Source organism: Halomonas sp. MMSF_3323 (genome assembly GCF_030733595.1).
GTDB lineage: Bacteria > Pseudomonadota > Gammaproteobacteria > Pseudomonadales > Halomonadaceae > Halomonas > Halomonas litopenaei.
In genome coordinates, this window is the sequence record NZ_JASHIT010000044.1 from 1 (window position 1) to 44628 (window position 44628).

31 protein-coding genes are annotated in these 44628 nt (G+C 63.5%); 19 read left to right on the plus strand and 12 right to left on the minus strand.

Annotation, left to right across the window (positions count from 1 at the left end; translation table 11 throughout):
• The first annotated feature begins 141 nt into the window (after window positions 1–141).
• The 10 genes from RBB39_RS19130 to nhaC all read left to right on the plus strand — a co-directional run bounded on the left by RBB39_RS19130 (window position 142) and on the right by nhaC (window position 12855).
• Window positions 142–2325 carry a bifunctional diguanylate cyclase/phosphodiesterase gene (locus RBB39_RS19130; protein ID WP_306169299.1) on the plus strand — a complete coding sequence of 728 codons (2184 nt, stop codon included), beginning with the start codon at window positions 142–144 and terminating at the stop codon, window positions 2323–2325.
• Between the two features lie 106 nt (window positions 2326–2431).
• Window positions 2432–3028 (plus strand): sigma-70 family RNA polymerase sigma factor, encoded by a 597-nt coding sequence (locus RBB39_RS19135; protein WP_045992553.1) that lies wholly within the window; start codon window positions 2432–2434, stop codon window positions 3026–3028.
• A complete protein-coding gene (locus RBB39_RS19140) occupies window positions 3025–3783 on the plus strand; it encodes an anti-sigma factor domain-containing protein (RefSeq protein ID WP_222568813.1) in 759 nt (252 codons plus the stop codon). Before RBB39_RS19135 ends, RBB39_RS19140 begins: the two co-directional genes overlap by 4 nt.
• A gap of 335 nt (window positions 3784–4118) precedes the next feature.
• Window positions 4119–4574 (plus strand): hypothetical protein, encoded by a 456-nt coding sequence (locus RBB39_RS19145; RefSeq protein ID WP_306169300.1) that lies wholly within the window; start codon window positions 4119–4121, stop codon window positions 4572–4574.
• A gap of 337 nt (window positions 4575–4911) precedes the next feature.
• The gene (locus tag RBB39_RS19150; protein WP_222515852.1) at window positions 4912–5844 is read left to right on the plus strand and encodes a 4-hydroxyproline epimerase; all 933 of its coding nucleotides are present in this window, start codon (window positions 4912–4914) and stop codon (window positions 5842–5844) included.
• A 122-nt stretch (window positions 5845–5966) separates the two neighbouring features.
• Window positions 5967–6914, plus strand: a complete 948-nt coding sequence (locus tag RBB39_RS19155) for a dihydrodipicolinate synthase family protein (RefSeq protein WP_045992549.1) — start codon at window positions 5967–5969, stop codon at window positions 6912–6914.
• A 143-nt stretch (window positions 6915–7057) separates the two neighbouring features.
• Window positions 7058–8635 carry an aldehyde dehydrogenase (NADP(+)) gene (locus RBB39_RS19160; protein WP_306169301.1) on the plus strand — a complete coding sequence of 526 codons (1578 nt, stop codon included), beginning with the start codon at window positions 7058–7060 and terminating at the stop codon, window positions 8633–8635.
• Window positions 8636–8730: 95 nt separating this feature from the next.
• Entirely contained in the window at window positions 8731–9402 is a 672-nt protein-coding gene (locus RBB39_RS19165; protein ID WP_045992547.1) for a GntR family transcriptional regulator, read from the plus strand.
• A 640-nt stretch (window positions 9403–10042) separates the two neighbouring features.
• Entirely contained in the window at window positions 10043–11362 is a 1320-nt protein-coding gene (locus RBB39_RS19170) for an FAD-binding oxidoreductase (protein ID WP_306169302.1), read from the plus strand.
• Between the two features lie 56 nt (window positions 11363–11418).
• Window positions 11419–12855: a Na+/H+ antiporter NhaC gene (nhaC, locus tag RBB39_RS19175; protein ID WP_306169303.1), complete on the plus strand. Its 1437-nt coding sequence runs from the start codon at window positions 11419–11421 to the stop codon at window positions 12853–12855.
• A 92-nt stretch (window positions 12856–12947) separates the two neighbouring features.
• On the opposite strand, the gene RBB39_RS19180 is transcribed toward nhaC, so the two are convergent.
• The 7 genes from RBB39_RS19180 to hutC all read right to left on the minus strand — a co-directional run bounded on the left by RBB39_RS19180 (window position 12948) and on the right by hutC (window position 21227).
• On the minus strand, window positions 12948–13757 hold the full coding sequence (locus tag RBB39_RS19180; protein ID WP_306169304.1) for an SDR family NAD(P)-dependent oxidoreductase: 810 nt from the start codon (window positions 13755–13757) through the stop codon (window positions 12948–12950).
• Window positions 13758–14176: 419 nt separating this feature from the next.
• Window positions 14177–15544 carry a YjiH family protein gene (locus RBB39_RS19185; protein WP_253028508.1) on the minus strand — a complete coding sequence of 456 codons (1368 nt, stop codon included), beginning with the start codon at window positions 15542–15544 and terminating at the stop codon, window positions 14177–14179.
• Window positions 15545–15691: 147 nt separating this feature from the next.
• Entirely contained in the window at window positions 15692–16654 is a 963-nt protein-coding gene (locus tag RBB39_RS19190) for an electron transfer flavoprotein subunit alpha/FixB family protein (RefSeq protein WP_253028509.1), read from the minus strand.
• Window positions 16651–17403, minus strand: a complete 753-nt coding sequence (locus RBB39_RS19195; protein ID WP_253028510.1) for an electron transfer flavoprotein subunit beta/FixA family protein — start codon at window positions 17401–17403, stop codon at window positions 16651–16653. Before RBB39_RS19195 ends, RBB39_RS19190 begins: the two co-directional genes overlap by 4 nt.
• A 23-nt stretch (window positions 17404–17426) precedes the next feature.
• Window positions 17427–18560, minus strand: coding sequence for an acyl-CoA dehydrogenase family protein (locus RBB39_RS19200; protein ID WP_253028511.1), 1134 nt, complete (start codon window positions 18558–18560; stop codon window positions 17427–17429).
• Complete coding sequence (locus tag RBB39_RS19205; protein WP_253028512.1) at window positions 18557–19699, minus strand: CaiB/BaiF CoA-transferase family protein; 1143 nt, start codon at window positions 19697–19699, stop codon at window positions 18557–18559. Before RBB39_RS19205 ends, RBB39_RS19200 begins: the two co-directional genes overlap by 4 nt.
• 820 nt (window positions 19700–20519) lie before the next feature.
• A complete protein-coding gene (hutC, locus tag RBB39_RS19210) occupies window positions 20520–21227 on the minus strand; it encodes a histidine utilization repressor (protein ID WP_108133693.1) in 708 nt (235 codons plus the stop codon).
• A 192-nt stretch (window positions 21228–21419) separates the two neighbouring features.
• On the opposite strand from hutC, the gene RBB39_RS19215 reads away from it, so the two are divergent.
• Window positions 21420–22433 carry a zinc-binding alcohol dehydrogenase family protein gene (locus RBB39_RS19215; RefSeq protein ID WP_253028513.1) on the plus strand — a complete coding sequence of 338 codons (1014 nt, stop codon included), beginning with the start codon at window positions 21420–21422 and terminating at the stop codon, window positions 22431–22433.
• Between the two features lie 158 nt (window positions 22434–22591).
• Here the strand turns inward: RBB39_RS19215 and nspC are convergent, their stop codons facing one another.
• The gene (nspC, locus tag RBB39_RS19220) at window positions 22592–23767 is read right to left on the minus strand and encodes a carboxynorspermidine decarboxylase (RefSeq protein ID WP_253028514.1); all 1176 of its coding nucleotides are present in this window, start codon (window positions 23765–23767) and stop codon (window positions 22592–22594) included.
• A gap of 3 nt (window positions 23768–23770) precedes the next feature.
• The gene (locus RBB39_RS19225) at window positions 23771–24991 is read right to left on the minus strand and encodes a saccharopine dehydrogenase family protein (RefSeq protein WP_045992530.1); all 1221 of its coding nucleotides are present in this window, start codon (window positions 24989–24991) and stop codon (window positions 23771–23773) included.
• 661 nt (window positions 24992–25652) lie between these two features.
• Between RBB39_RS19225 and RBB39_RS19230 the strand changes: the two genes are divergently transcribed.
• From RBB39_RS19230 to RBB39_RS19265, 8 genes are all read left to right on the plus strand, one after another.
• Window positions 25653–26651, plus strand: coding sequence for a TRAP transporter substrate-binding protein (locus tag RBB39_RS19230; RefSeq protein ID WP_108448358.1), 999 nt, complete (start codon window positions 25653–25655; stop codon window positions 26649–26651).
• A 62-nt stretch (window positions 26652–26713) separates the two neighbouring features.
• On the plus strand, window positions 26714–27226 hold the full coding sequence (locus RBB39_RS19235; RefSeq protein ID WP_045992527.1) for a TRAP transporter small permease: 513 nt from the start codon (window positions 26714–26716) through the stop codon (window positions 27224–27226).
• A gap of 2 nt (window positions 27227–27228) precedes the next feature.
• Window positions 27229–28497, plus strand: a complete 1269-nt coding sequence (locus tag RBB39_RS19240) for a TRAP transporter large permease (RefSeq protein WP_045992526.1) — start codon at window positions 27229–27231, stop codon at window positions 28495–28497.
• A gap of 20 nt (window positions 28498–28517) precedes the next feature.
• Entirely contained in the window at window positions 28518–29291 is a 774-nt protein-coding gene (locus RBB39_RS19245) for an SDR family oxidoreductase (protein WP_108133687.1), read from the plus strand.
• 16 nt (window positions 29292–29307) lie between these two features.
• Complete coding sequence (locus RBB39_RS19250) at window positions 29308–30243, plus strand: 3-hydroxyacyl-CoA dehydrogenase (protein ID WP_253028515.1); 936 nt, start codon at window positions 29308–29310, stop codon at window positions 30241–30243.
• Between the two features lie 74 nt (window positions 30244–30317).
• Window positions 30318–31250 carry a 3-keto-5-aminohexanoate cleavage protein gene (locus RBB39_RS19255; RefSeq protein WP_253028516.1) on the plus strand — a complete coding sequence of 311 codons (933 nt, stop codon included), beginning with the start codon at window positions 30318–30320 and terminating at the stop codon, window positions 31248–31250.
• Window positions 31251–31261: 11 nt separating this feature from the next.
• A complete protein-coding gene (locus tag RBB39_RS19260; protein WP_253028517.1) occupies window positions 31262–31789 on the plus strand; it encodes a gamma carbonic anhydrase family protein in 528 nt (175 codons plus the stop codon).
• A gap of 38 nt (window positions 31790–31827) precedes the next feature.
• Window positions 31828–32853, plus strand: a complete 1026-nt coding sequence (locus RBB39_RS19265; protein ID WP_045992521.1) for a LacI family DNA-binding transcriptional regulator — start codon at window positions 31828–31830, stop codon at window positions 32851–32853.
• Window positions 32854–32922: 69 nt separating this feature from the next.
• On the opposite strand, the gene RBB39_RS19270 is transcribed toward RBB39_RS19265, so the two are convergent.
• The 3 genes from RBB39_RS19270 to RBB39_RS19280 form a co-directional block, all read right to left on the minus strand.
• Complete coding sequence (locus RBB39_RS19270; protein WP_290442686.1) at window positions 32923–33366, minus strand: type I secretion C-terminal target domain-containing protein; 444 nt, start codon at window positions 33364–33366, stop codon at window positions 32923–32925.
• Window positions 33323–35260 carry an Ig-like domain-containing protein gene (locus RBB39_RS19275; protein ID WP_253028518.1) on the minus strand — a complete coding sequence of 646 codons (1938 nt, stop codon included), beginning with the start codon at window positions 35258–35260 and terminating at the stop codon, window positions 33323–33325. The genes RBB39_RS19270 and RBB39_RS19275 overlap by 44 nt, the downstream gene beginning before the upstream one ends.
• 601 nt (window positions 35261–35861) lie before the next feature.
• Entirely contained in the window at window positions 35862–43967 is an 8106-nt protein-coding gene (locus tag RBB39_RS19280) for an Ig-like domain-containing protein (RefSeq protein WP_253028519.1), read from the minus strand.
• Window positions 43968–44628: the final 661 nt, after the last annotated feature.

The following is a 44628-nucleotide window of genomic DNA, read 5'->3' on the forward strand; positions in this document are numbered from 1 at the left end:
GATCCCCCCTCCAGACTCCGTCAGAAACTTAAGAAAAGCTGGCTTTTCAGGAGATTGCCTCACCTCCTGCACAAGGCTGAGGGTAAAGTGAATGCGTCACCTGGCCGATACTAATACTTTACTCTCAAGGATCTCACCTGCATGGACCACTCGCTTGCGTCCTACAACCCGGCACTGGTCGCCCTGAGCCTTGGCATCGCCGCCATCGCTTCGCTCACTGCCCTCGATCTCGCCGGACGCGTCAGAGCGAGCCAGGGCCTTGCCCGCCACCTGTGGCTTGCCGGCGGTGCCTTCGCCATGGGCACCGGCATCTGGTCGATGCACTTCGTCGGCATGCTGGCCATGGACCCCGACTCTCACTTCGCCTACGGGATCCCCCTTACCCTGGCGTCCCTGCTGGCGAGCCTTCTCGCTTCCGCCTTGGCACTGGCAACAGTGCAGTCAGGCCACCTCACCGGTCCTCGACTGGCCGTCGGCGCACTGATCATGGGTAGCGGCGTCTGCCTGATGCACTACATCGGTATGGAGGCCATGCTGTCGGTAGACAGCCTGCGCTACCGACCGGACCTGTTTGCCCTGTCCGTGGTCATCGCCGTGCTGGCCTCGGCGGTCGCCCTCAGCCTGGCCTTTCGACTCAACCCGGTGGGGGGACGCTCCCCGCTGTGGCAACGTGGCCTGGCCTCGCTGGTCATGGCCGCAGGCATTTCGGGCATGCACTACACCGGCATGGCCGCCACCAGCTATCGCACCCTGAGCTACTCGGCCTCGGCCCCGGGCATCGGCACCGACCAGCTGGCCATCGTGGTGGCGCTGATCGCCACCTGCATCATGCTGGCAGCGTTGATGATGTCGATCTACGACGCCCATCTGTCCTCGCGCAATGCTCAGCTGGCACGTTCGCTACAGCAGGCCAATCAGGAGCTCAAGGACCTGGTCCATCATGACGTCCTGACCCAACTGCCCAACCGACTGAAGCTCGAGGAGCACCTCGACGAACTGCTCGAGGACAACATCGATACCTTCGCGGTGTTCTTCGTCGACCTGGACCGCTTCAAGCAGGTCAATGACGGCCTCGGCCACCATGTGGGTGACGAGCTGATCAAGGGCGCGGCCCGACGCCTGCAGATGGCGGTGCGCGACAGCGACCTGGTCGCCCGGGTGGGCGGCGACGAATTCATGGTGGTCACCCATCAGGTTGCCAGGCGCGGCGACGCTGAAGCGCTGGCCCAGCGCATCGTCAGTTCGCTGGACAAGCCCTTCCAGATCGGCAACAGCATGGTCAAGGTCTCCACCAGCCTGGGCATCAGCCTTTACCCCGACCACGGGCGCAGCAAGCACGCCCTGATGGTCCACGCCGACGCCGCCATGTATCGCGCCAAGCAGCAGGGACGCAACAACTTCCAGTTCTTCGCCTTGGACATGACCTCCGAGGCGGACCGGCGCAGTACCCTCGAGCGACGCCTGACCCAAGCCATCGAGGAAGATCGCCTGAGCCTGGCCTATCAACCGAAGATCCGCGTCGACAGCGGTGAGGTCTCAGGCGTCGAAGCGCTGCTGCGGTGGCACGATGAGGAACTCGGCCAGGTCACCCCTGACGAGATCATTCCCGTCGCCGAAGACTGTGGCCTGATCCTTCCCCTGGGCGCATGGGTGCTACGCACCGCCTGCCGGTTCTCGAGCGAGTGGCTCAAGGAGTCCGGCGAGCCATTGCCGGTGGCGGTCAACATCTCGGCCATTCAGCTCAATCATCGCGGCTTCGTGGCCACCATCGAGGCTGCGCTTGCCGAATCGGAGCTTCCCCCTCACCTGCTGGAACTCGAACTGACCGAAAGCACCCTGGTACAGAACCCTGATCGCGCCCTGGAAGTACTGAGTACCCTGCGCAACATGGGTGTGCTGCTGTCCATCGACGATTTCGGCACCGGCTATTCCAACTTGACCCAGTTGAAGTATCTGCCCGTGGACCGTCTGAAGATCGACCGCACTTTCATGCAAGGCGTGGTCGATTGCGAACAGGACGCGGCCATCGTCCAGGCGGTGATCTCGCTGGCCAGGTGCCTGGGGCTTCATATCATCGCAGAAGGTGTCGAGAACGAAGAACAGCTGGCCTTTATCCGCCAGTTGCAGGGCCACGAGTACCAGGGCTACCTGTTCAGCAAACCGGTCCCGGCCGAAGAGCTCAAGGCACTGTTGGCCAAGGGTCACCTCGTGGCAGCGGCCGCAGCGGAACCCCGACACGTCCCCCGGGACACGCCGGTGCGCGAGGCCCGCCTATCAGGACTCGAGCCTGAAGGCAGACCTTCCCACCCCACTGGCATCGCCTGAGCGATCGTCCGATACCGTCGATACAGGCTGCTTGACCTAGCCGGTCAGGCAGCGTCACCCTTCTGCCACCACGACAACAACACTCCGCAGCGCAGAGATCGCCGCCATGTCCAATGCCTTTCGCGCCCCGCCCCCGGCGCACCAGGAATCCCCGCCGCTGTCCTCCCCGGAGCGGCTGGTTCATCTGCTGTCCAGAGTCGCCGACAAGGACCGGGAGGCCTTCGCCGAGTTGTACGAGGCCAGCGTGGCGAAACTCTTCGGCACGGTGTTACGTATCTTGAAGCAGCAGGCCTGGGCCAACGATGTCATCCAGGAGGTCTACGTGACCATCTGGCAGAAGGCCGGACGCTTCGAGAGCGAGCGCGCCTCCGCCATCACCTGGATGGTGACCATCGCCCGCAATGCGGCCATCGACGAGCTGCGCAAGGCACCGACACGGCCCACCGAGAGCGACAGTATCCTCGAGAACTGGGTCGCCGAGACGCCCTCCGCCTACGATCAGCGTCACCAGGACGAGACGTCGACACAGCTGACGTTGTGCCTTGATGAACTGGAAGAGAGCCGGCAGCAAATGGTGCGCCTGGCCTATCTGGAGGGCTGGTCGCGGGCCGAACTGGCAAGCCACTTCGACCAGCCGGTCAATACCGTCAAGACCTGGCTGCATCGTGCACTGAAACAACTCAAGGGGTGCCTGGGATCATGAGCGACCGCGACGACAAGGACATGCTGGCCGCCGAGTTCGTGCTGGGCACCCTGGATCGTGACGAGCGCGACAGGGTGCGCCGCCAGCGTCAACACGACAGCGAACTCGAGCAGCGTATCGGTGAATGGGAGAGCCGGCTGGCGCCTCTGGCCGACGAGATCCAGGACCTCACCCCGGGCCCGGACCTGTTGCCGCTTATCCAGCAACGCATCAAGGCCATCGAGGACGCCGCGCGTGGCGATACGGCATCCGACGCCCCCCCGAGCACCGCCAGCGTCACGCCGCTGCACCGACGCCTGGCCTTCTGGAAGGCCGCCACCGGCCTGTCCAGCGCCGCGGCGGTCATCCTGGCGGCGGTGCTGCTGGCACAGCCGTCTCCGCCCACCAGTGAGTCCAACTTTGTGGCGGTGTTCCAGCAGGACGATCGCCAGCCCGCCTTCATGCTCAGCGTCAACCTGGAGCAGCGCCGCCTGCATGTCCGCCCGGTCAGCGCCGAACCTCTGCCCGACCGCTCCTATCAGCTTTGGATCAAGCATGATGATCTGGGCTCCGCTCCCCGGTCCGTCGGTGTACTCGACGATGACCTGAGCCTCGACCAGGCCGCCCTGCGCGACTACGAACCTGAATTGCTGAAGCATGCCACCTTTGGCATCAGCGTCGAGCCTCCGGGTGGCTCGCCCACCGGCCAGCCCACCGGCCCCGCCATCCACGGCTACCTGTACCCCACCGAGCCCAGCGGCGGCCAGCGTCTCTGAGAATTTCAGCCCTCACTGAAACCTTTTCGCCTCCCCTGCGTAGCTAGTCGATGACCCCGCCACCGGCAATGGCCGATGGCGGGGTCATCGTGGCGGGCGTGGGTTTCGACACCCTCGAGGCGTACGCCCCGCACCACGACTTCCCTGCTTGGCCACTCGTTCGAGTGGCCTTTTTTATCTGGACGTCGGCTCTCGCCTTGGCGTCAGGGCACAACATTTTTTTCGATGACCTGAAACCCACCGTGGCATCGGCACGTAGCTGTTATCAACTCGGCAGCCATCCTGTCGTGGAGCACCTTCGGCAAGCCAATCAGCAACACCAGGAGACCATCACCATGTTCAAGCCATTGGCAGCACGTACCCTCATCACCTCAGCCCTCCTCGCCGGCGCAGCCACCCTGGTCACCGGCGCCCAGGCCGCCCACCATGGAGAGATGGACGAGGCCGGCCATCTCGGCGTCTGGGCCGAAGATCAGTCAGTGGAGAGCGGCACCGTCACCGCCGATCGCATCGTCGCCGAGAACAACGGTTGGCTGGTCGTCCACCGTACCGACGAAAGCCACAAACCAGGGCGCGTTGTCGGTCACGCCCCGCTCAAGGCCGGTGAGAACACCGACATCGCGGCCATCCTGACCGAAGAAGCCAGCAGCGGCGAACATCTGATGCTGATGCTCCACGGCGAGGACGGCGGCATGCAGACCGGCATCTTCGAATACACCCTGGGCGCCAGCGAAGACGGCCCGGTCAAGGTCGACGGCAACCTGGTGATGAGCGTGATCACCGCTCAATGACACCAGCCCCCTCCTTTTGACGACTTGGCGAGGGCCCTGCCCCTCGCCTTTTTTGTGCCTGCTGCTCGCCCTTCGTACCCCACCGCTGTCCTTCCGCGCCGGCCTCCCGGCCTTTGCTGTGCCTGCTGCTCGCCCTTCGTACCCTGCCTTTGTCCTTCTGCGTCGGCCTCCCGGTCTTTCCTGTGCCTGCCGCTCTTCCTGCTCGCGCCAGCCCCCGCAAAGAATCCTCTTTGATGACTTCACAACGCCTCTTGAAGATTGTATAAAATATAAAACCTGATCAACGACGCCCAGATGATCGTCGATCACCACAACCGACAACAAACCGGGGTACTCCATGCAACGCGTACACGTCATCGATTCCCACAGCGCCGGCGAGCCCACGCGCCTGGTCATGGACGGCTTTCCGACGCTTGCCGGCGCCACCATGGCCGAGAAACGCGACTGTCTGCGCGACCGACACGACCACTGGCGCCGCGCGGTGATGCTGGAACCCCGCGGCCACGACGTGCTGGTCGGCGCACTCTACTGTGAGCCGGTATCTCCGGACGCAACCTGCGGGGTGATCTTCTTCAACAACGCCGGCTACCTGGGCATGTGCGGTCACGGCACCATCGGCCTGGTCGCCTCGCTGCATCACCTGGGCCACCTCAGCCCCGGCGACCACCGCATCGACACGCCGGTGGGCCAGGTCGAGGCGACCTTGCATGCCGACGGTGCCGTGACCGTACGCAACGTCCCCTCCTACCGCTACCGCCGGCAGGTCGCGGTGGAAGTGCCCGGCCACGGCATGGTCCATGGCGACATTGCCTGGGGCGGCAACTGGTTCTTTCTGGTCAGCGACCATGGCCAGCGCATCGCCCTGGACAATGTGGAGACCTTGACCGGCTATACCTGGGCCATTCGTCAGGCGCTTGCAGGCCAGGGCTTCACCGGCGATGACGGTGGCGAAATCGACCACATCGAGCTGTTCGCCGATGACGACGAGGCCGACAGCCGCAACTTCGTGCTGTGCCCCGGCAAGGCCTACGACCGATCCCCCTGCGGTACCGGCACCAGCGCCAAGCTGGCGTGCCTGGCCGCCGACGGCAAGCTCGCTCCCGGCGAACGCTGGCGCCAGGCCAGCGTCTGCGGCGGCCTGTTCGAGGCGAGCTATGAATGGCAGGGCGATCAGATTCGCCCCAGCATCACCGGACGCGCCTTCATGAGCGCCGACAGCACCCTGCTGATCGACGAGCAAGACCCCTTCGCCTGGGGCATCGGCGGCTGAAGCCCCAGCGGCTGGCGCCCCAGTACCCGACGACGGCCATTGACGTTTTTACCCACCGGCGGCTGCCCAAGAAGGGCGGCGCCTCCCTGACCCCGTGACACCGTCCCACTCAAGGACCCGACATGAACGACAATATCTTTACCGGCTGCATCCCCGCCCTGATGACCCCTTGCACCAAGGACCGCCAGCCCGACTTCGACGCCCTGGTCGCCAAGGGCCGTGAACTGATCGAGGCCGGCATGAGCGGCGTGGTCTACTGTGGCTCCATGGGCGACTGGCCGCTGCTGACCGAGGCCCAGCGCCAGGAAGGCGTCGCCCGCCTGGTGGAAGCCGGCATCCCCACCATCGTCGGCACCGGCGCGGTCAATTCCCGCGAAGCGGTATCCCACGCTGCCCACGCCGCCAAGGTCGGCGCCCATGGCCTCATGGTGATTCCCCGGGTGCTGTCTCGCGGCACCTCGGTGACCGCCCAGAAGGCACACTTCGCCGCGATCCTGGACGCCGCGCCGGACCTCCCCGCGGTCATCTACAACAGCCCCTACTATGGCTTTGCCACCCGCGCCGACCTGTTCTTCGAATTGCGTCGCCAGCATCCCAACCTGATCGGCTTCAAGGAATTCGGTGGCGCCGATGACCTGCGCTACGCCGCCGAGCACATCACCTCCCAGGATGATCAGGTCACCCTGATGGTCGGCGTCGACACCACCGTCTTCCATGGCTTCGTCAACTGCGGCGCCACCGGCGCCATCACCGGCATCGGTAACGCCCTGCCCCACGAGGTGCTGACGCTGGTGGCCCTCAGCAAGAAGGCTGCCAAGGGCGATGTCGAGGCCCGCCGCCGGGCCCAGGAACTCGAGCAGGCCCTGGGGGTGCTGTCCTCCTTCGATGAAGGTGCCGACCTGGTGCTCTACTACAAGCACCTGATGGTGCTCAACGGTGACGAAGAGTATCGCCTGCACTTCAACGAGAGCGACGCCCTCAGTGATGCCCAGCGTCGCTACGTCGAGACCCAGTACGACCTCTTCCGCACCTGGTACGCCGGCTGGTCAGCCTCGCTCGACCTGTCCTGAAGCCCGACATGTCCTGAAACCACCGGGGAGGCTCGCTCGACGCCGGGCCTCCTGTTGTGTTTGGCATGGGCGACAGGGGCGTTGGCACAACACCCCTTTCGCCCATGCTGCTTCCCGCACGTCCCCCTCGACAGGAGAGTCAAATGACACTGGAAGGCAAGATGCTGATCGGACAGGACGCCGTGACTGGCAGCCAGGCGCCGATCCACGCCATCGACCCCGCCACCGGCAAGCGCCTGGAGCCGGCCTACCCGGGCGGCAGCCAGGCCGAGGTGGAGCGCGCCTGCGCCCTGGCAGAGGCCGCCTTCGATGACTACCGCGAAACCACGCTCGAGACACGCGCCCGTTTTCTCGAGACCATCGCATCGGAAATCGAGGCACTCGGCGATGCGCTGATCGAGCGCGCTATGCAGGAAACCGGCCTGCCCCAGGCCCGCCTTGCCGGAGAGCGCGGACGCACCTGCGGACAACTCAGACTGTTTGCCGACACCGTACGCGCGGGCGAATGGCTCGACGTTCGCATCGACCCTGCCCAGCCACAACGCCAGCCCATGCCCCGTGCCGACCTGCGTCAGCGTCAGATCGCCCTGGGGCCTGTCGCGGTGTTCGGTGCCAGCAACTTTCCGCTGGCCTTCTCGGTGGCCGGCGGCGACACCGCTTCGGCCCTGGCCGCTGGCTGCCCGGTGGTGGTCAAGGCTCACTCGGCCCACCCCGGCACGTCGGAGCTGGTCGGCCGCGCAGTACAACAGGCGGTGGCCCGGTGCGAGCTGCCCGAAGGCGTGTTTTCGCTGATCTTCGGCTCCGGCCGCGTGGTAGGCCAGGCGCTGGTCGAGGACCCCCGCATCAAGGCAGCCGGCTTCACCGGCTCTCGCTCTGGCGGCATGGCCCTGTGGCAAAGCGCCCAGCGCCGACCGGACCCCATCCCCTTCTACGCAGAGATGAGCTCGATCAACCCGGTGTTCCTGCTGCCCGAGGCGCTCAAGGCCCGCGGCAAGGACCTCGGCGAGGCCTTTGTCGGCTCACTGACCATGGGCGCCGGACAGTTCTGCACCAACCCGGGGCTGGTGATCGCGGTCAAGGGCGAGGCCCTGGACGCCTTCATCGAGTCGGCCGCCGAAGCCGTCAAGGCCGCGGGCGCCCAGACCATGCTGACCCCGGGCATCCATGACGCCTACACCCAGGGCGTAGAGACCCTTGGCGACAGCGACAAGGTCCGAGAAATCGCACGTGGGCCGCAAGGCGAAGGTGTCAATCAGTGTCAGGCGGGTCTGTTCGTGGCCACGGCCAGTGACTTTCTCGGCGACGAAGCACTACAGGGCGAGGTATTCGGTTCGACGTCCCTGGTCCTGGAGTGTGCCGACATAAGTGAGGTCAAGGCGCTGGCCGAAGGTCTCGAGGGCCAGCTGACCGCCACCCTGCAGATGGACGACGGCGATACCGAGACGGCCCGCGGCCTGCTTTCGATCCTCGAACGCCGGGCCGGACGTATCTTGGTCAACGGCTGGCCAACCGGGGTCGAGGTATGCCATGCCATGGTGCATGGTGGCCCTTTCCCCGCCACCTCCGACGCCCGTACCACCTCGGTGGGCAGCGCCGCGATCCAGCGCTTCCTGCGCCCGGTGTGCTATCAGGATCTGCCCGAAGCGCTGTTGCCCCAGGCACTGCGCGACGACAACCCCTGGGCCCTTGGCCGCCTCATCGACGGCAAGCGCGAGGCCTGAATCAGGTCCCTTGCCCAGGCGCCGCCCCCTGCCCATGGACATTCATCGCGGTTTGTATACAGTGTGCAATAACATCCGATGGGCAGAGAGAGGCTATGGCGACTTTCAAGACACGCGCACAGTTCGTCGCGGATGACCTGCGCAGGCGTATCCTGGGCGGAGAGTTCCAGGGGGGAACCCAGCTGCGCCAGGATGCCCTGGCAAAGGACTATGACGTCAGCCGTATTCCCGTGCGCGAAGCCCTGCTGACCCTGGAGTCCGAAGGGCTGGTCGAGTTCCATGCCCACCGCGGTGCCTTTACCACCGAACTGTCGGTCGCCAAGATTCGCGAACTGTTCGACCTGCGAGTATTGCTCGAGACCTACGTCCTGCGCCATGCCATCAGCGAGTTGACGGAAGACGACCTGCTCAAGGCAGAGCGCATCCTCGAGAAGTACGACGATGCCCTGAACAGCGGCGGCGAGATCGACAACTGGAGCGAGTACAATTTCGCCTTCCACCAGGCCCTCTATGCACCGGCCAGGTTGCCCGAAACCCTGGCGTTGATCAGTCAGCTCAACACCAAGTCGGATCGCTACATCCGCATGCAACTGCTCTACACCCAGGAGATCGAAAAGGCCGAGCGCGAACACCATGGGCTGCTCGACTTCGCCCGCCAGGGCAAGGCCGACGAGGCCTGCGAATTGCTCCAGCGCCATATTCAGGAAGCCTGTGAAGGCATCGTGACCCTGCTCGAAGAACGCGCCCAGCGCGGCGACGCCGACTGAAGCGCCATCCCTCCCCTTGTGCTTACCCTGTCGGCGCCTTGCGGGCGCCGACTCGCTAGAACCCTGGCGTCGCCGCAGCCCCCTGAACGTCCGCGGATGAGCTGCCCGCTTTCACTATCGTCGCCCTTGGCCTGCCAGGGGCGTTATCGCCCCCGTCGGCGCCAGCCGCCTGTCATCAAGGTTCCCCCCTGCGCTGGCTTGTTCAAGGCCCTGCCCTGAACGCACCGTCCTGACGCTCCATCCCCTTGGCACGTTTTCAGCGCTCCGAACACGGCGCATTCCTTTGCGCTCCAACCCCAGCGCGGCTTTCTCGGCGCCCCGAACCCGGCGCGGATTTCCAGACGCCCCGAACCCGGCGCGTTCCTTTGCGCTCCGACCCCAGCGCGGCTTTCTCTGCGCCCCGAACACGGCGCGTTCCTTTGCGCTCCGACCCCAGCGCGGCTTTCTCTGCGCCCCGAACACGGCGCATTCCTTTGCGCTCCGGCCCCAGCACGTCGTTCATGCGCTCCCCCTCAGTGTATCGCCCATCCAGACCGTCCAGCGGATAACGCCAACGTTGAATATCGCCGCTATTGATCCGAAAGGGCACCTATCTTATATTTTATACAATCGACAAAGACAAACGCTGCAGAGGCAAACCATGGGTTCACCCGGCTCGCGACAAGACCGCCAACCCGGCGACACGCGCATTACCGTGATCGGTGCTGGCGTCATCGGCCTCGCCTGCGCACTCGAGCTGCGCCGCCAGGGCTTTTCGGTGCAGGTACTGGATCGTCAGGCTCCCGGCATGGGGGCGTCATACGGCAACGCCGGGCACATGGCCACCGAACAGGTCTTTCCCATCGCCGACGCCTCGATCCTGACGCAGCTTCCCGCCATGCTGCGTGATCCGATGGGGCCACTGCGACTGGACTGGCGCTACCTGCCCCGCGCCCTGCCCTGGTTCACTCGTCTGTTGCTGAACCTGCGCTCAGCCCCCTACGCCAACAGCGTGGCCGGGATTCGCGCCCTCAACGAGGCCAGCCTGGACGCCTGGCGCAAGCTGCTCGATTCGATCGATGGCCGCCATCTGATGAAGGAGGACGGCTCGCTGCTGGTCTATGAGCAGGACCAATCAAAGCCCCAGACCGACCAGCTGGCCGCCGCCATGTCGGCCCAGGGGGTAGCCCTCGAATCCTGGTCGGGAGACGCCATACGCGAGCTCGCGCCGTCCCTCTCGGCCAAGCTCCGTGGTGGCCTATTCTTCCCCGCCACCGCTCATGTGGTCGACCCCGCCGCCATCACCGCTGCCCTGGTCGACGCCGCCCGCCAGGAAGGCGTTACCTTCGCCACGGCAGAGGTACGCGCTGCCCGTGTCCATGGCCAGGGCGTCAGCCTCCAGACCGATTCTGGGGCGCTGGACTGTGAACGGGTACTGCTGGCCTGCGGCGCCCACTCGGCCCGCCTGGCCGCAGACCTCAGCGGTCGCCGTGTGCCACTGGATACCGAGCGTGGCTATCACCTGATGCTGCCGGCAGAGCGGCACCGATTGCCGGTGGCGGTCACCTCGCTGGAGCGCCGCTTCATCATGACGCCGATGAGTGACGGCCTGCGCCTGGCCGGCACTGTCGAATTCGCCGGCCTCAAGCGCCCCCCCAACATGGCCCGCGCCTGGCAGCTCCACCGCCTGAGCCAGGGTCTGTTCGAGCACGACCTGGACAGCACCGATGCCAAGCCCTGGATGGGCTTTCGCCCTTCCCTTCCCGATTCGCTGCCGATCATCGACAGCGCCCGGGACGGCCGCGTGCTGCTGGCCTTCGGCCACCACCACCTGGGACTGACCCAGGCCGCTGTTACGGCACAGCTTGTCGCCCGCCTGGCGACGGGGCGGACGGTCCCAGCGACCGGATCCGGCCCGGTGTCACTCCCGCCACTATCGCCACTCCCGCCACTGTCGCCCTATCGGCTCGAGCGCTTCTGAGCATGACCGCTCGGCCCCTGCACCGCAGAACCCACAACAACACCAAAGGAGATCCCATGACGTCGTCTTCCACCCCCATCCGCCTACCCGGCATGGCCGAGGTTCTGGCCGTCATGATCGGCTTCATCGCCATCATGTTCTTGAGCATCAATGTCCTTGGCCTGCCCATCCAGCTTGCCCTATTCGCCTCCTGGTTTCTGGTCATGGCGCTGGGCGTCAGGCTCAAGATCCGCTACGCCAGCATGCAGGAAGGACTGATCAACGGCATTCACAACGGCATGGAAGCCGTGCTGGTGCTGACCACCGTCGGCGCCCTGATCGGCACCTGGATCGCCGGTGGCATCGTGCCGAGCATCATCTACTACGGTCTGACGGTGATGGACCCGCAGATCTTCCTGTTCGCCGCCTTCATCATCTGTGCCCTCACCTCGCTGGCCACTGGTACCTCATTCGGTACCGCAGGCACCGCCGGTGTCGCCATGATGGGCATCGGCCACAGCTTCGGCATCCCGCTGCCGCTGGTCGCCGGCGCGGTGATCTCCGGTGCCTACGTCGGCGACAAGATGTCGCCGCTGTCCGATACCACCGTGATGACCGCCTCGCTGTGCAAGGTCAACCTGATCGACCATATCCGCTCGATGATGCTGGTCAGTGCACCGGCAATCCTGATCGCCGGCGTGCTGTTTCTGGTGGTCGGCTTCTTCTTTATCGACGGCAACGTCGACACCTCCCGTGCCACCGTCGCCATGCAGGCGCTGGAGACCCACTTCACCATCAGTCCCTGGCTGTTGCTGCCGGCGGTGATCGTGATCGGCCTGCTGACGCGCCGATTCCCCGCCATCCCGGTAATCACCTTCGGCGCCGTGCTGGGCAGCATCTGCGCCTGGTGGGCCCAGGACGTGTCTCCGGTCGATGCCATTCGCATCGCCTATGACGGCAACGCCATGGCCTCGGATGTGGAATTCCTCAATACACTGCTCAATCGCGGCGGCATCCAGTCGATGCTCGGCGTGGTGGCACTGATCCTTTTCGCCCTGGGCCTCGGTGGCCTGATGGACCGGGTCGGCATCCTCAAGGCGATCAGCAACGGCTTCCTGCGCTGGGCCAACAACCCGGGCCGGCTGACCCTGTCGACCATGCTCGGTGGCTTCTTCGGCAACTTCTTCGGGGGCGCCGCCTACGTCTCGCTGATCACAGCCAGCACCATCACCGAGAAGAACTACGATGATCAGGGCATCGATCGTCGGGTACTGTCGCGCAACGCCGAAGCCGGTGGCACCGTGACCACCCCGATGGTGCCCTGGACCGATGGCGGCGTCTTCATGGCCACCACCCTCGGCGTATCCACCATGGCCTACCTGCCCTTCCTCTGGTATCACATGCTGGTCATCGCCATCTCGCTGTTCTACGGCTACGCCAATATCGCCATCTGGCGCACGACGTCGTCCGCCGAGAAAGCGACCACCTCCAGCGGCGAATTTCAGACCACCTAACGAGCCTTGAACAGCAGGCAACCAAAAGCCCCCGCTCGCCTTCACGGTGAGCGGGGGCTTTATCTTGTGCAATGGGGCCAAACAACCAAGGCCTAGCCCAGGCAGTGCTCCAGCACCTCTTCCATGGCCTCGACCAGGCGACGGCATCGGCCATCGTCCATGGCGTGGGCATGCGGTGACGAGAAGCCCTTGCCGTCGTTGTCGTAGTACTGGCCGCCGGCGTTGCCGAACTCCTCGGACAATGCTGCCCGGACCAGGATGTCGACGCCGATGGACAGGTCGTTGCCGGCCACGCCAAAGCCTTCCTTGACCATCTTGCTGGCCAGCAAGGAGCCGGGGTTGACCGCCACCACCATGGGATCACAGGCACTGGACCTGGCGGCCAGGTCGCGGGTCCACATGATCAGCGCCAGCTTGCTCTGGGCGTAGGCGTCGAAGTCACCGTCGGCGTCGGCGGTGCCGGCAAGCGCCGCCAGCGACACCGGCGCCTGGGCGGCAGAAGCCAGATTGACCACCCGCCCCTTGTCTCCGAGCAAAGCCGCCAGGCGACGGGCCAGCACATAGGACGCCAGGGTATTGACGGCAAATCGCACATCGAGGCCGTCTGCGGTACGGGTGTCCGGGGTGCGGTAGACCCCGGCGTTGTTGATCAGCACATCGATGCGCTCATCGCTCTGCTCGACCTCCGCCGCCAGCGCCGCCGCTTCGGCCAGGCGCGACAGGTCGGCGACATGCCCAGCGGGCACCTCGCCTTGCGAGATCGCTGCCAGCTGCTCACGGGCCGCCGCGAGCTTGTCCGGGTTGCGTCCATGCAGGATGACGCGATGGCCCTGGCGCGCCAGCTCGCTGGCGGTGGCAAGGCCAATCCCATCGGTGGACCCGGTGATCAATATCGTCTTCATGGCAATCTCCTGGCGGCGCCGGTCACCGGATAACGGTGCGGCGACATGTTTTCCCCCATGCTAGTGCAGCCCTGTGCCGACGATAAGCCGGCAAGCGGCGCAATCAGTTTTCGGTTTTCTAGCAAAGCCATCGCCTGCACCACGCCGGCAGCCTCGCCTACCCCGACCCTGTCGCCACGGCTGCGACTTGCGCCCGACATAAAAAAGCGCTACCGAAGGAGGACGGTAGCGCCAATGGGCGATGCAAAGAGATGAGGCTCAGCCTTTAGACAAGCCTTAGGCGCTGTCCGAAAAGTCGACGAGCGAAGGTTAGACAAGGCAAAAATCGGTGAGAAAGCGCAGTTTACGGGGTGTAAATGAGCATTTTGATCCGATTTTTAACGCCGTATTACCGAGCGCAGGCACTTTTCAGACAAGCCCTAGAACAGCAGATGGGTCGCCAGCGCCACCATGGGCATGGCCACCAGGGTGCGCAGCAGGAATACCACGACCAGGTCACGCACCGTCAGCGGGATGTCCGACTCCAGCATGGCGTTGGCACTCTCGGTGAAGAAGATGATCTGCACCGACGACAGGGTGCACACGAAGAACACCGCCATGGGGTCGACGTCGGCGCCGGAGATGATGATCGCCGGCAGCGCGATCTCGGCGATCGACACCAGCACGGTGGGGGCAATGGCGCTGGCATCCGGCAGCTGAAGCGCAGAGATCAACGGCTCCACCAGCACGCCCAGGTAGTCGAATACCGGGGTGTAGGTCGCCAGCAGCAGCGCCAGGGTGGCGATGGCCAGGATGTAGGCGACGATCTTCTGGGCAAAGGTGATGGCCTCCCAGAAGCCCTTGTAGAACACATCGAGCCGAGTCTGGGAGGCGCGCTCGGCGGCGGCGCCACAGGCACGGGCCAGGATGTGTCCATCACTGGAAACCTCAAGATCCTGAGCCGTCTGGGTGTTGCCCTGATGGTAGACGTCGAGCTTGCGCGACAACGGCGGAATCCTGACCATCAGCGCCGCCAGGGTGAAGTTGATGATGAAGGAGACGATGATCATGTGCGGCAGGTAAGCCATGATGCCGCCGATGGACGCCAGCAGGGCGAAGAAGCCCAGGCTGCAGATACTGAAGTTGGTGGCAATGCTGGCCGACTCCCGCTGAGTATAGTGGCCTTCCAGATAGAGCTTGTTGGTGATGAAGATGCCCACCGCCGGGGCGGCGACGAAGGAGGCAACCGCGTCCACCGCAGACTTGCCCGGCAGACGATAGAGCGGACGCATCAAGGGCTCCATCAGGGTGCCGACAAATTCCAGGAAGCCGAACTCGGTCAGAAACAGCACAAACAGGCCGGCGATGGCCACGGTCAGAAAGACGCTGCCCCCCAGGTACAGCGCCAGCCCACCGACATCCTTGTGCAGCAGCCAGTCGGGCCCGATCTGGAACACCAGCATGAAGGTGAACACCGCCGCCAGCAGGAAGGTCAGCCCGGTCATGGTGCCATCCTTCTCATGGTAGGCGGCGACGGCTCGGCGCCATGGAGACGGCGCCCCGGAGGAAGCCACCAGGCGTGACAGCAGCCAGGTCACACACAACAGGGCGACCAGGCCAAGCGTCAGATACTCCAGGGCCCCGCCGAGCGAAGACTTCAGATAGTCGATGATGATCACCAGCGGGATCTTCAGCGAGCCATCTGCCGTCGGGAATGGGAAAAAGAAGATGCAAAGGCCAATCAGGCTGCCGACCAGCGAGGTCACGCCAGCGCTGCGTGGAGGGGCTGCCACCTTGGGATTGTTCATGTTGTGTCTCCAGTGGGGCTTGCGATGAGCACCGCCCGCGGGGGCGATGCTCGGTGGTGCCGGCGCCGTCATCGGCGCCCGCGGGATGGATGATATTCAGGGGTTGAATGGCCAGCGCCGTTAAGCACGGAACTGTGGCCAGCTGCGTCAGCGCTCGGCCAGTGCCTGGTCGAGTTCGGGCAGAGCCTGGAACAGGTCCGCGACAAGACCGTAGTCGGCGACCTGAAAGATCGGCGCCTCCTCATCCTTGTTGATGGCGACGATGACCTTCGAGTCCTTCATCCCTGCCAGGTGCTGGATGGCGCCGCTGATACCCACCGCGATATACAGCTCCGGCGCGACCACCTTGCCGGTCTGCCCCACCTGCAGGTCGTTGGCCACGAAGCCGGCGTCCACCGCCGCCCGCGACGCCCCGATGGCGCCGCCAAGGGTATCGGCGATACCTTCGAGCAGGGCAAAGTTGTCACCGCTGCCCATGCCGCGACCGCCGGAGATGACCACCCTGGCAGCGCCCAGCTCCGGGCGCTCGCTCACCGCCCGGGTCTCGCCGACAAAGTGCGAGTGCTGATTGGCGATGGTGATGTCGACGGACTCGATGGGTGCTGCGCTTGAGGCCTCGGCCACCGCCTCGAAGGCGGTGACCCGCACGGTGATGACCTTGACCGGGTCCAGACTCTGTACCGTGGCGATGGCGTTGCCGGCGTAGATCGGCCGCTTGAAGGTATCGGCGGACTCGATCGCGATGACCTCGGAGAGCTGGGCGACATCCGCAAGCGCCGCTACCCGCGGCAGCACGTTCTTGCCGCTGGTCGATGCCGCAGCCAGCACGTGGGTGTAGTCCCCGACCAGCGCCGCCACCAGATCGCCCATGGGCTCGGCCAGTTGATGGGCAAGGCTCGCCTGATCGGCCAGCCGCACCCGGCTGACGCCCTCAAGCCTTGCCGCCGCCTCGGCGATACCCGCGACGCCCTCACCGGCTACCAGCACATCGATATCGACGTCACTTGGGTCCGCTGCGGTCTGTGCGATCTGCCGGGCGGCGGCGACTACCCGCGCGGTGGCCTCGCCGAGCTGTCCTTGATGATGTTCCCCCACGACCAGAATCTTCATGCGATCACCTTGGCGACGTTCTTGAGCTTGTCCACGAGTTCGGCCACCGAGGCCACCTTGATCCCGCCCTGCCGCTCGGGCGGCGGCTCGACCGCCTTGAGCCTGAGCCGAGGGCTGACGTCGACGCCCAAGGCGTCGGGCGTGGTCACGGCCAGGGGCTTCTTCTTGGCCTTCATGATGTCCGGCAGCTTGGCGTAACGAGGCTCGTTGAGGCGCAGGTCGGTGGTGACCACCGCCGGCAGCGCCAGCGACAGGGTCTCGAGGCCGCCGTCGATCTCGCGGGTGACCTTGATCTGGCCCTGCTCTACCTCCAGGGCGGAAGCGAAGGTGCCCTGGGGCATGCCGCCGAGGGCGGCCAGCATCTGGCCGGTCTGATTGTTGTCACTGTCGATGGCCTGCTTGCCGAGCAGCACCAGCTCCGGCTGCTCCTGCTCGACGACCGCCTTGAGCAGGTGCGCCACCGCCAGCGATTCCAGCGCGACCTCGGTGTCGATGTGCAGGGCACGGTCAGCGCCGAGGGCCAGCGCCGTGCGCAACTGCTCCTGCACCGCCTTCGGCCCGGCACTGACCACCAGCACCTCACTGGCCACGCCGGCCTCCTTGAGGCGAACCGCTTGCTCCACGGCGATTTCACAGAACGGGTTCAGGGCCATCTTGACGTTGGTGAGGTCAACGCCGGAGTGGTCCGGCTTGACCCGGATCTTGACGTTGTGATCAATGACGCGCTTGACCGCGACAAGGATTTTCATGGGCTATCTCCCTTGCTGGGCGGTCAGGCGGTGATGGCACGGCCGATGATGATCTTCTGGATCTCCGAGGTGCCCTCGAAGATGCGGGTGATGCGGGCGTCACGGTAGTAGCGCTCGATCGGCAGGTCGGAGATGTAGCCGTAGCCACCATGGACCTGCACCGCGGCGTCGGTGACCTTGGCTGCGGCCTCGGAGGCCACCAGCTTGGCCACCGCCGACTCCAGGCTGAAACGCTGACCGGAGTCCCGCGCGTCCGCCGCCTTGTAGGTCACCAGCTTGGCGGCCTCGAGCTGGGCGTGCATCTCGGCCAGCATCCACTGGATGCCCTGGTGCCGGCACAGCGGCTTGCCACCGACGATGCGTTCCTTCGACCAGGCCAGCGACGCATCCCGAGCGGCCCGCGAGATACCGACGCTCATCGCCGCCACCTCGACCCGACCGCGATCCAGCACCTCCATGGCGGTGGCGAATCCGGCCCCCTCCTCGCCCATCAAGGCATCCGATGGCAGCACACAGTCGAAGCCGATCTCGTAGATATGGCTACCGCGCAGGCCCAGGGTCTTCTCGGGACTCGAGAACTCGAGACCCGCGGTGTGGCGGTCGACCAGAAAGGCCGAGATGCCGCGGTGGCCCTGATCGGGGTCGGTCTTGGCGTAGACCACCAGGAAGTCGGCGAAGGCGCCGTTGGTGATGTAGTGCTTGGTGCCGGTCAGGTGCCAGCCGTCGCTGGTGCGTACCGCCCGGGTGCGCATCTCGGCGGGATTGGAGCCGGCCCCGGGTTCGGTCAGGGCGAAGGCGCCCAGCTTCTCGCCGCTGGCACACTGGGGAAGCAGCGCCTGCTTCTGATCCTCGGTGGCGCCGATCAGCACCGAGTCGGTGGCCAGAAAGTGAGCGGTCAGCGATGAACAGGTGGCCGCGCAGTGGTAGGCGATCTCTTCCACCGCCAGCGACATGGCGATGCTCGAGATCTCCACACCGCCATACTGCTCGGGCAGGTTCATGCCCCAGAAGCCCAGCTCGCCCAGGGCGTCGAGGCTCTCGCGGCAGAACTCCCGCGTTTCGTCGTAGCGCGCCGCATTGGTCTTGAGCACCTCAGCGCAGACGCGGTGAGCGGCGTCCTGGAAGGCGATGTCATCTTCATTGAAGGTAAAGTTCATGCGTCGATCTCCTTGTCGAGGTGCTGTGATTCGAGACAGGCGTTGTGTTGGCCAAGCGTCGGCGCGGGGCGATCGCAGACGACCCGTCGGCCATTGAAGAACACCGGTTGAGCCGGCGAGCGCCAGTGCCCCATATCGAGCAGCAGCTGGCGGTCTTCGGCATGCCGGGATTCGGCAAGCTGGGCGATGTTCCAGATCGGAGACGCCGGCACTCCCGCCTGATCGAGACGCGCGCAGACCTCCTCCACGGTGAACTGGCCGGTCCAGTCTTCGATCAGCGACTTGAGTTCGGCCTGGTGGAGACAGCGCTGCTCGTCGTCGACAAAGCGCGCATCCTCGGCGAGCTCTGGCGCCTGCATGCACTCAACCAGGCGAGAAAACAGCGTGTTGTTGATCACCGCGATGATTACCTGGCCATCGTTGGCCTCGAAGCTGTCGAAGGGCGCCGACAGCGGATGGCGGTTGCCGATAGGAAAAGGCGCCTGGCCGCTGGCGACGAACTGCGCCAGGTTGGTGACCTGCATCGAGAACAGGCAATCGAGCATGGACACATCCAGGTGACAGCCCTGGCGCTCGGGGTCACGTTCACGGGCGAACAACGCCGCCGCGATCGACCAGCTGGCGAACATTCCGGCGCACACATCTCCCAGCGACTCGCCGATGCGGGTCGGCATGCCGCCATCGGGACCGGTGGCCGCCATCATGCCCGACAGCGCCTGGGCGATGATGTCGTAGGCCGGCTTGGCGCGCATGGCACCGCTCTGACCGAAGCCGGAGATCGAGCAGTAGATGAGACGGGGGTAGCGCGCACGCAGCGTCGCCTCGTCGATTCCCAGGCGCTCGGTAACCCCGGGCCGAAAGTTCTCCACCACCACGTCGGCGCGCTCGCAAAGCCGATGAAAGCGCTCGAGGTCCTGGGGGTCCTTTAGATTCAGACACAGGCTCTTCTTGCCACGGTTGAGCATCGAGAAGTACAGGCTTTCGCCCTCGACGTAAGGTGCAATATGACGGCTGTCATCGCCCTGCCCCGACTCGACCTTGACCACTTCGGCGCCCAGGTCGGCCAGCATGGCGGTGCAGTAGGGCCCGGCGAGCACCCGGGACAGGTCGAGGACGGTGATCCCCTTGAGTGGTTGCATAGCGTCTTGCCTCCGGTCTTGTTGTTGGCAGTGACATCGAGCGCTGACGGCCGCTCAATATGTATATACATATCTATCGCTAAAGTGACCGGCTTTCCACCCAAACATTCTTACCCCTTCCTCACACAAAACCACAATAGATTGTTTTATAATGTATTTTCAAAAAAACCCCAGACTCTTCCTCGACCAAAGTCTGATGAAAAAAGACGAAACGAGACGCTTGCAGCACAAATTGGTATATACATCTGGAGACGCTATCGGCCCACCCCGGCATCGAAGGCTCTAGCCGTAGAACATCCGGAAGCCTGGCATCGAGGGCAACGCCAGGGAGGTCTGGAGTGAGGGGCATCAAACGTTCGTCAGCGCTGCCGGAAGAGATCGAAGGAACAGCCAGGAGAGAGACAGGAGGAACAGTCAGGAGGAACAGTCAGGAGGAACAGTCAGGAGGAACAGTCAGGAGGAACAGTCAGGAGGAACAGCCAGGAGGGAAAGCCAGGAGGGACAGGTGGCAGGAGAGCCTGGAAGAACAGATGGGCGAGAAGAACAACGGTGGAAAGCTCAGGCACTGCATGGCACGGCGCCTCAGCTAGGGCTTGTCTGAAAAGTGCCTGCGCTCGGTAATACGGCGTTAAAAATCGGCTGGTGCGCCAGCCCGGTCAAAATGCTCATTTACACCCCGTAAACTGCGCTTTCTCACCGATTTTTGCCTTGTCTAACCTTCGCTCGTCGACTTTTCGGACAGCGCCTAGAACCATAGCCACAACAAAGGCGTGTCGAAGGAAGCCGCCAGCAAAAGAGCGACAAAACGCGAAGGGGGACGTCAGGTATTGCGGGAGGCGTTCAGCTTGTAGCGCTTGCCGGGATGCAGAAGCTGGGTGTAGCTGATCAACAGCTCTCCTGACCAGGTACGCCGCACCACCAGCAGGCAGGCATCGCTGGGAGACATCTCCAGCAGCGCCGCCTCCTCGTCACTTGGCAGCATCGCCTCGACGCTGTTCTCGACATCGGTGACCGGATAGCGCGCCACCAGGATGGCGTTGGGCGTCTGGCGCTCGAAGTCCTGCTGCAGGTAGTCCGGCGCCAGCTTCGGGTTGACGTGGCGTCGCTCGAGCTGGATCGCCACGCCATTTTCCCGATGCACGATCTCGGAGTAGAACACCCGGGTCCCGGTCCTCACCCCCAGAAAGACGGCGACCTCTTCGGATGCGGCCACCTCCTTCAAGGCGATGATCTGGCTTGAGTGCTCGCCGCCTCGCAGGCGGATCTCGTCGGCGATATTGCGGATGTCGAACAGCGACGATTCAGACTTGCGCTGACTGACGAAGGTACCGGACCCCACCCGGCGCACCAGCAAGCCCTTCTGTACCAGATCGCGTATGGCCTTGTTGGCGGTCATGCGGCTGACCCCAAACTGGGTGGCCAGCGCATTCTCGGCAGGGATTCGATCACCGGCGACGTAGGCCCCGCTCTCGATCTCGGACAGCAGATATTCCTTTATTCTTGCGTAGCTGGGCCGCGAGCTTGCCATGCAACGTCCTGTGGGCAATGGGAAACGCCAAGTGTAGTCATGTCTCTGACGCCAAGGAAAGCGAAAACCTGTCGCCATCTGAGCCAGTCATTGTCCGGGAATTCCGAATAGTGTGTTTGGCGGCCGCCGGTGTTTCACGACTCCATAGCACGCTAAGGTGTTGCCATTGATGAACACCTAACGGGAGATCCCATGAAAGCTATCGGTTACCACGCCCCCGGCCCCATCGACCGCGACGACGCCCTGGTCGATCTGACCCTCGACACGCCTCAAGCCAGCGGCTTTGACCTGCTGGTCAAGGTCGAGGCGATTTCGGTCAACCCGGTGGACGTCAAGATTCGCCAGGCCCGCGCACCCGAAGAAGGCCAGCCTGCGGTAATTGGCTGGGACGCGGTCGGCGAGGTGGTCGCCGTCGGCGACCAGGCCTCACGCTTCGCCGTGGGCGACCAGGTCTGGTACGCCGGCGATATCTCCCGCCCGGGCACCAACAGCGAGTACCACCTGGTCGACGAGCGCATCGTCGGGCATGCGCCTCGCTCCATCCCCACCGCCCAGGCAGCGGCGCTGCCGCTCACCACCCTGACCGCCTTCGAGATGCTGTTCGATCGCCTGCGGGTGCTTGATCCGGTCCCCGGTGCCGCCCGTGCGGTGCTGGTGATCGGCGGTGCCGGCGGCGTGGGTTCCATCACCATCCAGCTGTTGCGTGCCTTGACCGACCTGCAGATCATCGCCACCGCCTCACGCCCGGAGACCCAGGCCTGGGTGAAGGAACTCGGCGCCCACCATGTGATCGACCACAGCCAACCGCTGCCCGAACAGGTCGAGGCGCTGGGCCTGGGTGCGCCAGCCTTCGTCTTCTCGACCAACTATTCGGAGCACTATGCCCCCCAGGTGGCCGAGTTGATCGCCCCCCAGGGCCGCTTCGGGCTGATCGATGACCCAGAGACGCTGAACATCACGCCGTTCAAGCCCAAGGCGGTGTCGATCCACTGGGAGCTGATGTTTACCCGCGCGCTCTTCACCACCGACGACATCGCCCGCCAGGGCGAGATCCTCGACAAGGTGGCGGGGCTGATCGACACGGATCGGATTCGCTCCACCGCCACCGACAGCTACGGCACCATCAACGCCGACAACCTCAAGCGCGCCCATGCGCTGATCGAGAGTGGCAAGGCCAAGGGCAAGATCGTGCTCGAAGGTTTTTAAGGCGCAGACGAAAAGACGCCCGCCCCGCTCGGCAGTGCCGAACGGGGGGGGCGTCTTGCGCAGCGAAGACGGTCCGATCGAATCGATACCACGATCCGCATCAGTCGAGCTCCAGAACCTCGGACTCGAACCTCGGCCTCGCACCTTCCACTCTGCGGTCAGGACAGGCGTTCGCGGAAGTCCTGATAGCCGAACTCGCGGATCACCCTGAGCTCACCGGTCTCTGAGTTCCACACCGCAATGGCCGGCAGGCGCGTGCCATTGAAGGTGGTGGTCTTGACCATGGTGTAGTGGGACATGTCCTTGAAGATCAGCTTCTGACCGATCTCAAGCGGCTCGGGGAAGCTGTAGTCGCCGATCACGTCCCCGGCCAGACAGGTCAGCCCGCCCAGTCGGTAGGTTTGCGGGTACTCGCCTGGCTCCCCCGCCCCCAGCAGACCAGGGCGGTAGGGCATCTCCAGCACGTCCGGCATATGGCAGGTGGCCGAGGTGTCGAGGATCGCCTGGTTCAGCGCATTGAAGCTCGTGTCCAGCACCGTGGTCACCAGCACCCCGGAACCGATGGCAATCGCCTCGCCGGGCTCCAGATAGACCTGCACCTGGTGACGCTCGGCGAAGTCACGCACGCAGCGGATCAGGTCGTCGCGCTGGTAGTCGGGACGGGTGATATGGTGGCCACCGCCGAAGTTGACCCACTGCATGCGCCCGAGCAGATGGCCGAAGCGCTCTTCCACCGCCGCCAGGGTACGCTCGAGCGGCGGGAAGTCATGCTCGCACAGGGTATGGAAGTGCAGGCCGCTGATGCCGTCGAGGCTCTGCTCGTCGAGCTCGGACAACGGGATACCGAGCCGCGACCCCGGTGCGCAGGGATCATAGATCGGCACATCGCCCTCGGAGTGCTCCGGATTGATGCGCAGCCCGAAGCGCAGCCCCGGACGACGCGCCAGCGCCTCGCGCACCAGCGGCTGGGCCCGCCGCCACTGGGCCGAGCTGTTGAACACCACATGGTCGGCGATCTTGAGGATCTCGGCCAGATCGGCGTCGCTGTAGGCGGCACCGAAGACGTGGACCTCGCCACCATAGTGCTCACGCCCGAGCTGCGCCTCGTGCAGGCCGCTGGCGCAGGTGCCGCTCAAGTAGCGCGACACCATCGGCGCGAAGTGCCACATGCTGAAGGCCTTGAGCGCCGACAGCACCTTGGCACCGCTGGCCTCGGCGACCTCGGCGAGGATCGCCAGGTTGCGCTCCACCGCCACCTCGTCGACGACGTAGCAGGGTGACGGCAGCGCTTCGGCGTCCAGCCGCGTGATATCCGTGAACTGAAGGATCTCCACGCCTTAGAGGTCCTCGCCCTTCTGCACGTCCAGACGGAACGACGGATCCAGCTCGATGACCTTCCACGGCAGACCGTACTCGTTCATGTCGGCCATGAACGGATCGGGATCGCACTGTTCCATGTTCCACACGCCCGGACGCTTCCAGTGGCCCTCGAGGATCATCTTGGCGCCGATCATCGCCGGCACGCCGGTGGTGTAGGAGATCGCCTGGGACTTCACCTCGGCGTAGCAGTCCTGGTGGTCGCAGATGTTGTACAGGTACATGACCTTTTCCTGGCCATCCTTCTTGCCGCGCACCACGGTGCCGATGCAGGTCTTGCCCTTGGTGCGCGGACCCAGGGTGGAGGGGTCGGGCAGCAGGCTGGCCAGGAACTGGATGGGCACGATCTGCTGGCCGTTATACTCCACCGGCTCGATGCCGGTCATGCCGACATTCTTCAGCACCTCCAGGTGCTTGAGGTAGCTGTCGCCGAAGCTCATCCAGAACTGGGCGCGCTTGAGGCTCGGGAAGTGCTTGGACAGCGACTCCAGCTCCTCGTGGTAGAGGCGGTAGATGTTGTAGTCACCGACCTCTTCGGGGCAGCTGAAACGCGCCATCTTGGACATCGGCGGCGTGGTAACGAACTCGCCATCTTCATAGTGGCGGCAGTCCGCGCTGACCTCCCGGATGTTGATCTCCGGATTGAAGTTGGTGGCGAAGGGGTAGCCATGATCGCCGCCGTTGACGTCGATGATGTCCAGCTCCTCGATCTCGTCGAAGTAGTGCTTGGCGAGATAGGCGGTGAACATGTTGGTGGCGCCCGGATCGAAGCCGCTGCCGAGCAGCGCGGTCAGGCCGGCCTGCTTGAAGCGATCCTGGTAGGCCCACTGCCACTTGTACTCGAACTTGGCGGTATCCAGCGGCTCGTAGTTGGCGGTGTCGAGGTAGTGCACGCCGGCGGCCAGGCAGGCATCCATGATGCTCAGGTCCTGGTAGGGCAGCGCCACGTTGATGACCAGCTCCGGCTTCTCGGCTTCGAGCAGGGCAGTCAGCTCGGCGACGTTGTCGGCGTCGACCTGGGCTGTGCGAATCGGGCGCGGCAACTGCTCGGCGATGGCCTTGCACTTGGACTCGGTGCGACTGGCCAACAGGATATCGGTAAACACCGATTCAAGCTGCGCACACTTGTGAGCGACGACACTGCCCACACCGCCGGCACCGATGATGATCACTTTTGACATAACAATACGCTCCCGCCTGAGTACAACGACCCGTCAAGATGGATAGGCCCGGTCGAGGTGAGCCGAATCGCGACCCACGAGGCTCGTCCACCCGACGAGCCCCCTACCCTACTACCGGACGGCGCATGCTAACCAGATTTGCCGTTTCACGCCACGGCTTTTCGCCCCTTGCCTGTGCGTCGCCGAGGTGGACGTCAAGGCGTGCCACCGACCTGGCGACAGTGTAGTCAATCACCACCAGATGACAGCTTGATGTGACGCTGTCGAGCGCCTGGTGCGAGCCCATGAACGAGCCGCCCTCACCTCGCGCCAGCACACGCCAGCACACTCCAGCTCACTCCAGCCCACTCCACCTCACGCCAGCTCACTCCACTTCAGGCCACCTGACGTCACTTGCCCCAGGCGCTACCCGACGCTACAGAGCGCGCACGCCACCCATCAATCCACAAAAAAAAGACTACGTAGTCACTAAATTAAACTAAAGTATATTTAATTACTATTCAGCAACTTACTTCACATACATGGATCATGGAATTTTCTATTGTTGAATACGTATGTCGTTTGGATTTACAAGTGTGCACTCCGCAGCGCCACCACCTCGAGCGCCGCCGATTGCCCCTCGCTGCCGGCCAGGGGCTCACAACGACAACAGGAGAGCTCCATGCGCCACTTTCACCCCCTTCCCTTCAGCCTGACCGCCCTGACCGCCGCTGTCGGTCTTGGCCTGTCCGCTACCGCCCTGGCCCAGCAGGAACGCACCATCGACGTCAGCCTGCCGCTGGGACCCGAGTCACAGCAGGGCATCGGTATCCTCAAGTTCGGCGAGGAACTTGAGCGCCTGTCGGATGGCCGTCTGACCATCGAACCTCACTACGACAACGCCCTGGGCGCCGAACGTGAGGTCATCGAAGGCATGGGGCTTGGCATCATCGACGCCGGCATCGCCTCTACCGGTCCCATGGGCGGTTTTGTCGACGAGTTCCTGCTGTTTGACCTGCCCTACATCTTCGAGGACCACGAGCACGCCTACGGCTTCCTCGACAGCGAACACGGCGAACAGCTCGCTCAACTCGCCGAAGAGCAGATGAACGTCAAGTTCCTGGCCTGGATGGAAAACGGCTTCCGCCACAACACCAACTCGGTACGCCCGCTCGAGCACCCGAGCGATCTCGACGGCATCAATCACCGCACCCAGGAAAGCCGCGTTCAGGTGGACACCTGGGAAGCGCTGGGCGCCAACGCCACGCCGATGGCCTGGACCGAGGTCTACACCGCGCTGCAGCAGGGGGTCATGGACAGCCAGGAAAACCCGCTGGCCACCATCTACGACGTCAACTTCTACGAGGTCCAGGACTACCTGAACATCACCCAGCACGTCTATTCGCCGGCGCCGCTGATGATGAGCCTGAACCTGTTCAACTCGTTCAGCAAAGAAGATCAGCAGATCATCCTCGAAGCCGCGCAGATCGCACTGCCGGTGCAGCGTGAGGCCAGCCAGGAGCTGGAGCAGCGCTACAAGGGCGAACTGGCGGAACTCGGCATGACCGTGACCGAGCCGGACCTGGGCCCCTTCCGTGAGGCCGTCCGTCCGGTGATCGACAAGTGGGCACCGACCGTGGGCGAGGACCTGGTCGACGCCGCGATCAACTTCGACCACTAAGCAACAAGGCGCCCGCCGAGCCCATGGCAAGGCGGGCGCCGTCTCTTCCTGCGAGGCATCCCATGCAATCCTTCCTGCAATTCGTCAACGCCGGGATCGGGCACTTCAACCGCTTGATCGGCTGGGGCCTGGCGCTGCTGCTGCTGGTCATGACCGTACTGATCTTCTGGCAAGTCTTCGCCCGATTCGTGGTCGGCAGTCCCTTGTTCTTCTCCGACGAGATCGCGCGCTTTTCGATGCTCTGGCTGACCTTTATCGGTGCCGGCTACGCCTACCGCAAGGGCACCCTGATTTCGGTCGACATCGTGCTGGAGTATTGCGGTGAACGCGTGGGCCGCCTGATGCGCATCCTGGTTGTGCTGTGCTCGGCGGTGTTCGCCTTCGTCATGATCAAGTACGGCTTCGAGCTGGTCGGCCGGGTCTCCAGCCAGACCGCCCCCAGCACCCGTATTTCGATGATGTGGCCTTACCTCGCCATCCCGGCAGGCGGCATCGTGATCATGGTCAATAGCCTCGGCCTGCTGATCGACGAAGCCCTGGGCCAACCGGTCCACCACCATCAGGAGGTGAACTGACCATGGCACTGTTACTGTTCGTCCTGCTGATTTCCCTGTTCATTCTTGGCGTCCCCATCGCCTTCTCGCTGGGCTTGGCCTCGGCCATCACCGTCTGGCATGGCGACCTGATGCCGATGCTGATCGTCGCCCAGCAGATGCTGGCCTCGGTCAATTCCTTTCCGTTGATGGCGATCCCGTTCTTCATCCTGGCGGGCTACCTGATGCAGGGTGGCGGCATCTCCAAGCGTCTGGTCGACTTTTCCAACACTCTGGTGGGCAGCATGACCGGCGGCCTGGCCATGGTGGCCATCGTCACGTCGCTGTTCTTCGCGGCGATCTCCGGCTCCGGCGCCGCCACCACCGCCGCGATCGGCGCCATCCTGATTCCCGCCATGCTGTCCAAGGGCTATCCCGGTGGCTACGCCGCCGCCAACCAGGCCGCCTCCGGCGCCCTCGGCGTGATCATCCCGCCCAGCATCCCGCTGATTCTCTACGGCATCGCCGCCAACGTTTCGGTGGGCGACATGTTCATCGCCGGTATTCTGCCGGGCATCCTGGTGACCCTGACCCTGCTGGTGTTTGCCTACTTCTTTGCCCGTGCCAATGGGCTTGGCGGCGGAGAAAAAAGCTCGCTCGGCGACGTCTTTCGCGCCGGTAAAAAGGCGATTCTGGCCATCCTGATGCCGGTGATCATCCTCGGTGGCATCTATGGGGGTGTCTTTACGCCCACCGAAGCCGCCGTCATCGCGGTCGCCTACTCCTTCGTCATCGGCACGCTGATCTACCGCGAGATCAAGTTCGCAAGCCTGGTCGGCATCCTCAAGCAATCCGCCGTGACCACCGCGGTGGTGCTCAGCATCATCGGCGCCGCCGGGCTCTATGGGCGCATCCTGCAAAGCCTGCGGGTCCCCGACATGATCTCGGACTTCGTGATCTCGGCCATCGACAGCCCGCTTCTGTTCATCCTGCTGGCGAACCTGTTGCTGCTTCTGGCCGGCATGTTCATCGAAGCCGCCGCCGCCATCCTGATCTTCGTGCCGATCCTGCTGCCGATCGCGGTGAGCTACGGCTTCGACCCGATCCACTTCGGCATCATCATGGTGGTCAACCTGGCCATGGGCATGTTCACCCCGCCGGTCGGGCTCAACCTCTTCGTCGCCTCCCAGATCACCAACATCGGCATCGCTCGTCTGACCTGGGCGGTCATGCCCTTCGTCGCGATCGTGCTCGCCAACCTTCTGATCATCAGCCTGCTGCCGGTGTTGTCCACCTGGCTGCCGTCGCTGTGACCCCACACAAGGAGAACACCATGAACGTCGTTGAAAGCCTCACCCCGCGCCAGGGACTGCGCGTGCTGGTCACCGCCGGCGCCTCCGGCATCGGCCTGGCCATCGCCAAGGCCTTCGTCCAGGCCGGCGCCAGGGTCCACGTCTGCGACATCGACAGCGAGGCCCTGGCCGCCCTGCCAGACGGCATCACCCATACCCGTTGCGACGTCAGCCGCGAGGACGAGGTCGCCCGCCTGTTCGATGACGCCCGCGCACTCGGCGGTCTCGATGTGGTGGTCAACAACGCCGGGATCGCCGGCCCCACCGCGGGCATCGACGAGATCGATCACGCAAGCTGGACCCAGACCATCGACATCAACCTGAACGGCCAGTACCGCGTCGCCCACCGCGCCGCGCCGCTGCTGCGCGAAAGCCAGGGACTGCTGGTCAACCTGGCCTCGGTAGCCGGACGGCTTGGCTTCGCCTACCGCACGCCCTACGCCGCGAGCAAGTGGGCGGTGGTCGGCCTGACCAAGAGCCTGGCCTGCGAGCTCGGCCCGGACGGCGTGCGGGTCAATGCCATCCTCCCGGGCATCGTGCGCGGGCCACGCATCGAGAAGGTGATCGAGGACCGCGCCGCCAAGCGCGGCATCAGCTACGCCGAGATGGAAACGGAGAACCTGTCGAAGATCTCCATGCGGCGCATGGTCGAGCCCACCGATATCGCCGCCATGGCGCTGTTCCTGGCGGCGCCGGGGGGCACCAACATCAGCGGCCAGGCACTCAGCGTCTGCGCCAACGTCGAATCCCTGTGACCACGGAAGCCTCCTTATGACCAGACCCGTAGGTATTCTCGGCGCCGGCCTGATCGGCCGCGCCTGGGCCATCGTGTTCGCCCGAGCCGGCATCGACGTGTGCCTGCATGACGCCGCAGACGAGGCGCTCGAGCGGGCCCGCGACGCCATCGCCACCTCCCTCGACGACCTCCACCAGGCGGGGCTGATCGAGGACCCGGAGCGGGCGATGTCGCGTATCCGCTACGACAGCGACCTGGCATCGGCCATGGCCGGGGTCGGCTACGTGCAGGAGTGCGGGCCGGAAGATGTCGAGACCAAACGGCGCATCTACAGCGACCTTGAAGCCGTGGTGGCCAAGGACACGGTGCTGGCCAGTTCGACCTCCGGTATCGCCGCTTCGCGCTTCACCGATCACCTCCATCACCCTGACCGTTGCCTGGTGGCCCATCCGGTCAATCCCCCCTACCTGATCCCGCTGGTGGAAGTGGTGCCGGCGCCGGCCACCGGGCAAGCCGCGGTGGCGTCCACCATGGCGCTGATGGAGCAGGCCCGGCAGACACCGATCCTGGTCAACAAGGAAGTCCCTGGCTTCGTGCTCAATCGCCTGCAAGGCGCCCTGCTCAACGAGGCGCTGAGACTGTTCGCAGACGGGGTGTGCTCCGCCGAGGATCTGGACAAGACGGTCAAGCACGGGCTGGGCCTGCGCTGGTCGTTCATGGGGCCCTTCGAGACCATCGACCTCAATGCGCCCGATGGCGTGGTCGACTATGGCAACCGCTATGGGCCGCTGTATCGCGACGTCGACCGCGAGCGCGGTGACGACGATCCCTGGCAAGCCACGACCCTGGCGGCACTCGACCAGCAGCGCCGTCAACAACTGCCAGCCCAGCGCCTGGGCGAGCGACAGGCCTGGCGCGACCGACGCCTGATGGCGCTGATCGCCCACCAGCAGACGCTGGCAAACGATTGACCCGGGCCAACGACGGACCCAGACCAGCCACTGTCCCACCTTACCCGCCTATCCATCATTCAAGGACCCGACCCATGGCAAAGCAACGCAAGGTCATCATCACCTGCGCGGTCACCGGCGCGATCCACACCCCGTCCATGTCGCCGCACCTGCCGGTCACCCCGGAAGAGATCGCCGAGGCAGGCATCGCCGCCGCCGAGGCCGGCGCCTCGATTCTGCACCTGCATGCGCGTGATCCCGACAACGGCAAGCCGACCCAGGACCCGGCCATGTTCGAGCGCTTCCTGCCCCACATCAAGGACGCCTGCGACGCGGTCATCAACCTCACCACCGGTGGCAGTCCGCACATGACGGTGGAGGAGCGCATGCGCCCGGCCATGGAGTTCAAGCCCGAGCTTGCCTCCATGAACATGGGCTCGATCAACTTCGGGCTGTTCCCGATGCTCGACCGCTACGCGTCGCTTGAGCACCAGTGGGAGCGTGAGCACCTGGAGAACAGTCGCGACCTGGTGTTCAAGAACACCTTCGCCGACATCGAGAAGGCGATGACCCTGGGCGCCGAGAACGGTACCCGTTTCGAGTGCGAGTGCTACGACATCGGACACCTCTATTCCCTGCGCAACCTGCTCGACCGCGGCGTCATCGGCGGCCGCGTGTTCGTCCAGAGCGTGTTCGGCATCCTCGGTGGCATCGGTCCTCACCCGGAGGACGTGATCCACATGCGGCGCACCGCGGACCGGCTGTTCGGCGACGCCTACGAGTGGTCGGTGCTGGGCGCCGGCAGCAGCCAGATGCGCATCGCCGCCCAGGCCGCCGCCATGGGGGGACACGTGCGGGTCGGGCTCGAGGATTCGCTGTGGCTGGGCCCGGGCAAGCTGGCCGAGACCAACGCAAGCCAGGTCGCCAAGGTGCGCGAGATCCTCGAGGGTCTGTCGTTTGAGGTGGCGACCCCGGACGAAGCGCGTCAGATGCTGGGACTCAAGGGCGCCGACCAGGTCGGCTTCTAGGGAGACGGACGATGACCCTGTATCGACTCGGGGGCGAGGCCCCCGATATCGCCGCCAGCGCACTGGTGTTCGACGAGGCCACGCTGATCGGCGACGTACGCCTGGGTGAGCGCGTCAGCGTGTGGCCCGGGGCCGTGCTTCGTGGCGACAATGCGCCTATCGTGGTGGGAGACGACAGCAACCTGCAGGACGGCTGTGTGGTTCACTCGGACCCCGGCTATCCGGTTACCATGGGACGCCAGGTCACGGTGGGTCACCTGGCCATGCTGCACGGCTGCCGCATCGGCGATGACGTGCTGGTGGGGATGAATGCCACGGTACTCAACGGTGCCGACATCGGTGATCGATGTATCATCGGCGCCGGCGCGCTCGTCACCTCGGGCAAGCGCTTTCCCCCTGGCTCGTTGATCGTCGGCAGTCCAGCCAAGGTGGTCAGAGAACTGACCGAGGACGAGATACAGTCGGTGCGCGAAAATGCCAGCGTCTACACCGACAAGATCGCCGCCTATGCGTCTCTGGAGCCTGTCGAGCCGGCGTGATCGCCGGCCATTTCTGCCACCCGACACGACATGACTCGATGAAAAAGAAATCCGTCACCTCACACGATGTCGCCCGTCTTGCCGGGGTCTCGCAGTCTGCCGTCAGCCGGACCTTTTCGCCGGATGCCAAGGTGTCGGACAAGACCCGCAAGAAGGTCATGGAAGCGGCGCGGCAACTTGGCTATCGGCCCAACACCATCGCCCGCTCTCTGATCACGCGATCGAGTCGCACCATCGCGGTGGTCGTCTACAGCCTCGAGAATCCCTTCTACAGCTATATGCTGGAAAAGGCGTCCCGCTTCTTCAAGCAGCAGGGTTACCACCTGCTGCTGTTCTCGGCGTCCAGCAGCGACGGCTTCGATGACGTGCTCGACGACATCCTGAGAAGCCAGGTCGAAGGCATCCTGATGCTGGCAATTACCCTCAATGACGACCAGGCGGCTCTGGTCTGCGACTACGGCATTCCGGTGGTAATCATCAACCGTACGGTCGACTACGCGGGCATCAGCCAGGTCGCCTGTGACAACTTCCAGGGCGGCTACTGGGCGGGCCGCCACCTGGTCTCGCTGGGCCATCGCCGCATCGCCTACCTGTCTGGCCTGGTCGATTCCTCCACCGACATCCAGCGTCGAGCAGGCTTTGTCGAGGGCCTGGCCTCCATGGGGGCCGCGCTTCACGACAGCGGCATCGGCCACTATCAATACACCAGCGCCTGCCAGGCCACCCGGCTGCTGTTCGCCAGCACCACGCCGCCCGACGCCCTGTTTGCCGCCAACGACCTGATGGCCATCGCCGCCATGGAAGTCATCCAGAGCGAGTTCTGCCTCAAGGTGCCCGAGGACGTCTCGGTCATCGGTTTCGACGACGTGCCCATGGCCGCCTGGCCGAGCCACTCGTTGACGACCCTGCAGCAGCCGGTACAGACCATGATCATGCGTGCCACCGAATTGCTGCTGGCCCAGATCGACCAGCCGGACACCCCACCACAGCAGATCACCCTGCCAGTCACGCCGATGCTGCGCGGCAGCGTCAGGCGGCCTTCAGGCGACGTCAACGACACCTAGTGAAGCGAAGCGACCCTCTCGCCATCCGCCGACGCATGCGTGAGCATGCGCCGGCGAATGGGCCAGCGCCTATTCCACCTCGAGCTGTCCATGGTCGATCAATCGATCGAGGAAGGCGTCGCTGGATGCTCCGCCCATGCGCACGCCGGCGAGGACGATAAACTGATCGGCGCCGGCGCCGTGTGCGCCGATACCACCATCAGACTTGACCGCGATGACAGTATCGCCACCCTCCTGACTGGCGTGCAGGAAGTCCGACACCTGGTGGTCACGGGCGTCATCGAGCAGATCAGACAGATCGAGCCGATCTGCCTCGGGGTTGCGGGCGGTGTTGCCCAGGGTGAAGTCCTTGATCTCGTCCTCTGCAGGCCTGCGCACACTGCCCGCATCCCCCGCCTCGTAGCCAAAGGTGTCGGCGCCAAAGCCGCCCCACATCACGTCGCCACCGCGACCGCCGATCAGCACGTCGTCACCACCACCGCCGATCAGCACATCGCCCCCCCCCTTGCCCAAGCAGGGTATCGTTGCCGCCATCGACACGGTCTGTATCCATCAGCTCCCGGTAGTGGTCCTGGATATAGGCAATGATCTCGGCATCGCTCGCCTCGGCGCCATTGCCATGGTGAACCGACCACTTGAGGTACTCGGTCAGCCCTTCGTAGCCGAGGCCGTCGTGGCTGCCGGCGGCAAAGCTCTCGTGGGTATCGCCGTCTCTCCAGCGAAGGTGGTCGGAGTTGACGGTGTCGCCAAACAGAATATCGGCCTTCACCCCGCCGGCAAGCACATCGTCACCGAGCACCTCGAGCGGTGCGTCGGGGCCACCCTGCGCCAGCGCGGCGTTCAGTACCTCCTGGGTGTTGACGATGACCGACTCACCGGCGGGTGACGTCCACTCGGTGCCGTCCTGCAGGGTGATGGTGCGAGTCCCCTGGGTCTCGGTATTGTCGAAGATGTCCAGATAGTCCTTGCGCAGCAGACCCGCAGGATCCGGCTCCCCCGCGACCTCTTCACCGATGCCGAAGGTATGCACCTCGGACAGCCGACCGAGTTGAAGGAACTGTTGATACGCCTTGTGGACAGGGGTAAAGGCCCCCGCCACATCGCTCTCCACGATGTGTCCACCCTCCCGGTAGGCTGTCGGGAGACCATCGGTCAGGAACAGGGTCAGCGACCTGTCACCTTCATCTTCCTTTGCGACATGGTATTTTCTGGCGGCGGAGAGGGCTGCCTGATAGTTGGTGGAGCCCTGGGCCGCCGCACCGTTGACGTAAGCGATAAGGCCAGCCACGTTATGTTCGTTCAGACCATCGACCGCTCTGGGTGAATGCGCCTTGTCGTCAAAACGCACCACTTGTACGTCCACATTTCCGTCGTGACCCGCCAGACGTGTGAGCAACAGATTGACGTTCTGCTGCAATAGCTGTAGCCGACTAAGACCATCCGTGCCGGACGGCTGGCGCATGCTGCCGGACTCGTCGATCAGGATCGAGATGTTGTAGTCGACACCTGACGCAATCAATCCCTGCTTGCCGCCCAGGTCGCCGATCAGGACGTCATCACCCGGGCCGGTCGACCCATGATTATCCCCATTGTCACCGACATAGAGTTCGCCAGCTTCCCGGCCCGCCATCACATCGACCGTCAGTGACGCCGAGGTGATATCACCGTCGCCATCGGTGCCGTTGTAGTCGATCACTGCGTCACCGGCGAAGCCCTGGTGCGGGACGAAGGTCAGGGTGCTGTCGGGGTTGATGGTGACGCTGCCGACGCCAGCACCACCCTGAACGCTGGCCCTGATGACATCGCCCGGGCCATCGGCACCATGCTCATCGTTGGCCAGCACATCCACACGCACCGGCGTGCCGCTGGCGGTAGTGGCACTGTCGTCATGGGCGATTCCGCTGTCGTCATCGATGATGATCTGCACAGCTCCGTCAGCGCTGTCGCCGTCCCCATCGGTGACGGTGTAGCCCACCGTGAACTTGATATCGTCTTCAAACGTACTGCTGCGGTGGTCCAGCGGACCTTCGACAAACAACTTGTAATAGGCCGTTTCAGGGCCATGCAGTATCCAGATAACGCGGTCACCGTTGTCGTCGAAACCTTCCAGCGAACGACCGTTGCCACTGAGCTGCCAATTGATCGGGACGCCGCCGGAAGTCAGTGCCGGCAGCCCGGCGGTGTGCCAGGTGAAGGAGCTCACGCCGTCGTTACCGACGTCATAGTTCAAACGAGCGGCAGTAAAGCTCTGGAAAGTCAAGGCGTCGCCTACGCCACCTCGAATGCCGCCGGGCAGGCCCTCTTCGTCAACCACCGACCTGATCAGACCGGCGGTCGGGGTATGGTCGTGTGGACTGTCGATCGAGGTGTAGGTGCTCGCATTGTCTGTTTCGGAATCGGTATTCATGACAGTCTCCTGTCCTTGGGTGGGTCGAAATTCGCGTATGGCTCCTTGAAGCTAGGTGGTCGATACCGACCTCGACACTGGACTGGTGGCCACCACTTTTCGTCCCATTACTCCTCGATTCCTGGTGCCAACCGCGACTTTCATAAAAAACCGACACTTGCGAATCAGCAAAAAACCACTTCGCATAAAAAGCCACACGAAAGAAAATTCACGAAATCTCTTACCAACTGATAAATAACAACTTTCTGTTTTTCCACCGATTTGAAAATATGAGATTCCGGCATCGAAAAACTCGAAACAACACAGTTCTGTAGGCCGGTTCAACGCCGGCGCTACCATGGCTTATAAAAGCCAACATATCACCTTGTAGGTCACCGCCACCTTTTTGGAATATTGATCGATCAACATTGATCACACGACAGGACAAACACCCATCAATCATCGATAAGTCGAGGCAGAATTTCAGCCGGTTTATCGACTTAAAAAAGACGCAAAAAAATATTGCGATAGCCGACAAGACATCACCCAGCCAAAGGCCGGGTGATCGAAGGGGATCTTCGCTGGAGTGATCCACCGCTGACTCCACTCTCTACTCCACTGCCTACTCCACCAGCAGCGCGGCCTCCTGGCCGATGCGCTCCAGCGTGGTGTCGCCTGCGCCCGGCACACCGGCACCGTTCAGGACCAGCGCTTGTTCGCTGTCTGCGCCACTGCCACTGCCGCCACCACTGCCTCCACCACTGCCCCCTGCCGACGCGGGGCCTACGCTGTCGGTCTGGTCCTGTTCCGGAGGCAGCCAGACCGATACCTCCTCGTCGCTCTCGTCATCAAGCAATTCCGACAGCGCCAGCCGGTCCGTCTGGGCAGCGACTTCCTCGCCTGTCACAAGCACACCTGTGTCGCCAATGGCAGAGGCACTGACGTCAGCATCCGCTGGCGCTGGCGCTGGCGCCACGTTGGCTCTAGCGAAACTGCGAGCCTCATCGTATTCGCTATCAGCAGCATCTACCCAGAGACTCGTTTCACTGATAAAGCCCCCGTCGTACAAGAACGTCACCGTATGATCGGGATTGATCGTCACCTGGCCACCATCACCGCTGGAGACTCTCACCTTCAGGGAACCGTAGCCATCGCCGCCGAAGTTCACCAAATCGAGGGTCACCGGAATGCCGCTATAAAAGGTAAAGCCTTCCAGATCAGCAGTGATCACAGGCGTGTCGTCATCTACCGTCAGCCGGAGTTGTCCTTCAGCAGTATCGCCGTCACCGTCGGTAATGACGTAGCCGACCGCGACATTGATATCACTCTCCCCAAGGTCATCTTTGTGGTCCAACGGACGATACAGCTCGACGCGGTAGTCGCCGCTGTCGATATCGGTCATCTCGATGCCAATCACAGTATTACCGTCGCTATCGGAGGCCAGGAGGCTGTGGCCGGAGCTACCGAGTGACCAGGCCAGGGGGCGTCCTTGCGACGTTAAAGACGGCATGCCTTCTGTCGTCCAGCGGAAGCTGCCACGCCCTCCCTCACCGAAGTCATAGCCCAGCGAACCGGTCACCACGGTCTGCTCACCGGGAACGTCATTGAAACCGCCGGGGTTGCCGCCGAGGCCATCCTCATCGACGACGGCCTCGGCCACCATGGTGGCGGGGTCGCCATCGGTTTCCGGGGTCGTCGGTCTGGTGGGGTCGCCACCCGTCACATCGATAGAGAGCGTCGCCTCGCTGCTGTCACCGTCGTTGTCGCTGCCGCTGTAGTCGATCTCCGCCACGCCGGAGAAGCTCGGGTTGGGTATGAAGGTCACGGTGTCATCGGCATTGACCGTGATGCTGCCGACCCCTGCCCCTCCCTGAAGGCCAAACCCGCCGATGCTCCCCGGCCCATCGGCGCCATATTTATCGTTGGTGGACACATCCACGGTAATCGGGGTGTCACTGTCGGTACTGGCGCTATCATCGCTGGCGCTGCCGGCGTCGTCGTCGACAAAGAGCAGGAAGACACCCTCGGCACGGTCCCCGTCGCGATCGGTGACGGTATAGCCAACCTCTAAGGCGCGGTTATCCTCTACAACATAAGACAACGAGGGGGACGGCTCGTGATCCAACGGCTGGAACAGCGCCACTCGATAGCTACCGCTGGCAACATCGGTCAATTGCACCGAGATCACCCGGTCGCCACTGCTATCTACGCCCAGCAGCGAACGCCCGTTACCGCTTAACTGCCAGGTCACCGGATCTCCGCCGGTCGTCAGCGTCGGCAGATCGTCGCTATGCCAGGTAAAACCACCCTGACCGTTATTTCCGAAGTTGTAGCCCAGCAAGCCGGTGGCGACGGTGCGTTCGGTGGCAACATCCCCATCTCCTCCCGGGATACCGCCTGGCAGCCCGTCTTCGTCGACGAAGGTCCTGACAGGGACAGTGTTCGGATCGTCATCGGTTTCCGGGGTAGTCGGGATGTCATCGGTTTCGACGTCCACGACAAGCGTGCCGGTACTGATGTCACCGTCGCCGTCCATTGCGTCATAGTGAACACGCGCAACGCCAGAGAAAGACGAATCGGATTCAAAGGTCAAGGTACTGTTAGGGTGGATCTTGAGGGTGCCGACGCCGTCGGCGCCACCCTGAATGCGGGCGCCGACAAGACGTCCCGGCCCATCGGCGCCGAACTCATCATTGGCCAGCACATCCACCCTGACCCGGTCACCGCTCACGGTGCTGACACTGTCATCGTTGGCGCGAACGCTGTCGTCATTCACGCTGACATTGAGCACGCCTTGCGCAGCCTCGCCGTCACGATCGGTGATCACGTAGCCCAGCGCCATGTCGATACTGTCCTCGCTCATGGCATCATCGTGATCAAGCGGTCGGAGCAGTGACACGCGATACTCTGCGTTGAGAATATCGATGATTCTGACGCGCAGGACGCCATTGCCCTCGGTATCGGAGGCCGTCATGGTATGGCCGGTGGCATTGAGCGACCAGCTCAATGGGCGGCCTTGTGACGTCAAGGAGGGCAGACCGTCGGTGCTCCAGCGGAAGGTTCCACGCCCATCAGAGCCAAAGTCATAGCCCAGCGAGCCGGTCACGACGGTCAGCTCGCCTGGCGCATCACCCGGACCACCGGCAACACCACCGGCCAGGCCGTCCTCGTCGACAACCGCGGTGGCGGGTCCGGTGGCTGGATCGTCATCGGTCTCCGGGGTGGTAGGACGATCCGTGCCCTGGTCGACACTGACGCTGAGCTGTCCAGCGGTAATGTCGCCGTCTGCGTCGCTGCCGGTGTAATCAATCAGCGCGGTGCCGCTAAAGCTTGCCTGTGGCACAAAGGTCAACACGCCAGCGCTGGTTAGCGTGACGCTGCCGACATCCGCGCCTCCCTGGACACTGGCAGCGATCACCCGTGCCGGGCCATCGGCGCCGTGGTCGTCGTTGGCCAGCACGTCCACTTCGACCGCTGTCGCGCGATCGGTGCGCGCACTGTCGTCGTTGGCACGACCACGGTCATCATCCACGGTCACGCGCAGCACACCCTCAGCAGTGTCACCGTCAGCGTCGCTGACGCTGTAGCCCACGACGAAGTTGAGGTCGTCCTCGACCCTGGCGTTGGCGTGGTCCAGCGGCCTTGCCACTGCCACCTTGTAGCTGCCGGTCGCCTGATCGACAAGCTGAACCGAGATGGCCCTATCGCCATTGCTGTCAAACCCCACCAGCGAACGACCGTTACCGTTGAGCCGCCAGGTCACCGGATCACCGCCGCTGGTCAGCGACGGCAGGCCGTCGGTGCTCCAGCGAAAGTCTCCCTGGCCATCGCTGCCGAAGTCATAGCCCAGCACGCCCGTCGCGACCGTGAGTTCGGTGGGCGCATCCCTGACACCGCCGTGGATGCCGCCCGCCAGGCCATCCTCGTCGACCACGGCCTTGGCGGGGTTGGACAGGGGGTCGCCGTCGGTCTCCGGAGTGATGGGAATACCGGCATCATCGCTCTTGACCACAACGCGGAGCTGTGCACTGCGGGTATCACCGTCGGCATCGCTCGCGGTGTAGTCGATCAGCGCACTCCCTGAGAAGTCAGGGTGGGGGATAAAGGTCAGGGTGCTGTCGGGATTGATGGTGACGTTGCCAACCGCTGCCCCACCGCGCACGCTGGCGGAGACGAGACCACCCAGGCCATCAGCGCCGTACTGGTCGTTGGCCAGCACGTCCACGCTGATCGGGCTGGCCTTGTCGGTAGTGGTGCTGTCATCGACCAGCAGCATACTATCGTCATCCACGCTGATCCTTAGCTGGCCCTGGGCAGTGTCGCCGTTGCCGTCGGTGATCATGTAGCGAACGGTCAGATCGATATTGTCCTCGAGGCTGGCATCGTCGTGGTCAAGCGGCCGGTGCAGCTCGACACGATAGAGCCCCTGCTCGAGATCGGTGATGCGGACGCTGATCACCTCGTTGCCAAGCGCATCCACGCCCGTCACCTCATGCCCGGTACCGTTGACCAACCAGCTCAACGGGCTACCCTGTGAGCTCAGCGCCGGCAGGCCATCGGTGACCCAGTGGAAGGGAAACAGCCACGGCCCGTCCTTGCCGAAGTCATTGCCCAACGATCCGGTGACGACCCTGGCCTCTCCGGCCACGTCCCCCGGGCCGCCGGCGATGCCACCGGCGAGGCCTTCCTCGTCGAGCACGGCCCGGGCCGAGACGGTGGCAGGGTCGCCATCGCTCAGCGGCGTGATCGGTACATTGTTGCCAGAGGCGCCGACACTGACCTCGACACGTCCGCCGGTCTCATCGCCATCACCGTCAGTGTATCCGAGCTGCAACAAGGCCGTGCCGTGGAACTCGGGATGCGGCGTGAAGGTGGCATAAAAATCACCCTCTTCGTGGCTGACCTGGCCAACGCCATCGCCGCCGACGACCTCGGCGCGAAAGTTGGCGACCCGCTCGAAGTCGGCGCCGATAAGGATGTCATCCCGCAGATCAAACCTGACCGGGGTATCGGTGCCAGTGAAGTACCATCCCCTGTACCCACCACCACGGGGACTGTCGTCGTCCACCAGGATGTCCAGCGAGCCTTGCGCACTATCGCCGTTGCCATCGGTGATGACGTAGCCGACGCTGAAGGTGATGTCGTCTTCCAGGTAGGGGTCGCTGTGATCCAGTCCCTTTAGCAGTTCAACTTTGAAGATGCCCGGCTCCAGGCCCAGGAGCTTTATACTGATCACGTCTACCTGGTCATAGTAGCCGAAAATATTGAGACCGCGGGCCTTGCCGATCAGGCTGTTACCAGCGGCGTTGAGCGACCAGGTCACAGGCTCACCATTCGCACTCAATTCGGGCAAGCCATCGGTGGACCAGCGGAAGCTGCCAGGCCCAGCCTCTCCAAAGTCGTAGCCCAGAAAACCGTCGTAATAGGCTTGGTAGTATCCGATATCGCCGGAACCACCTTCCAGGCCAGTCATTTCATAGGCATACAAGTAAAGCCGGTCCTCATCGACGATGGCGGTGGGCGCCACGTTCTCAGGATCACCGTCGCTGTCCGGGGTGGTGGGGCCGCCGGCGTCGCCACCTTCGACGACGACGCTGAGTGTGGCGGCGGCGGTGTCACCGTCGGCGTCACTGACGACGTAATCGATCAGCACCTCTCTGCCGAAAAGCTCCGGGTGGGGCACGAAGGTCAGGCTGTTGTCGGGGTTGATCGTGATGCTGCCGACCGCTGGCCCGCCGCGCACGCTGGCGTCGATGATGCCCCCAGGGCCATCGGCGCCCAGCCCGTCGTTGTCCAGCACCGCTACCCTGATCGCCGTGTCGACGGCGATTGTGGCGCTATCGTCTCGGGCCACCAGGCTGTCGTCGTCCACCACGATGTCAAGCCTGCCGGCGGCAACGTCTCCGCCACCGTCGGTGACGGTATAGCCCACCTCGATAGAGAGGTCGTCCTCGATGCCCGAAATGACATGATCCAGCGGCTTGTCCAGCGTCACCTTGTAGCGGCCGGTCACCACGTCGACAAGCTGCACCGCGATGACCCTGCCGCCACCGCTGTCGACGCCCAGCAGCGAACGGCCATTGCCGCTTAGCCGCCAGCTCACCGGATCGCCACCGGAGGTCAGTATCGGCAGGCCATCGGTGTGCCAGCGGAAGCCACCCGGACCATCATTGCCGAAGTCGTAGCCCAGCGATCCGATGGTCACGCGACTCTGGGTAGCCGTGTCGCCGGCCCCCCCGGCGATACCGCCTGCCAGGCCATCCTCGTCGACCACCGCCTTGGGCGACCGGGTGTCGGGGTCGCCATCGGTCAGTGGCGTGATCAGCCCGTCAGGATTGACGGCCGCAACAGACACGGTGAGGGTGCCGACGGGGAAGTCACCGTCGCCATCGGAGCGGGCGTAGTCGATAAGCGCATCGCCGGAGAATCCCACAGCGGGAACAAAGGTCAGGGTGCCATCGGGATTGATCGACACGGTGCCCACAGCGTCGCCGCCCTGAACGCTTGCCTGCATGACCTTGCGTACGCCCTCGGCGCCGATCTCGTCGTTGCTCAGCACGTCCACGATGACCGGGGTGGCACTGAGGGTGGCGGCGCTATCGCTGTTGGCGCGGCCGGCGTCGTCATTGACACGGATCTCGAGTACGCCTTCAGCCGTGTCGCCGTCACCATCGGTAACGACATAGTCGATCACAAAGTCGACATTGTCCTCGATACTTGGATCCGAGTGATCCAGCGGCTGGAACAGCTCGAAGCGATATTCACCCGTCGTGATATCGACAAGTTCAAGCCTGAATACCGAGCCGAACTGCGCGTCCTTGGCAATCAAGGTCCGTCCATTATTCACCAGTGACAGGCGCGGCACTTCCCCTCTCACCTCCACATCTACCAAATAGGAGCTACGAATCCAGGAGAAACCAGCAACCCCATCGTCGCCAGCGTCATAACCCAGGAAACCGGTGGCGACCGTTGACTCGCCGGCGATATCGCCGATACCGCCAGCAATGCCCCCGGGCAGACCCTCCTCATCGACGACGACCCTGGCCGGTTGGGTATCGGGGTCGTCGTCGGTTTCCGGAGTGGACCGCGTCGTCGAGGCAGCGTCGCGGACATTGACGGTCAGACCTCCTTGGGTGGTGTCACCATCGCCATCGCTGCTGGTGTAATCGATCAGGGCATCGCCCAGAAAGTCCGGGTGAGGCACGAAGGACAAGCGGCCATCGCCCCGGACCGTGACGCTACCGACATCGGCTCCCCCTTGAACGCTGGCCGCGACAACCCCACCCGAACCGTCGGCACCGAGAACGTCGTTAGCCAGCACGTCGACGATGACCTGGGTGTCCTTGGACGTGGAAGCCCTGTCGTCGTTGGCGCGAGGAGCGTCATCATTGACCGTGACCTCGAGCACGCCGAAAGCGCTGTTGCCAGAGACGTCGACGACGACATAGCCCAACTCGAAGTGAATACTGTCATCGTTGCCAGCGCCTGAGTGATCCAGTGCGGCAATCTGGTCGCGGTCAGCAAAGTGTCTAACGTCAGGCAACCGTACCTCATAGCTGCCGGAGGCTAAGTCGGTAAGCACCACCTCGATGACCGCATACTCCTCCTGGGCGTCACTATCGTAGGCAACCCCACGCACCCTGTGGCTACTAGCGTCAATCAACCATGACACCGGATAGCCGTCGGCGGTCAGACGCGGCAAACTGGCGATATCCCAATCGAAGCTGCTCACCCGTTGAATTTCGTAGCCAGTTTCTTCTGAGCAATCGCTGCCGAGGTCATAGCCCAGCGACCCGGCCGCCACGACCGTTTCGCCTGTGCCTGAGCCGCTGGCACTACCGTAGTAAGAGGCGGCTTCATCGACGATAGCGTGGGCCGGTTCGGTGGTGGGATCGCCATCGGTCTCCGGGGTGGTCGCCACCTCGCTGTTCTCACATTCTCGGATATCGAAGTGGGCCTCGATGTTCACCCGGTCGCCGTCACCATCGATGACAACGATCTGGAACTCGAACGATCCCTCGGCATCGGGGTCGGCCTTGAACACCCAATATTCCAAGTTGACGGCGAGCAGGCCTTTGTCGGTGTCGATCATCGCCCCCAGTGGATATTCGGTGTCGTCACCGGGCAGGCTGACAAAGACCCGGTCGAGCCCTTCTTTGCCAGCATCCATCCTCCAGCGATCGACGACAAAGTTCCCCGGAACGACCGAACTGGGAGTATCGATGCCGTTGTACCCCGAGTAGGTGGGTGGCGCTACATCAACCACATTGATGTCGACCCAGGCCTTCTCTTCCCTGCCCTCGTTGTCGGTGGCGATGAAAGGAAACGATAACGACAGAATGTCGTCGAAATCAGGCCCGGTATGGTCCAGTTTCCGATTCACCGAAACAGTGACCAACTCGTCGTCGTCAGTCAGTTGCAGGATCAGCAGGGCTCTTCCCGGATCCTCGTCCAGCAAACTCTCCTCGAACAGCATCAATCGCTGCCCGTCGGGTGAAATCCGAAACCCCACTGGCTCACCGTCCGCCGTCAGTTCGGGGAGGTCAGGAGCCACCCAGCGATAGGGCTCATTGCTGGCAGGATCTCTGTTGTATCCAAAGTCGTGGTTCAGCCTGAAGCTATAACTCCCACCGCCATCGGTGACAGAGAGAAGGACAGCGGGCTCCACGCCGCGGGTATTCATCAGCGCAGTGGCGCTGGCATTGGCTCTTTCAGTGTCGGTATTCATGGGAGTGTCCTCGCCGCCGGTTGGTGGCGGCAAACAACGAAAACAAGGCAACAAGCACGGTGTGATTCCTGCGTCTGCCTTAAACCTAGGCACTGATTTTCGCTCTCGACACTGGACTGACGAACATCATTATCACTCGAAGCCTCGTTGTTTTCCGACATCAAAAATTTCTTTTTTATAAAACAGATAATTGCGCGTCAGAAAACACCTCAGCCACCAACTCACACTTTGTGATAAAAAATTCACAAATTTTTAAATGATTGATAATTCGACACTTAACTTTATAAATAAATACCAAGGTCGCTGCCATTAAGCGACTACACAATCGATTAAGCACAATTTTGCATGCTTATTCCACGCCTCGGGCAACGATGACTGCGAACAATCACACAAAACACTCTAGATTTTACGTCACGATTTTCTTCCCTTGTCAGTTCGACAACTGAAAAAACAAAAACCACGCTTCCATCTTTCCATAAGCGAGTACACGCCGGCCTTTACGCACGTCGCTATAACGCCATAACAAAAAATTATCACCTTTTGATAAAAACCCCGATTGGCCGAATTAAAGTGCTGATGTTGTGGGTCGAGATCACCGCCCGAAGAACAGCCGATAGTTGCTGCGCTTGCAGGATGCAGTGCACGGCCCTGTCGCTGGGAG

Excerpts from the sequence above, each read along its gene's own strand:
- RBB39_RS19130 (WP_306169299.1), top strand. The coding sequence starts at position 142 with ATGGACCACTCGCTTGCGTCCTACAACCCGGCACTGGTCGCCCTGAGC.
- RBB39_RS19135 (WP_045992553.1), top strand. The coding sequence starts at position 2,432 with ATGTCCAATGCCTTTCGCGCCCCGCCCCCGGCGCACCAGGAATCCCCG.
- RBB39_RS19140 (WP_222568813.1), top strand. The coding sequence starts at position 3,025 with ATGAGCGACCGCGACGACAAGGACATGCTGGCCGCCGAGTTCGTGCTG.
- RBB39_RS19145 (WP_306169300.1), top strand. The coding sequence starts at position 4,119 with ATGTTCAAGCCATTGGCAGCACGTACCCTCATCACCTCAGCCCTCCTC.
- RBB39_RS19150 (WP_222515852.1), top strand. The coding sequence starts at position 4,912 with ATGCAACGCGTACACGTCATCGATTCCCACAGCGCCGGCGAGCCCACG.
- RBB39_RS19155 (WP_045992549.1), top strand. The coding sequence starts at position 5,967 with ATGAACGACAATATCTTTACCGGCTGCATCCCCGCCCTGATGACCCCT.
- RBB39_RS19160 (WP_306169301.1), top strand. The coding sequence starts at position 7,058 with ATGACACTGGAAGGCAAGATGCTGATCGGACAGGACGCCGTGACTGGC.
- RBB39_RS19165 (WP_045992547.1), top strand. The coding sequence starts at position 8,731 with ATGGCGACTTTCAAGACACGCGCACAGTTCGTCGCGGATGACCTGCGC.
- RBB39_RS19170 (WP_306169302.1), top strand. The coding sequence starts at position 10,043 with ATGGGTTCACCCGGCTCGCGACAAGACCGCCAACCCGGCGACACGCGC.
- nhaC (WP_306169303.1), top strand. The coding sequence starts at position 11,419 with ATGACGTCGTCTTCCACCCCCATCCGCCTACCCGGCATGGCCGAGGTT.
- RBB39_RS19180 (WP_306169304.1), bottom strand. The coding sequence starts at position 13,757 with ATGAAGACGATATTGATCACCGGGTCCACCGATGGGATTGGCCTTGCC.
- RBB39_RS19185 (WP_253028508.1), bottom strand. The coding sequence starts at position 15,544 with ATGAACAATCCCAAGGTGGCAGCCCCTCCACGCAGCGCTGGCGTGACC.
- RBB39_RS19190 (WP_253028509.1), bottom strand. The coding sequence starts at position 16,654 with ATGAAGATTCTGGTCGTGGGGGAACATCATCAAGGACAGCTCGGCGAG.
- RBB39_RS19195 (WP_253028510.1), bottom strand. The coding sequence starts at position 17,403 with ATGAAAATCCTTGTCGCGGTCAAGCGCGTCATTGATCACAACGTCAAG.
- RBB39_RS19200 (WP_253028511.1), bottom strand. The coding sequence starts at position 18,560 with ATGAACTTTACCTTCAATGAAGATGACATCGCCTTCCAGGACGCCGCT.
- RBB39_RS19205 (WP_253028512.1), bottom strand. The coding sequence starts at position 19,699 with ATGCAACCACTCAAGGGGATCACCGTCCTCGACCTGTCCCGGGTGCTC.
- hutC (WP_108133693.1), bottom strand. The coding sequence starts at position 21,227 with ATGGCAAGCTCGCGGCCCAGCTACGCAAGAATAAAGGAATATCTGCTG.
- RBB39_RS19215 (WP_253028513.1), top strand. The coding sequence starts at position 21,420 with ATGAAAGCTATCGGTTACCACGCCCCCGGCCCCATCGACCGCGACGAC.
- RBB39_RS19225 (WP_045992530.1), bottom strand. The coding sequence starts at position 24,991 with ATGTCAAAAGTGATCATCATCGGTGCCGGCGGTGTGGGCAGTGTCGTC.
- RBB39_RS19230 (WP_108448358.1), top strand. The coding sequence starts at position 25,653 with ATGCGCCACTTTCACCCCCTTCCCTTCAGCCTGACCGCCCTGACCGCC.
- RBB39_RS19235 (WP_045992527.1), top strand. The coding sequence starts at position 26,714 with ATGCAATCCTTCCTGCAATTCGTCAACGCCGGGATCGGGCACTTCAAC.
- RBB39_RS19240 (WP_045992526.1), top strand. The coding sequence starts at position 27,229 with ATGGCACTGTTACTGTTCGTCCTGCTGATTTCCCTGTTCATTCTTGGC.
- RBB39_RS19245 (WP_108133687.1), top strand. The coding sequence starts at position 28,518 with ATGAACGTCGTTGAAAGCCTCACCCCGCGCCAGGGACTGCGCGTGCTG.
- RBB39_RS19250 (WP_253028515.1), top strand. The coding sequence starts at position 29,308 with ATGACCAGACCCGTAGGTATTCTCGGCGCCGGCCTGATCGGCCGCGCC.
- RBB39_RS19255 (WP_253028516.1), top strand. The coding sequence starts at position 30,318 with ATGGCAAAGCAACGCAAGGTCATCATCACCTGCGCGGTCACCGGCGCG.
- RBB39_RS19260 (WP_253028517.1), top strand. The coding sequence starts at position 31,262 with ATGACCCTGTATCGACTCGGGGGCGAGGCCCCCGATATCGCCGCCAGC.
- RBB39_RS19265 (WP_045992521.1), top strand. The coding sequence starts at position 31,828 with ATGAAAAAGAAATCCGTCACCTCACACGATGTCGCCCGTCTTGCCGGG.
- RBB39_RS19275 (WP_253028518.1), bottom strand. The coding sequence starts at position 35,260 with ATGAATACCGATTCCGAAACAGACAATGCGAGCACCTACACCTCGATC.
- RBB39_RS19280 (WP_253028519.1), bottom strand. The coding sequence starts at position 43,967 with ATGAATACCGACACTGAAAGAGCCAATGCCAGCGCCACTGCGCTGATG.